52 protein-coding genes and 1 pseudogene (1 of these 53 only partly in view) are annotated in these 56,706 nt (G+C 73.7%); 34 read left to right on the forward strand and 19 right to left on the reverse strand.

The window, feature by feature from the left end:
* Positions 1-1,973: condensation domain-containing protein (locus ACIF6F_RS27510; RefSeq protein WP_399952119.1), on the reverse strand; the 1,973-nt coding region annotated here is incomplete at its 3' end.
* 181 nt (positions 1,974-2,154) lie between these two features.
* On the reverse strand, positions 2,155-3,711 hold the full coding sequence (locus tag ACIF6F_RS27515; RefSeq protein WP_399952123.1) for a helix-turn-helix domain-containing protein: 1,557 nt from the start codon (positions 3,709-3,711) through the stop codon (positions 2,155-2,157).
* 298 nt (positions 3,712-4,009) lie between these two features.
* Here ACIF6F_RS27515 and ACIF6F_RS27520 point away from each other — a divergent pair, with 298 nt between their 5' ends.
* Positions 4,010-4,189: a hypothetical protein gene (locus tag ACIF6F_RS27520; RefSeq protein ID WP_399952126.1), complete on the forward strand. Its 180-nt coding sequence runs from the start codon at positions 4,010-4,012 to the stop codon at positions 4,187-4,189.
* A gap of 109 nt (positions 4,190-4,298) precedes the next feature.
* Here ACIF6F_RS27520 and ACIF6F_RS27525 read toward each other — a convergent pair whose 3' ends face one another.
* The gene (locus tag ACIF6F_RS27525; protein WP_399952130.1) at positions 4,299-7,397 is read right to left on the reverse strand and encodes an AfsR/SARP family transcriptional regulator; all 3,099 of its coding nucleotides are present in this window, start codon (positions 7,395-7,397) and stop codon (positions 4,299-4,301) included.
* 177 nt (positions 7,398-7,574) lie between these two features.
* On the opposite strand from ACIF6F_RS27525, the gene ACIF6F_RS27530 reads away from it, so the two are divergent.
* The gene (locus tag ACIF6F_RS27530) at positions 7,575-7,949 is read left to right on the forward strand and encodes a nuclear transport factor 2 family protein (protein ID WP_399952133.1); all 375 of its coding nucleotides are present in this window, start codon (positions 7,575-7,577) and stop codon (positions 7,947-7,949) included.
* On the opposite strand, the gene ACIF6F_RS27535 is transcribed toward ACIF6F_RS27530, so the two are convergent.
* On the reverse strand, positions 7,925-9,163 hold the full coding sequence (locus ACIF6F_RS27535) for a YncE family protein (RefSeq protein ID WP_399952136.1): 1,239 nt from the start codon (positions 9,161-9,163) through the stop codon (positions 7,925-7,927). The genes ACIF6F_RS27530 and ACIF6F_RS27535 overlap by 25 nt on opposite strands.
* Positions 9,164-9,495: 332 nt before the next feature.
* Between ACIF6F_RS27535 and ACIF6F_RS27540 the strand changes: the two genes are divergently transcribed.
* The 5 genes from ACIF6F_RS27540 to ACIF6F_RS27560 all read left to right on the forward strand — a co-directional run bounded on the left by ACIF6F_RS27540 (position 9,496) and on the right by ACIF6F_RS27560 (position 12,913).
* Positions 9,496-9,879, forward strand: a complete 384-nt coding sequence (locus tag ACIF6F_RS27540; RefSeq protein WP_399952139.1) for a cell division protein SepF — start codon at positions 9,496-9,498, stop codon at positions 9,877-9,879.
* 55 nt (positions 9,880-9,934) lie between these two features.
* Positions 9,935-11,086, forward strand: a complete 1,152-nt coding sequence (locus ACIF6F_RS27545) for an AAA family ATPase (protein ID WP_399952142.1) — start codon at positions 9,935-9,937, stop codon at positions 11,084-11,086.
* A complete protein-coding gene (locus tag ACIF6F_RS27550; RefSeq protein WP_399952145.1) occupies positions 11,083-11,454 on the forward strand; it encodes a nucleotide pyrophosphohydrolase in 372 nt (123 codons plus the stop codon). The genes ACIF6F_RS27545 and ACIF6F_RS27550 overlap by 4 nt, the downstream gene beginning before the upstream one ends.
* A 163-nt stretch (positions 11,455-11,617) precedes the next feature.
* Positions 11,618-12,112, forward strand: coding sequence for a DUF6099 family protein (locus ACIF6F_RS27555; RefSeq protein ID WP_399952148.1), 495 nt, complete (start codon positions 11,618-11,620; stop codon positions 12,110-12,112).
* A gap of 156 nt (positions 12,113-12,268) precedes the next feature.
* Positions 12,269-12,913: a dihydrofolate reductase family protein gene (locus ACIF6F_RS27560; RefSeq protein ID WP_399952152.1), complete on the forward strand. Its 645-nt coding sequence runs from the start codon at positions 12,269-12,271 to the stop codon at positions 12,911-12,913.
* Positions 12,914-13,027: 114 nt separating this feature from the next.
* Here the strand turns inward: ACIF6F_RS27560 and ACIF6F_RS27565 are convergent, their stop codons facing one another.
* Positions 13,028-13,267 carry a hypothetical protein gene (locus ACIF6F_RS27565; RefSeq protein ID WP_399952155.1) on the reverse strand — a complete coding sequence of 80 codons (240 nt, stop codon included), beginning with the start codon at positions 13,265-13,267 and terminating at the stop codon, positions 13,028-13,030.
* 204 nt (positions 13,268-13,471) lie between these two features.
* On the opposite strand from ACIF6F_RS27565, the gene ACIF6F_RS27570 reads away from it, so the two are divergent.
* From ACIF6F_RS27570 to ACIF6F_RS27580, 3 genes are all read left to right on the forward strand, one after another.
* Positions 13,472-14,422, forward strand: coding sequence for an LLM class F420-dependent oxidoreductase (locus ACIF6F_RS27570; RefSeq protein WP_399952159.1), 951 nt, complete (start codon positions 13,472-13,474; stop codon positions 14,420-14,422).
* Positions 14,422-15,336: a homocysteine S-methyltransferase gene (gene mmuM, locus ACIF6F_RS27575; protein WP_399952164.1), complete on the forward strand. Its 915-nt coding sequence runs from the start codon at positions 14,422-14,424 to the stop codon at positions 15,334-15,336. Before ACIF6F_RS27570 ends, mmuM begins: the two co-directional genes overlap by 1 nt.
* Before the next feature lie 310 nt (positions 15,337-15,646).
* Positions 15,647-15,883 carry a helix-turn-helix transcriptional regulator gene (locus tag ACIF6F_RS27580; protein WP_399952168.1) on the forward strand — a complete coding sequence of 79 codons (237 nt, stop codon included), beginning with the start codon at positions 15,647-15,649 and terminating at the stop codon, positions 15,881-15,883.
* Positions 15,884-15,919: 36 nt separating this feature from the next.
* On the opposite strand, the gene ACIF6F_RS27585 is transcribed toward ACIF6F_RS27580, so the two are convergent.
* From ACIF6F_RS27585 to ACIF6F_RS27610, 6 genes are all read right to left on the reverse strand, one after another.
* Positions 15,920-16,150 carry a hypothetical protein gene (locus ACIF6F_RS27585; protein ID WP_399952171.1) on the reverse strand — a complete coding sequence of 77 codons (231 nt, stop codon included), beginning with the start codon at positions 16,148-16,150 and terminating at the stop codon, positions 15,920-15,922.
* A 25-nt stretch (positions 16,151-16,175) separates the two neighbouring features.
* Entirely contained in the window at positions 16,176-16,670 is a 495-nt protein-coding gene (locus ACIF6F_RS27590) for a glycine-rich domain-containing protein (RefSeq protein ID WP_399952180.1), read from the reverse strand.
* Positions 16,671-16,754: 84 nt separating this feature from the next.
* A complete protein-coding gene (locus tag ACIF6F_RS27595) occupies positions 16,755-16,913 on the reverse strand; it encodes a hypothetical protein (RefSeq protein ID WP_399952183.1) in 159 nt (52 codons plus the stop codon).
* Between the two features lie 4 nt (positions 16,914-16,917).
* Entirely contained in the window at positions 16,918-17,148 is a 231-nt protein-coding gene (locus ACIF6F_RS27600) for a hypothetical protein (RefSeq protein ID WP_399952187.1), read from the reverse strand.
* A 23-nt stretch (positions 17,149-17,171) separates the two neighbouring features.
* The gene (locus ACIF6F_RS27605) at positions 17,172-17,363 is read right to left on the reverse strand and encodes a hypothetical protein (protein ID WP_399952190.1); all 192 of its coding nucleotides are present in this window, start codon (positions 17,361-17,363) and stop codon (positions 17,172-17,174) included.
* Positions 17,364-17,460: 97 nt separating this feature from the next.
* Complete coding sequence (locus tag ACIF6F_RS27610) at positions 17,461-18,636, reverse strand: helix-turn-helix domain-containing protein (RefSeq protein ID WP_399952193.1); 1,176 nt, start codon at positions 18,634-18,636, stop codon at positions 17,461-17,463.
* 92 nt (positions 18,637-18,728) lie between these two features.
* Between ACIF6F_RS27610 and ACIF6F_RS27615 the strand changes: the two genes are divergently transcribed.
* Complete coding sequence (locus ACIF6F_RS27615) at positions 18,729-19,271, forward strand: flavoprotein (protein WP_399952198.1); 543 nt, start codon at positions 18,729-18,731, stop codon at positions 19,269-19,271.
* Positions 19,272-19,331: 60 nt separating this feature from the next.
* Here ACIF6F_RS27615 and ACIF6F_RS27620 read toward each other — a convergent pair whose 3' ends face one another.
* A complete protein-coding gene (locus ACIF6F_RS27620; RefSeq protein WP_399952201.1) occupies positions 19,332-19,646 on the reverse strand; it encodes a hypothetical protein in 315 nt (104 codons plus the stop codon).
* A 35-nt stretch (positions 19,647-19,681) separates the two neighbouring features.
* Between ACIF6F_RS27620 and ACIF6F_RS27625 the strand changes: the two are divergent.
* The 4 genes and pseudogenes from ACIF6F_RS27625 to argF all read left to right on the forward strand — a co-directional run.
* A pseudogene (locus ACIF6F_RS27625) lies at positions 19,682-21,607 on the forward strand (polynucleotide kinase-phosphatase); the annotation flags it as partial.
* A 138-nt stretch (positions 21,608-21,745) separates the two neighbouring features.
* Positions 21,746-22,252 carry a hypothetical protein gene (locus ACIF6F_RS27630; protein WP_399952204.1) on the forward strand — a complete coding sequence of 169 codons (507 nt, stop codon included), beginning with the start codon at positions 21,746-21,748 and terminating at the stop codon, positions 22,250-22,252.
* 40 nt (positions 22,253-22,292) lie between these two features.
* Complete coding sequence (locus tag ACIF6F_RS27635; RefSeq protein ID WP_399952207.1) at positions 22,293-23,522, forward strand: arginine deiminase; 1,230 nt, start codon at positions 22,293-22,295, stop codon at positions 23,520-23,522.
* A 176-nt stretch (positions 23,523-23,698) separates the two neighbouring features.
* On the forward strand, positions 23,699-24,709 hold the full coding sequence (argF, locus tag ACIF6F_RS27640; RefSeq protein WP_399952210.1) for an ornithine carbamoyltransferase: 1,011 nt from the start codon (positions 23,699-23,701) through the stop codon (positions 24,707-24,709).
* Here argF and ACIF6F_RS27645 read toward each other — a convergent pair whose 3' ends face one another.
* The gene (locus ACIF6F_RS27645) at positions 24,710-25,174 is read right to left on the reverse strand and encodes an ATP-binding protein (protein ID WP_399952213.1); all 465 of its coding nucleotides are present in this window, start codon (positions 25,172-25,174) and stop codon (positions 24,710-24,712) included.
* Positions 25,175-25,362: 188 nt separating this feature from the next.
* Between ACIF6F_RS27645 and ACIF6F_RS27650 the strand changes: the two genes are divergently transcribed.
* Positions 25,363-26,190 carry an enoyl-CoA hydratase family protein gene (locus ACIF6F_RS27650; RefSeq protein WP_399952216.1) on the forward strand — a complete coding sequence of 276 codons (828 nt, stop codon included), beginning with the start codon at positions 25,363-25,365 and terminating at the stop codon, positions 26,188-26,190.
* Between the two features lie 2 nt (positions 26,191-26,192).
* Positions 26,193-28,460, forward strand: a complete 2,268-nt coding sequence (locus tag ACIF6F_RS27655) for a bifunctional salicylyl-CoA 5-hydroxylase/oxidoreductase (protein WP_399952219.1) — start codon at positions 26,193-26,195, stop codon at positions 28,458-28,460.
* Positions 28,461-28,482: 22 nt separating this feature from the next.
* On the opposite strand, the gene ACIF6F_RS27660 is transcribed toward ACIF6F_RS27655, so the two are convergent.
* The 3 genes from ACIF6F_RS27660 to ACIF6F_RS27670 form a co-directional block, all read right to left on the reverse strand.
* Positions 28,483-29,322 carry a GNAT family N-acetyltransferase gene (locus tag ACIF6F_RS27660; protein ID WP_399952222.1) on the reverse strand — a complete coding sequence of 280 codons (840 nt, stop codon included), beginning with the start codon at positions 29,320-29,322 and terminating at the stop codon, positions 28,483-28,485.
* A gap of 96 nt (positions 29,323-29,418) precedes the next feature.
* Complete coding sequence (locus ACIF6F_RS27665) at positions 29,419-30,225, reverse strand: PaaX family transcriptional regulator C-terminal domain-containing protein (protein ID WP_399952225.1); 807 nt, start codon at positions 30,223-30,225, stop codon at positions 29,419-29,421.
* Between the two features lie 4 nt (positions 30,226-30,229).
* Positions 30,230-31,834, reverse strand: coding sequence for an AMP-binding protein (locus tag ACIF6F_RS27670; protein WP_399952228.1), 1,605 nt, complete (start codon positions 31,832-31,834; stop codon positions 30,230-30,232).
* A 121-nt stretch (positions 31,835-31,955) separates the two neighbouring features.
* Here ACIF6F_RS27670 and ACIF6F_RS27675 point away from each other — a divergent pair, with 121 nt between their 5' ends.
* Together ACIF6F_RS27675 and ACIF6F_RS27680 are read left to right on the forward strand one after the other, a co-directional pair.
* Positions 31,956-33,068 (forward strand): acyl-CoA dehydrogenase family protein, encoded by a 1,113-nt coding sequence (locus tag ACIF6F_RS27675; RefSeq protein ID WP_399952231.1) that lies wholly within the window; start codon positions 31,956-31,958, stop codon positions 33,066-33,068.
* A complete protein-coding gene (locus ACIF6F_RS27680; RefSeq protein WP_399952236.1) occupies positions 33,065-33,463 on the forward strand; it encodes a RidA family protein in 399 nt (132 codons plus the stop codon). The genes ACIF6F_RS27675 and ACIF6F_RS27680 overlap by 4 nt, the downstream gene beginning before the upstream one ends.
* Positions 33,464-33,559: 96 nt before the next feature.
* On the opposite strand, the gene ACIF6F_RS27685 is transcribed toward ACIF6F_RS27680, so the two are convergent.
* Positions 33,560-34,936 (reverse strand): aminopeptidase P family protein, encoded by a 1,377-nt coding sequence (locus ACIF6F_RS27685; RefSeq protein WP_399952240.1) that lies wholly within the window; start codon positions 34,934-34,936, stop codon positions 33,560-33,562.
* Positions 34,937-35,130: 194 nt separating this feature from the next.
* On the opposite strand from ACIF6F_RS27685, the gene ACIF6F_RS27690 reads away from it, so the two are divergent.
* The 14 genes from ACIF6F_RS27690 to ACIF6F_RS27755 all read left to right on the forward strand — a co-directional run bounded on the left by ACIF6F_RS27690 (position 35,131) and on the right by ACIF6F_RS27755 (position 51,323).
* Complete coding sequence (locus ACIF6F_RS27690; protein WP_399952243.1) at positions 35,131-37,512, forward strand: collagenase; 2,382 nt, start codon at positions 35,131-35,133, stop codon at positions 37,510-37,512.
* Positions 37,513-37,616: 104 nt separating this feature from the next.
* On the forward strand, positions 37,617-38,792 hold the full coding sequence (locus tag ACIF6F_RS27695) for an NAD(P)/FAD-dependent oxidoreductase (protein ID WP_399952246.1): 1,176 nt from the start codon (positions 37,617-37,619) through the stop codon (positions 38,790-38,792).
* The gene (locus tag ACIF6F_RS27700; protein ID WP_399952249.1) at positions 38,789-39,112 is read left to right on the forward strand and encodes a (2Fe-2S)-binding protein; all 324 of its coding nucleotides are present in this window, start codon (positions 38,789-38,791) and stop codon (positions 39,110-39,112) included. Before ACIF6F_RS27695 ends, ACIF6F_RS27700 begins: the two co-directional genes overlap by 4 nt.
* Complete coding sequence (locus tag ACIF6F_RS27705; protein ID WP_399952252.1) at positions 39,093-40,670, forward strand: NAD(P)/FAD-dependent oxidoreductase; 1,578 nt, start codon at positions 39,093-39,095, stop codon at positions 40,668-40,670. The genes ACIF6F_RS27700 and ACIF6F_RS27705 overlap by 20 nt, the downstream gene beginning before the upstream one ends.
* Positions 40,671-40,744: 74 nt before the next feature.
* A complete protein-coding gene (locus ACIF6F_RS27710) occupies positions 40,745-41,656 on the forward strand; it encodes a dihydrodipicolinate synthase family protein (protein WP_399952255.1) in 912 nt (303 codons plus the stop codon).
* Position 41,657: 1 nt separating this feature from the next.
* The gene (locus ACIF6F_RS27715) at positions 41,658-42,659 is read left to right on the forward strand and encodes a proline racemase family protein (protein ID WP_399952258.1); all 1,002 of its coding nucleotides are present in this window, start codon (positions 41,658-41,660) and stop codon (positions 42,657-42,659) included.
* Positions 42,647-43,702 carry a proline racemase family protein gene (locus ACIF6F_RS27720; protein WP_399952583.1) on the forward strand — a complete coding sequence of 352 codons (1,056 nt, stop codon included), beginning with the start codon at positions 42,647-42,649 and terminating at the stop codon, positions 43,700-43,702. The genes ACIF6F_RS27715 and ACIF6F_RS27720 overlap by 13 nt, the downstream gene beginning before the upstream one ends.
* The gene (locus ACIF6F_RS27725) at positions 43,699-44,643 is read left to right on the forward strand and encodes an ornithine cyclodeaminase family protein (RefSeq protein WP_399952261.1); all 945 of its coding nucleotides are present in this window, start codon (positions 43,699-43,701) and stop codon (positions 44,641-44,643) included. Before ACIF6F_RS27720 ends, ACIF6F_RS27725 begins: the two co-directional genes overlap by 4 nt.
* A 41-nt stretch (positions 44,644-44,684) precedes the next feature.
* Positions 44,685-45,404, forward strand: coding sequence for a GntR family transcriptional regulator (locus ACIF6F_RS27730; RefSeq protein ID WP_399952264.1), 720 nt, complete (start codon positions 44,685-44,687; stop codon positions 45,402-45,404).
* A 178-nt stretch (positions 45,405-45,582) separates the two neighbouring features.
* A complete protein-coding gene (locus ACIF6F_RS27735) occupies positions 45,583-47,328 on the forward strand; it encodes an ABC transporter substrate-binding protein (RefSeq protein ID WP_399952267.1) in 1,746 nt (581 codons plus the stop codon).
* Positions 47,329-47,357: 29 nt separating this feature from the next.
* Entirely contained in the window at positions 47,358-48,302 is a 945-nt protein-coding gene (locus ACIF6F_RS27740; protein WP_399952269.1) for an ABC transporter permease, read from the forward strand.
* Complete coding sequence (locus ACIF6F_RS27745) at positions 48,299-49,288, forward strand: ABC transporter permease (protein WP_399952272.1); 990 nt, start codon at positions 48,299-48,301, stop codon at positions 49,286-49,288. Before ACIF6F_RS27740 ends, ACIF6F_RS27745 begins: the two co-directional genes overlap by 4 nt.
* Complete coding sequence (locus ACIF6F_RS27750; RefSeq protein ID WP_399952275.1) at positions 49,285-50,295, forward strand: ABC transporter ATP-binding protein; 1,011 nt, start codon at positions 49,285-49,287, stop codon at positions 50,293-50,295. The genes ACIF6F_RS27745 and ACIF6F_RS27750 overlap by 4 nt, the downstream gene beginning before the upstream one ends.
* Positions 50,292-51,323 carry an ABC transporter ATP-binding protein gene (locus tag ACIF6F_RS27755; RefSeq protein WP_399952278.1) on the forward strand — a complete coding sequence of 344 codons (1,032 nt, stop codon included), beginning with the start codon at positions 50,292-50,294 and terminating at the stop codon, positions 51,321-51,323. The genes ACIF6F_RS27750 and ACIF6F_RS27755 overlap by 4 nt, the downstream gene beginning before the upstream one ends.
* Positions 51,324-51,462: 139 nt before the next feature.
* Here ACIF6F_RS27755 and ACIF6F_RS27760 read toward each other — a convergent pair whose 3' ends face one another.
* Positions 51,463-53,517 (reverse strand): prolyl oligopeptidase family serine peptidase, encoded by a 2,055-nt coding sequence (locus ACIF6F_RS27760; protein ID WP_399952283.1) that lies wholly within the window; start codon positions 53,515-53,517, stop codon positions 51,463-51,465.
* A gap of 123 nt (positions 53,518-53,640) precedes the next feature.
* Here ACIF6F_RS27760 and ACIF6F_RS27765 point away from each other — a divergent pair, with 123 nt between their 5' ends.
* A complete protein-coding gene (locus ACIF6F_RS27765; protein WP_399952287.1) occupies positions 53,641-55,167 on the forward strand; it encodes an MFS transporter in 1,527 nt (508 codons plus the stop codon).
* Positions 55,168-55,287: 120 nt separating this feature from the next.
* On the opposite strand, the gene ACIF6F_RS27770 is transcribed toward ACIF6F_RS27765, so the two are convergent.
* Positions 55,288-56,706: the 3' portion of a helix-turn-helix domain-containing protein gene (locus ACIF6F_RS27770; protein WP_399952290.1), read on the reverse strand. Its footprint extends 111 nt past the window's final position; only the last 1,419 of its 1,530 coding nucleotides appear in the window; its start codon lies off the right edge, out of view; the stop codon is at positions 55,288-55,290.

The following is a 56,706-nucleotide window of genomic DNA, read 5'->3' on the forward strand; positions in this document are numbered from 1 at the left end:
GCGTAGGTCTGGCCGGTGACGGTCGAGACGAGGTTGCGGTGGCTGGAGAGGATGCCCTTGGGCCGGCCCGTGGACCCCGACGTGAACATCACGCACGCCGTGTCGTCACCCGTCACCGCCACGCCCGGATCCGCCGCAGACCGGCCCGCCACCGCCTCGCGCTCCCGGTCGACGCACACCACGCCCCAGTCCCCGCGCACCCGGTCCTCGTGCCGCTCGTCCGTCACGAGCAGCGCGATCCGGGCGTCCCGGGCGGTTCCGGTGAGCCGGTCGTCGGGGAACTCGGGGTCGAGCAGCGCGTACCCGGCCCCCGCCTTGACCACCGCCAGGACGGCGACGGCGAACTCGATGCCGCGGTCCAGGAGTACGCCGGCCAGGTCGCCCCGCCCCAGGCCCTGGGCCCGCAGGTGGCGGGCCAGCCGGTTCGCGCGGGCGTCCAGCTCCCCGTACGGGACCACCTCGCCCTCGTACACCAGCGCCGCGGCCCCGGGACGGAGCCGGGCCTGCCGCTCGAACAGCCCGCCCAGCGTCCCGTCCCCGCCGGGCGCGTCCCCGCGGGCCGACCACCCGCTCCACTCCTCCAGAACCAGCCGCCGCTCGACCGCGTCGAGCAACTCCACGTCCTGGAGCGGCAGTTCCTCGGCACCCTCGGCCAGCACGGTGTCGACGAACCGCAGCAGCCGGTCCTGGTGGGCGGCGACCGCGTCCAGGTCGCACACGTCCGGGGCGGCGTCGAAGTCGATCCGCATGCCCGCCTCGGGCCCCAGGTCGTAGATGCCGACCGCCAGGTCCTCCACCGGGCCGTTGCTCAGGTTGCACTGCACCGTCGGGTGCCCGCCCAGGGTCATCCCCGGCGTGAACGCCATGATGTTGACCAGCGGGGTCGCCGTCCGCCGCCCCGCCCCGTCCGCCCCGAGCGCCGCGACGGTCTCCTCGTACCGGGTGCGCTGCCGCTTCAGCCCGCCGCGCACCTCGCCGACCACCGTGCCCAGCAGCCCGGCGAGGGTCTCCCCGGGCTGCACGGCCACCCGCAGCGGGATCACGTTCGAGCACATCCCCGGAGTGCGGCGGGCCAGTTCGGTGGTCCGGCCGGTCACCGGCAGGCCCAGCAGCAGCTCGCCGGCCCCGCTCACCCGGTGCAGGTACCCCGCGATCAGCGCGATCACCAGCATCGACCAGGGCGCCCGGCGGGCCCGGGCGGCCGCCCGCAGCCGGTCCGCCTCGGCCGCCGGGAGCGACACGCTCCGGCGCACGAACGGCAGCCCGGCCCGCGCAATGGACCCGGCCGCAGCCTGCACCCCGGCCCCGGCGGTCGTCCGGCCCTCCGCCAGTCGGGGGGTCTCCGGCGGGTCCGCGAGCCGCCCGGCCCAGTGGGCCAGGTCCTCGGCCGCCGCCTGCGACCCCCGGTACGCGGCGTCCTCCGCCAGCAGCTCCGCGAGGCTCCCGAACGGGCCGGGCCCCCACGGCTCGCGGGCCAGGGCGCCGTCGTACAGCTCCTGGAGGCGCGCGTCGAGCAGCGCCACTCCCATCCCGTCGATCACCAGGTGGTGGTAGCTCTTGTAGAAGACGAAACGGTCCTCCGCCACCTTGACCAGCGCGTGCCGGCACAGCGGCCCCCGCGCCAGGTCGAAGGGGGTGTTGACGGCCGCGACGCACCAGGCGTGGGCCGCCCCCGCCGGGTCCTCGGCGCCGGTCAGGTCCAGGAACTCCAGCTCCGAGCCGTTCGGTTCGCCGTCCACCAGCTGCCGGGGGCCGTCCTCGCCGGACTCCACGCCCCGGGTGCGCAGGGCGTCGGACTCGCGCACCAGCTGCTCCCAGCAGCGGGCGAACAGCGCGGTGTCCACCGGCCCGTGGATCTCCCGGTACTCGGCGATGTTGTAGCGGCAGCCGCTCGGGTCCAGCTCGTGGGCCATCCAGATGTCGCGCTGCGCGGCCGACAGGGGCAGCCGTGCGGCGGTCGGCTCAGACGCCATGGGGGCTCCTCGGTTCACGGTGGGTGGTCGGTGCGGTTGCCGCACGGCCGTCCGCCCGTCCCCGGGGCGGGGGACGTTCGGGCCGGGCGGAGCCATCTCACCCCGACGGCCCTCCTCCGAGCGGCAGTTGGGACGGCACTCCGCCAGCAGCTCGGCGGCGGAGGTGCCGGGTGGCCGCCGCTCAGGCGGGCACTCCGGCCGCCGCCGCGGGCAGGGCTCCGGGGGTGGCGTCCGGGTGGAAGGCACGGACCAGGTGCGGCACCCGGAACACGGAGCGGCCGGCCTCGTGGGTGGACCGCAGGGCCCCGCAGACCAGCAGGTCCCGCACCATCCGGCCGCAGTCCGCCAGGCCCGCCCCCGTCAGCCGGACGATGTCCGGCAGCCCGAAGTCCCCCTCGGGCACGGCACGCAGGGCCGCCAGCAGCGACCGGTGGCCGGCGGGCAGCCGCAGCAGCCGGCGGTGCAGGGCGTCCCGGAAGCGGCGGCCCCCGTCGCCGCCCGCCAGGTGGTCGAGGAACGGCGCGGGATCCCCCTCCAGGCAGTCCCGCAGCGTGCGCAGGTCGCAGACGGCGAGCCAGGAGGCCGCCGCCCCCAGCGCCATCGGGTGCCCGTCCAGCCGGCGGCACACCTCGGCGGCCAGCAGCAGGTCCTCGCCGCAGGCACTGAACTCGGGCCGCACGCGCCGCACATGACCCAGGAAGACCCGCACCGCGGCGGCCGCAGTGACCGCCTCCCCGGCAGCCTCCGGCGCCGGCACCTCCAGCGGTCCCAGGACGAAGGTCCGCTCGCCCGGCACCTCCCACGGCTGCTCCGCGGTCACCAGCAGCCGCAGCCCCGGGCACTCGCGCAGCAGCCGGGTCAGCCGGTCGAACCGGGGCCCGTGCTCCGGGGCGCCGTCGAGGACCAGCAGCGCCGGCCGGTCTCCGACGAGTTCTGCCAGGCCGCACACCCCGCCCGACCCGGACTCCGCATGCTCTGCGCCGTACGGGACCCCGGAGCCCGCACCGCCGCCCGTCCCCCCGTACGGGACCGCCCGCCCGGACCCGGACCCGGACCCGGACCCGGAGCCCGACCCGGATCCGGAGCCGGACCCGGAGCCCGTCCCGCCGCCCGCCCCGAACAGCGCCTCCGCGCAGTCGCCCAGCAGCGCCGCCAGCTCCGGCCCCGTCGGGTCGAGGTAGTCCCGTACCGCGCCGGGGAACGCGTACCAGAGCACCGGGACGCCCCCACCGTGCAGCCGCTCCGCGACCTCCAGCGCCAGCCGGGTCTTGCCCGCGCCGCTCAGCCCCACCAGGCTCACCAGCCGCTCGGCCGCCGACCCGAGCTCCCGGACCAGCACCTCGGTCTCCGCCTCCCGGCCCACCAGGGGGTGCAGGGCGGTCGGCGGCGCCGCCGGCTCCGCGTCGAACCCCGACTTCACCGCCCCCCAGCCGCCCCGGCCCTGCTGCGCCGCCCCCTCCAGCGCGGCCCGCGCCCGCGGGCCCAGCCGCAGCGCGTCGGCGATCAGCCGGACGGTGTCCGTTCTGGGCCTTCTCGCCTTGCCCTGCTCCAGGTCGCGGATGGCCCGCACGCTGATCGTGGACAGATCGGCCAGCTCCCGCTGGGTCAGCCCGATCCGCAGCCGGTGCCGGCGGATCAGCGCGCCCAGCTGCGAGGTCGCCTGCTGGTCGGACCCCTGCGGGGGAACCTCCTGGTGGGAGGCGTCCCGCTCCGGGGCGACAGGGCCGGTGATGGTCATCTCGTACTCCCCACGTCGTCGTGGGTTCCCATCGTCGGCAGCGCGCTATCCGCCAGGCATCACCGCGCCCACCACCCCGGCGCCGGCCCCTATCGCGGCCCCCCGGACCGCTATCACGAGCGGCCGGCCGCTATCACGCCCCGCCCCCCGCTATCACCGGCCGGGCCGGTGATAGCGCCGCGATAGGCGCGCGGACGGTGCGGGGATTCCGCCCCTTCCTAACGTGGTGCCCACAAGGAAGGAGGAGCCCGGAAGGGCCCCTCACCAGGGCGGACGCCCACGACGAAAGGAAGAGAAGATGAACCTCGCCAAGGCCCTCCGCGCCGCAGTCGTCACCGTCGTCATCGCCGGCGCCGCCGCGCTCGGCGCCCAGGCCGCACAGGCCGACGGCGCGGAGGCCGGCACCAACCCGGCCCCCGCCCAGACCCAGGTCCAGCCGACCCCCACCGCCACCAGCGACAACAACCCCTGGGACTGAATCTTTCGGGGCTCCCTCACCTCCGGGCGCTTCAACGCCGGCGCTGCCGCCCCACCGCGCTCCGGCCCGATCGCCCGAAGCGCCGACGGGCCGGCATAGAGGCCGGACGTCAGCCCGCCGCCTCCAGCAGCAGCTCCGCCTCGCGCAGTTCACGTGCCATGCTCCGGTCCCGGAAGGCCTGCGCCGCGGACTCCAGCAGATCCCGCGACCGGGAACGTTCCCCGGTCCGCCCCAGCAGCCGGGCGAGGTCCAGCCGGACCAGCGCCGCGCCCGCATGGTCCATGATCTGCTCCCGCACCTCCAGGGACCGGTCGAGGAAATCCCGGGCCTGGCCGACCCGGCCCATCCCCGCGAGGGCCTGGCCGAGGTCCCGCAGCAGATGCCCCTCGCCGATCACGTCGCCGCTCTTCCGGCACAGCTCCAGCACCTCGGTGAGGGTGCGCACCGCCTGCTCGTGCTCCCCCTGGCTCAGCATCAGCTGGCCCACCCGCCGCAGCGTCCGGGCGAGGCCGCCCGTATAACCGACGGAACGGTAGATGGCCAGCGCCTCGTCCAGCTGGCCCTGCGCGGTCATCGTCCCGCCCCGCCGCATGAAGACGTGCGCGCTCTGGGTCAGCACGATCGCCCGCCCCACCACGTCGCCCGCCAGGTCGAAGTCCTTCAGCGCCCGGTCGTACAGCGTCAGCGCCCGCTCGTCGTTGCCGCGCATCCGCTCCAGCAGCGCGAGGTCCCGCCGGCACAGGCCCAGCCCGCCCGGCTCGTCGAGCTCCAGGAACAGGCCGAGCGCGGACTCCAGCGAGGTCCGCGACTCCTCGTACTGGCTGCGGCTGAGGTACAGCGAGCCCAGCGAGCTGAGCAGCGCAGCCGTCCCCCGCTTGTTCCCGGCCAGGCGTACGGCGTCCAGCGCCAGCCGGTGCGTGCGCTCCCAGTGGTCGTGGTAGCCGCGCACCTCGAAGAGCGTGACCAGCGTCGTGGCCAGGTCCCAGCACAGCTCGTCCATCCGCTCGGCCGCCGCGTGCTCCACGACCTGGCAGAGGTTGGCCTGCTCGCTGTCCAGCCACTCCAGCGGGTCGACCAGCAGCTCGTCCACGACCGGCTCCGGCGGCCGCCAGCGCGGCGCCCCGCCGTGCAGCACCGTGTAGTCCCCGCCGTAGATCCGCCGGTGCGCGGTCTCCGCCAGCGCCAGCCAGCCGCCGAACATCCGCTCCAGCGCCTGCCGTTGTACCGCCGGCTCGTCGTGGGCGGCCAACTGCTCGCGCGCGAACACCCGGATGATCTCGTGGAAGCGGTAGCGGAACCCGCCGGTGCTCTCCACCCCCACCACGTCCAGCATCTGTACGTCGACCAGGGGCTCCAGCAGGTCCGAGGGGAACGGCCGGCCGTCGTCCAGCAGCGCCCCCGCCAGCCAGCCCGGCAGCGTCGGCCCCTGCGCCAGGCTCAGCAGCCGCAGCAGCCTGCGGTCGGCCGGCCCGAGCCCGTCGTGCGTCAGGGACAGGCTGGCCCGCATCGTCATCTCGCCGTGCGTCAGCTCGTCCAGCCGGTGCCGCTCGTTGGCGAGCCGGTGCACCATCGACGCCAGGGACCAGTGCGGGCGCGCAGCCAGCCGCGCCGCCACGATGCGCAGCGCCAGCGGCAGCCCGCCGACCGTACGGATCAGCGCCTCGGCGGCGACCGCCTCGCGCTCCACCCGGTCCGCGCCGATCACCCGGACCAGCAGCTCCAGCGCCCGCCCGGTGTCCAGCACGTCCAGCTCGGCCCGGTACGCCCCGGGCAGCCCGGTGAGCCGCACCCGGCTGGTCACCAGCACCGCGCAGGAGCTGGTGCCGGGCAGCAGCGGCCGGACCTGGGACTCGGCGGCCGCGTCGTCGAGCACCACCAGCACCCGCCGGGAGGCGAGCAGCGTCCGGTACATCTCGCCCCGCTCGTCCAGCGTCTCCGGGATCACCGGGCCGGGGATGCCGAGGGCACGCAGGAAACGGCCCAGCACCTCGGACGGGGTGGCGTGGGTGCCCGTGCCGCGCAGGTCGCAGTACAGCTGTCCGTCCGGGAAGTGGGTGTCGCTCAGCCGGTGCGCGACGTGCGTGGCCAGCGTGGACTTGCCGGTGCCGGGCTTGCCGACGATGACGGCCACCCCGACCGCGCGCCGCGATCCGTCGCCCAGCAGCGCCTGCTCGATGGTGCGGATCTGCTCCTCGTCGCCGACGAAGTCGCCGGTGTCGGCCGGGAGCTGGCGCGGCACCTCGGCCGGCCGCTGGGCCGCCGCCACGGGCTCCGGCTCGCCACCGTCGGCCGCCGCGGCCGGACCACCCGGTCCGGTGGCGGCGGGTACGGGCGCCCCGGCCGCCGGCACCTCGGGCGCCGCGCCCCCGGTGCCGGGCGGGGGGGAGCCCGTACCGGCCTGGGCGGGCGGTCCGCCCCGGCGCAGCGCGGTGTCGCCGGACAGGATCGCCGACTCCAGGGCCCGCAGCTCTTCACCGGGCTCCAGCCCCAGCTCCTCCACCAGCAGTTCGCGGCCCACCCGGTAGGCCTCCAGGGCCTCGGCCTGCCGACCGGACCGGTAGAGGGCCAGCATCAGCTGGCCGCGCAGCCGCTCGCGCAGGGGGTGTTCGTGCACCAGCAGCCGGAGTTCGCCGACCAGTTCGTGGTGCCGGCCCAGGTCCAGTTCCAGCCGGATCCGGGCCTCCAGGGCGGTCAGCCGCTCCTCGTCGAGCTGGAGGGCCTTGCTGCGCAGGGTGTCGCTGGTGATGCCGCCCAGGCACGCGCCGAGCCACAACTCGCCCGCGGCACGCAGGCGTTCGGCGGCATGGGCGGCCCGCCCCTCCTTCTCCATGAGCCTGGCCTCGGTCACGGTGCGGGCGAACACTGCGGCGTCGACGCTGTCGTCGGCGGCGCGGAGCACGTAACCGGGCGGGCGCGTGGTGATGGCCGCGTCGATGCCGGCGCTTGTGAAGAGTTTGCGAAGCCGGGACACACAGATCTGGACCTGGGTGCGGGCGGTGTCCGGCGGGTCGTCGTCCCAGATGAGGTCGACCAGGTAGTCGGTGCTGACGACGCGGTTGGCCTCCAGCAGCAGCGCGGCGAGGATCGTCTCCTGCCGCCCGGGAGGGACGCGTACGGGCCCGGCCGAGGCGCTGACCTGTAACGGACCGAGGATCCGGAACACCGGGGGTTCCGGGACAGGGCGCACCCCGCCGGCAGGTTCGGTCATGCGTCTCCCAGCTCGGGGCACGGCGGAGTGGCGTTCGAGGACGGCTCGAAAGGAAGTCTTACGGAACAGGTGTGCGCTTGTCCATGGTGTGGATATTCCGTGGTGGTGATAGGGCGGAGATAGTCCGCGGTTGTGCCTCCGGCGCAGAGTGGCCAGGGCTGGAGGAGAGGACACGAGATGAACAGTCAGCAGGCCGGGGAGCGTTCGCCGAGCCGCATCGTCACCGCCGCGGGGGTCGACCACGTACGGCTTTCCTACCACTACCTGGACAGCGGGGACCTGGACGGTTACGGGTCGCTGCTGCACGAGCAGGTGGAGCTGGACCGTCCCGACGCGCCCTCCGGGCACGGGCGCGCCGAGGTGGTCCGGCTGCACCGCGACGGGCTCGTGCCGGCCGCGCGCCACCTCATCCACCGGATCGTCGCCGAGGGCGACCGTGTGGTGGTCATGGGGAGCACGGGCCGGTCCGAGTTCGTCGACGTCTTCACGCTGTCCGCGGAGGCCATGCTCCGCGGCTGTCGCCGCTACTACTTCGCGCCGCCCGCGGCCTGACCCGTCCAGCCGGCCGGGACGCGGCCGAGGCGGACGCGCTGCGGGTGGTCGCCCACCGGGACCGAGACGGTCTTCCGGCCGGTCGCGAAGTCGATGGCGGTGACCCGGTCGGCGCCGCTCTCGGAGATCACGCAGGCCTTGCCGTCGCCGCTCACGGTCGCCCAGTACGGCTTCGAGGCCGGCACCAGCGGGCCCTCCTGGAGGGTGGCCCGGTCGAGGACGGTGGCGTAGTCGTCCATCGTCCCGGCGACGCACAGCTTCTCGCCCGAGGGGTCCACGGACATCCCGTGGTGGCGGGAGTCGTTCACCCAGGTGGTGCGGTCCTCGCTGGTGGCGGGGTTCTTGGGCAGGGTCTTGGAGCGGGTGATCCGGTCGGCGGCCACGTCGTACTCCAGCAGGCCGTTGAAGAAGGACACCTGGAAGTACAGCTTCGAGCCGTCGGGGGTGAACGCCACCGGGCGGACCGCGTCGGACAGGTCGGAGCGGCCGAAGGCGTCCAGCCGGGACCGCATGTCGATCACCCTGACCGTGGCGAAGGTCCGGGCGTCCACCACGGTGATCTTCCGGTCGCCCTTCGTCCAGTCCAGCCAGGGCGCGTCGAGGGCGCTGGTGACGTCGCCGATGGACATGTTCCACAGGTACCGGCCGCCGTCGGTGAAGACGTTCTCGTGCGGCTTGTCGCCGGTGGCGAACGAGCCGACCTGGCGGCCGGTGGCGATGTCCAGCACGTGCACCGTGTTCGCCGTCGAGGCCGAGACCGCGACCCGGGTGCCGTCGGGCGACACCGCCATGTGGTCGGCCCGGTAACCGGACACGGCGAAGCGCCAGTTGACCCTGCCGGTGGCCAGGTCGAGGGACACCACGTCGGCGAAGCTGGGCCGGGACACCACGAGCGCGGTGCCGTCGGGAGTGGCGTACATGTCGTCCACGAACTGGTCGTGGCCCTCGCCGGCGGTGTTGCGGACGCCGAGGAAGAACGCGAGCTTCACCGGGTTGAGGTATATCTCCCGGAGCCGCTCCTCCTTGTCCGGCACGACGTTGATCCGGCCGATCCGCGCGAGGTCGCCGGAGGACGCCAGCACGTCGGCGGTGCCCTCCCAGTTGTTCCCGACGAACAGCACCTCGCGCAGGCCGGAGCCCGCTCCGTCCTGCGCCGCGTACGCGGGGGAGGGGGCGGCGAGGGTCAGCGCGGCCAGCAGGGCCGCGGCCGCCATCCCGGCTCGGCGGCGCGAACGGGCGTATGTAAAAAGGGAGTTGTGGTGCGTACCGGTGCTCACGGGCGACTCCTGACGCGGCGGGGGCTGATGACCTGGCGGTAAGGTACTGACCCGTCAGTAGTCTTGCCAGACACTTCACGCGATCCTTCCCGGGCCCGCTCCACCGGGTACGTTGACCGCGTCCCCCTCCGGCAGTGACCCCTCGCGGCCGCCCCGCGGGCGGGAACGTCCGGAACCCGGTGCACTCCGCCCGTGTCGGTGTTGGGCTGATCGGGTGAAACACGAGAGGATGGGCGGATGCACATGAATGGCGGGGCCGAGGTGGTCCGGTGAGCAGGTACGACGTCACCGACGAACAGTGGGAGGGGCTCGCCCAGGTCGTCCCCCTGCGCAGCCGCAACGAATGGCCGTCGCGGGTCGACCACCGCACCATCCCCGGCGACCACGCGGCACGGCAGCGGCGGTTCGTCGTCCTGCGCGTGCAGGTCTTCGCCGACGCCCGCGAGGTGGCCGAATACCTGATCGCGCAGATCCCCGTGCTCCTCGACCTCACGGGAGCCGACACCGAGGTCGCCAAGCGCATCCTCGACTTCAGCAGCGGCGTGGTCTTCGGCCTCGGCAGCGGCATGCACCGGGTCGACCGGAACGTCTTCCTCCTCGCCCCCGTGGGCACCGAGGTCGAGGGCATCGCCGCCGCCATCCCCCAATCGTAGGAAGGCCCCACGACGGAACGGTTCGCCCCGGGACGGGGTGCGTAGCGTCCGGCGCATGCACGCCACCCCCGCACACGCCACCCCCGCGCACTCCCGCCCCGCGGTCACCGAACTCCGCCTCTCCGCCTACCGCTCCCACCGCGGCGCGGCCTACCCCCTCGGCCCCGTCACCCTCTTCACCGGCCCCAGCGGCAGCGGCAAGTCCACCGCCCTGGAGGCCTACGCCTGCCTGGCACGCCTGGCCTCCGGCCGGCCCGTCGCCGAGGTCTTCCCCGACCCGGTCTCCTGCGTGCCCGAAGGCGCCGCCCCCGACGCCCAGGGCCGCCGCGGCTTCCGCATCGGCTGCACCGTCGACGGCCCCGCAGGACCCGCCCGCCTCGACCTCGCCGTCCAGGCGGAACCCGAACTCCGCATCGTCGGCGAACGCCTCACCGCCGACGGCCGGATCCTCCTCACCACCGCCTTACGCGACCCCGGCCGCCGCACCGTCCAGGCCGCCTGGCTCACCGGCGGCCCCGCCGGCGTCACCCGCGCACCCCTCCCCGACGACCGGCTCGGCACCGCCCTGCTGCCCCTGCGCGTGGCCGGCAGCACCGAAGGCCAGCGCCGCGTCCTCGCCGCCGCCGAACAGGTCGTCGTCGCCCTCCGCTCCGTCTTCTCGTGCGACCCCCGGCCCGACCGCATGCGCGCCCCCGTCACCGCCGCCGGCGGCCGCCTCCACGGCGACTGCGACAACCTCGCCGACGTCCTCCACCGCACCCGCGGCGAATGCGCCACCCGGCACGCCGCCCTCGTCCGGGCCGCCCGCAGCGGCTGCGCCGGCCCCGTCGCCGACCTCGCCGCCCGCGCCCTCTCCGACGGCCGCACCGTCGCCGAACTCCACCGCGGCCCCGGCGCAGCCACCCCCCTCGGCCGCCTCGGCCAGGGCGAACTCCGCTTCCTCGGCCTCGCGCTCGTCCTGCTCACCGGCCCCGGCGTGCTCGCCATGGACCCCGCCGCCGAACTCCTCCCCGCCCAACAGGCGCTCACCGTCCTCGCCGACGGCATGGACCGGTCCCTCGACACCCGCCAGACCGCCGAACTCCTCCGCCTGGCCCTCCTCTGCTGCGCCCGCGGCCACGTCCGGCTGACCGGCGCGGTGGGCGAGGCCGCGGCGGGGGCCGCCCGCGGGGTACCCGGTGTGTCGGTGGTAGACCTGACCCCGTGACAGACGCAGACGACCGGCCCGCCCCGCCGTCCCTCGACGTGCTGAGCCGCCGCCTCACGGAGTTCGCCGCGGCCCGCGGCTGGGAGCCGTACCACACGCCCAAGAACCTGGCCGTCGCGCTCAGCGTCGAGGCCTCGGAACTCGTCGAGATCTTCCAGTGGCTGACCCCCGAACAGTCCGCCCGCGTCATGGACGACCCGGACCGGGCCCACCGCGTGGCCGACGAGGTCGCCGACGTCCTCGCCTACCTCCTGCAGTTCTGCGCGGTGCTCGGCGTGGACCCGCTGGCCGCCCTCGACGCGAAGATCGACCGGAACGAGACCCGCTTCCCCGCAAAACCCGGGCAGAACCGCCCCGAGCACACCTGACACGCCCCCCTCGGCGCCCCGTCGTCACTCTTCGGAGTGATGGACTTGTCGGCAACCGCGAGAGTGTCCACAGATTTCCGAATACCCCTGGCTTTACGGGTCCATTGCCCTCACGCTGGGTAGTGGCTAGACAGCAAGATGTCGTACGGACGGGGGACGGCATATGGATGCGGTACGGCTCATCGCGGCCGGCCGTCACGCTCTGGCAAGGAGCCGGACGGCGGGGGAGACCATGGCGGAGGCACTGCAGGCGCAGGCACTCGCCCAGGAGATAGGAAGCTGGCTGGCGGTCACCGGACCGCCCGAACTCAGAACGGAGGCCCGGGGTCTCGGGGACGCGGGACGCAAGGGCTGCGCGACGATCGAACGCCGGGCCCCGGGACCGGAGCCCGGAACCGACGGCGGCCCGCTCCGGGCCGCCCAGCTCTCCGGCATGGAAGACCTCCGGCAGGTCTTCCTCGGACTCATAGCGCTGCTGGACGACACGGTCAGGGACCTGACCACGGTCGCCTGCGCACCGGAGAACGACCACCTGTACTGGCACATCGTCGAGACCATCGACACGCTCGACCACTCCTGCGACCGGGTCCGCGTGCTGCTGCGCCGCCACGCCGCCGGCCGGGGCAGCGCCTCGCCCACCGCGGGCCGGGGCCGCTGAGCGCGCGGACCCACCGGTCACGACCGGCCGGTGACGGGTACGGCCGGACGGGCGGTCTCCGCCCGGAAGTCCCGTCGCCGGACCGGCCGTCGCGCCGGCGATGAGTTTTCGTGGCCCGGGGAGTCCACCCCCTGTCACCGACACTCAGGAGGACCCGTGACCCAGCTGCTCCGCGTCCAGAACTTCAACGTCTCCAGCGACGGAATCGGCGCCGGCGAGGACCAGACCCTCGAAAGGCCCTTCGGCCACGTCGACCCCGGCGCCCTGTTCGCCTGGGCCGGGGCCACGGCGAGCTGGCCGATGCGCACCGACCCCGGCGGCAGCCGCGGCCTGGACGACTACTTCACCCGGGACTTCGGGCACAACATCGGCGCCGAGATCATGGGCCGGAACAAGTTCGGCCCGCAGCGCGGCCCCTGGCGCGACCACGACTGGCAGGGCTGGTGGGGGGACGAGCCGCCCTTCCACACCCCGGTGTTCGTCATGACCCACCACCCGCGGCCCTCGTTCACCCTCTCCGACACCACGTTCCACTTCGTCGACGCCGACCCGGCCACCGTCCTCGCGCAGGCACGGGAGGCCGCGCAGGGCAAGGACGTACGCCTCGGCGGCGGGGCCACCACCATCCGGGAGTTCCTCGACGCCGGCCTCGTCGACACCCTGCACGTGGCGGTCTCCCCGGTGAAGCTCGGGACCGGGGTCCGGCTCTGGGAGTCCCCCGAGGAGCTCCTGGACCGCTTCCACCTGGACGTCGTCCCCAGCCCGAGCGGTGTCACGCACCACCTGTTCTGGAGGAAGTGACCCGGGCCGGCCGGACCACGCCCGATGCCGGCCGGCAGCGGCGGTGGCCCCCGGTGGGGGCCGGCCGACCGGCTGCCCGGCCTTCCGGCCGACCGGCCTTCCCTCCGGCCGGCCTCAGAAGGGACGCGACGCAGGACGGTCGGCGTGCGGCGCGCGGTCCACCGGGACGGCGTCCGTCCGGGGACGCTCCGCGGAGGTCTGGAGGTCCGCGTCGAGCTGCGAGAGGTCGGCGTTCAGGGCGGCCATCAGCTCTTCCATCTGCTGGAGCAGGCCCTTCGGGGCCCCGCCCTGCGCCGGCACGGTCTGCTCCTGCCCGGCCTGTCCGGTGTGCTCGGGCACGTGATCCTGGGACATGGCGGCCTCCTCGGCCCGGGCCCCTCCCCGCGGGGAAGGGGACGGTGGACGCGCCGGGCGAACGCCCCGGCGCGCGGGCCGGGCGGTCCGGCTCCGACCCGGCCAACGATCTCCCCGACCCCCGGTCACTGGCGGGGACGGGCACGAATTCCCAGGTTGACGCAGATTCACCCGGCCGGGGTGACCGGGCGGCAGGATGAGGGCATGGATCTCCGCATCTTCACCGAGCCCCAGCAGGGCGCCGACTACGACACCCTCCTCCGCGTCGCCCGGGCCACCGAGGACCTGGGCTTCGGAGCCTTCTTCCGCTCCGACCACTACCTGCGGATGGGCCCAGAACTGCCCCTCGCCGAAGGCGACGAACCGCCCGGCATGCCCGGCCCCACCGACGCCTGGATCACCCTCGCCGGACTCGCCCGCGAGACCCGCCGCATCCGCCTCGGCACCCTGATGACCGCCGCCACCTTCCGCCTCCCCGGCGTCCTCGCCATCCAGGTCGCCCAGGTCGATCAGATGTCCGGCGGACGCGTCGAATTCGGTCTCGGCGCAGGCTGGTTCGCCCGCGAACACCAGGCGTACGGCATCCCCTTCCCCGAGGAGCGGTTCGCCCGCCTCGAAGAGCAGCTCGCCATCGTCACCGGCCTCTGGGAGACCAAGCCCGGTGACACCTTCACCTTCGAGGGCACCCACTACCGCCTCACCGACTCACCGGCCCTGCCCAAGCCCGCGCAGCGCAAGGTGCCCGTCCTCATCGGCGGCCACGGAGCCGCCCGCACCCCCCGCCTCGCCGCCCGCTACGCCGACGAGTTCAACATCCCCTTCGCCTCCCTCGCCGACACGGAGCGCCAGTTCGGCCGGGTCCGCGCCGCCGCCGAGGCCGCCGGCCGCGCCCCCGGCGACCTCGTGTACTCCAACGCCCTCGTCGTCTGCGTCGGCGCCGACGACGCCGAGGTCGCCCGGCGCGCCGCCGCCATCGGCCGCGACGTCGACGAACTCAAGGCCAACGGCCTGGCCGGCACCCCCGCCGAGGTGGTGGAGAAGATCGGCGCCTACCAGGCCGCCGGCTCCCAGCGGATCTACCTCCAGGTCCTCGACCTGCACGACCTGGACCACCTGGAGCTGGTCTCCGCCCGGGTCATGCCCCAGCTCGGCTGATGGCGCGCGCCACCACGCCCCTCGCCGCGGAACTGGCCCGCCGGCCGGTCCTCCTCGACGGGGGCCTCAGCAACCAGCTCGCCGACCAGGGCTGCGACCTCTCCGGCGAACTGTGGTCCGCCCGCGTCCTCGACGAGGCCCCCGACCAGATCGAGGCCGCCCACACCGCCTACGTCCGCGCCGGCGCGGAGGTCCTCATCACCGCCTCCTACCAGGTCTCCCACGAGGGGTTCGGCCGCCGCGGCCGCACCGCCGCCCAGGTCGACCGCCTGCTGCGGCGCAGCGTGGAGCTGGCCGACCGGGCCGCCCGCACCGCACCGCCCGGACACCCGGTGTGGGTGGCGGCCTCCGTCGGCCCGTACGGCGCCGTCCTCGCCGATGGCTCCGAGTACCGCGGCCGGTACGGGCTCACCGTGGCCGAACTGGCCGCCTTCCACCGCCCCCGCGTGACCGCCCTGCTGGCCGCCCGGCCGGACGTACTGGCGCTGGAGACGGTGCCGGACACGGACGAGGCCGAGGCCCTGCTCCGGGTGGTCGCCGACTCCGGCACGCCCGCCTGGCTCTCGTACACCGTCGAGGGGGACCGCACCCGGGCCGGCCAGCCCCTCGCCGAGGCCTTCGCCCTGGCCGCCCAGGCGCCCGAGGTCATCGCCGTGGGCGTGAACTGCTGCGACCCCCACGACGTGGAGGGCGCCGTACGGCTGGCCGCCGCCTGCGGGAAACCCGTCGTGGCCTACCCCAACGACGGCTCCGTCTGGGACGCCGCCACCGGCCTGTGGCACGCCCCCGCGGCACCGGAACCCTGGCCGGTCGCGACCTGGCACCGCGCCGGTGCCCGGCTCGTCGGCGGCTGCTGCCGGGTAGGCCCCGCCGCCGTCGCGGCCCTCGCGGGGGAGTTGCGGCCGGCACAGTGACGGCGGGGCGGTCGCCTCCCATCCGTCCCGGCTGCTGGCCGGGCGTCGTGCGGGGGCTGCTGCCGGCGCAGTGACGGCTGTGTGGTCGCCTCCCATCCGTCCCCGCTGCTGGCCAGGCCTCGCGGGGGGCCGGTGCCGCAGCGACGGCCGGGCCGTCGCCCCCAACCGTCCCGGCTGCCGGCCGCCTTGTCGGGATCTGGGGTCTGCGTGCGCCGGTGCTTCCGGGTGCGGGGTGTGCTGCCTCGGCAGCACTCGCTTTGGGGGTGGGTCGTGTGGTGTGTGGGGGAGAGGGGGGTGCGCGGGTCGACGGGTGCCGTCCGCCCCGTCCCCTGAGTGGTTCGTCACCCGCCGCCAGACCATCGGCGCACGTGTACGCGCAGCCCGGGAGGCCGCCGACCTCACGCAAGAGGAACTGGGCGAGCGCGTCGGCATCGACAACAAGACGGTCCACCGGATTGAGTACGCGATCACGGACCCGACCCTCACCATGCTGCTCCGCATCGCGCGGGCCGTCGGCGTGCCGCTCTCGCAGCTGGTCAGGGAGTAGCCCCGGCCGCCCTGAGGCGACCGAGGCGTTCGGGCGTCAGGCTGACGTGCCGGCCCGTTCCGTGGTGCCGTTGCCACGGCACGCGAGGCAGGGCTCGCTGTACACGACCCGCAGCTCACCGTCGACGAGGATGGTGCGCCGGAAGCCGCGGCAGTTCGCGCACCCTCTGCCCACGGACCGCGTCCCGGGCCGGCCCCAGCTGCGCCGGATCGCCTTGAGGTGCTTGAACAGATCGCCGTAGTTCTCGTTCTGCCACGAGGTGCTCACAGCCTGTCAGCCTAGCGATCCGCGGTCAGTTCGGGTGCGTCTCGGAGCAGTTCGCCTCGCAGTTCGAGTCACCGCAGCTGGTGTGCTCGCACCCCGCGGCCACCGGAACGGAGCCGTTGGACGGGCCGAGCCAAAGCGTGCGGTCGACCTCGTACCCGGCCGCGGTGATGCGGGCCTGCGTGGCCTCCAGGGCGCTCGGGTCGTGGCGGGTCGGGTCCGGCCGCTCCGGGATGTGGTGCACGAACCGGCCGACCCTGCGGCACAGCGCGGCGTACACGCGGGTGTGCAGGATGAGCGCGTGCCAGCCCTCGTCGACGGTCCTGGACGGGCGCATGCCCCCGCGGCCGCGCGCGGCCGTCGCCACGAACTTGATGGCCTCCTCGGTGATCCGCTCGGCGTCGGCCGGCGCCATGCCCTCGTTGTTGTCGAGGACGGTCGCGACGACGCCCTCGAACTCGGCGGGGCTGATCAGCCGGCGAGCGTCGAGGCTGGTGGTCGTCGCCGTGGTGGTGGTACTCATGCGGTGGTGCCTCCTTGTTGGGTTGGAGGTGCTTGACCCGTCCCGGTGGCGGTCCTGGCAGGGAATGAGCCGCCGGGGCGGGAGTCAGTGGGTGTCGGCCGGGTCCTGGTCGGTGATCGGTCGGCACTTCGGGTCGCCCTTGTGGTGGGCGTACACGTCTGGACGTGCGCCGGACGCGGAGTCAGGGGTGCGCTTCCGGGCCTCGCCGCGGATCGTGCGCTGGCAGTAGCAGCAGATGCGCACGGCTCTACCGGACCTGCTGCCAGCAGCGCACCGGATCGTGCCGGATCCCGAACCCGCCCTGACAGGGCGCGCAGTACACCATGTCGGAGCCGAGCCGGCGCTCAAGCCTGCCCGGCCGGCGGCAGAGCGGGCACGGCACCTTGGTGGCGCGGCAGACGCCCCCCGGGTGGGCCAGCGACGGGCAGACCTTCAGGCCGAGCCCGGTCACGTGAAGGTTCGCGGCCTCGGCCTGCATCTGGGCCAGGCTCCGCCACCCGCTCACTGCGCGGCCCGCACGGACTCGATCGGCGCGTCGAACTCGCGGCAGTCGTCGCCGCGGATGTACGCCACCCGCTTGCCGTCCTCGTCCAGGACGGCCGCGAGGACGCCCTCGCGGAGCGACCGGGTGTCGATCACGCGGGTGTTGAGGAGCGGGTGGTCAACGTGGTTGAAGGTCGCGTGGGCGTTCATGCCGGTGCTCCCTACTGTCGTCAGCGGGTGGTGGACACCAGCCTGACGCCCCAGGGAGGGCAGAACACTCACAGATTTGTGAGTGCTCTTCCGCCTGCTACATGCCGATCCAACGAGCCATCCCGCCGAGGCTGTCGGGCGCCCGACGAGACATGTGGACCAGGCCGCGGATCGTCGCCCGCGTACCCGGCAGGTGCCGGGTCTGCTCCGGCGCGACCTTCCGGGCGTCCGCCAGATATCGCAGCGACGTCTTCGGCGACCCGGCTTCCATCTCCACGTAGGCGCGGTCCACCAGGTAGCGGGCCCGCCGCGAGGTCAGCGTCGAGGGCGGGAGTTTCAGTGCGCGGGCCTGGCCGAGGGCGGTGTCGTAGTCGCCCATCGTGATCGACGTGCCGAGCTCGTGGAGGCGGACGTTCGTGCGGCCGAACGAGAGCCAGTGCACATCGCTGGCCTCCCCGCCGACTCGGTCCGCCAGTTCCCGCGCAGCGGCGAGGTGCGCCTCGACGCCGGCGCTGTCCCTCTGCTTGGCGGCCACCGTGGCCAGGCCGAGGTGCAGTTGGCCGGTCACGGCGAGGGCCTCGCGGCTGGTCTGGCCAGTCAGCAGCCCCTGCCCCGACTTGATGAGCTGGAGGCTTGTTGCGCCTCGCCACAGCGTGCCGCGCTTGTACCGTTGCACCGCCTCCATGCACGGATCTGAGGCCCGGCTGGCGGCCCACCCCATCCGGTCGAGTGCGACGCGCGCGAGGTCCGGATGGTCCAACTTGAGCGCCACGTCGTGCGCGGTCCGGTACGCCGAGGCGAGGGCCCGCCATGTGCCGGTCGACGGGGTGGTCCACACCACGTGGGTCAGCTCCACGACCAGCGAGGGCAGGGCCTTGGCTGCGGCGCGCAGGTGGGTGGCTCGAACCTGCTGGCACAGCGTCTCTGCTGCGGCCACCAGTTCCGGCACGGGCCGGACGGCGGTGACGTCGGGGTTCGGGCCGAGGTCGTACCGGTCGAGGGCCTCGCGAATTGGCGCGACCAGTGCGAGCAGGCGGTCGGGGGGCAGGGCTGTCACTGCAGGCGTTCCTGTCAGCTCGGACGAGTCCACGCGCAGAGCCTGCGCCACGGCCGCCACGAACCCGGGTGTGGCGGGCTTGGCCCCGCACTCGACTTGGCTCACGAGGCTGAGGCTGTATGGGATCCGGTCGGCCAACTCGCGCTGAGACAGCCGGGCGAGACGGCGTTGCTCGCGGATTCGGGAACCGGTGTGGTCATCGTCGGGTAGAGGCATACTGGTCTCCGTCCAAGACTCGTCATCTGGACGGTACCGCTGTCGCCCCCGAGTCCGCCTGGACCGGGGGCGATTGCATAGGGTCGGTGCCCATGACGACGCGCACCCTGTACCTGTTCGGCTCGGCCGCCCCGCCCGTCTTCGACGTCGCCCGCGTGATCGAGGACGCCCAGGCACGTGGCTGGGACGTCTGCCTCGGCCTCACCCCGGCCGCCGCCGGGTGGCTGGAAGACAGCCTCGACGGCCTCGCCGCGCTCACCGGCCACCCGGTCCGCAGCCAGTACAAGCGCCCCGGAGACGCGGACGTGTGGCCGAAGGCTGACGCGATCCTCGTGGCGCCGGCGACCTTCAACACGGTGAATGCGTGGGCGCTCGGGCTGACGGACCGGTTCGTCGTCGGCGTGGTGGCGGAGGGCATCGGCAAGGGCATCCCCATTGCGACGATGCCGTGCGTGAACGCCGCGTACGTCCGGCACCGGGCGTTCGAGCGGTCCGTGCAGGAGCTGCGGGAGATGGGCGTGAGCGTGCTGTACGGCGAGGGCGGGTTCGTGCCCAACCAGCCGGGCCACCGCGAGCCGTACCCGTGGGACCGGGCACTCGACGCGGTCGACGGGCTTGTCCCGGCCGCCCAGTAGCCGGACGCACGAAAGCGCCCCCTCCCGCGGCCCGCAGGCCGGAGAGGGGGCGATCGTCGTCTACACGATGCGGGTCAGCCGGACCCACGAGCCGGCTTTGATGATGGTCGGCGTCCCGGAGGACACCGTCTGAGCCCAGCGGAGCCGGAACGTGCCGCCCGTCCCAGCCACCCGCAGCACACCGGCCGGCCGCACCGCGGAGCCAGTGGCCACGATGCCCACACCGGACGACGTGGCCACGTCCAGCCTGGACTGCTTGATGGAGCCGATGTTGCCGGTGTTGCCCGCGGAGATGCCCGTCTCCGTCCACGACAGCGACGCACCAGCCGGCCCCGACCACGCCATCGTCAGGTCGGCCGCCGGGTCCGCCTCCACGTCGAGATACGCGTCCAGCGAATACGACGCCCCGGGACGGCGTCCACCCCGACGGCCGCACCGCCGTCTTCGTCGGCGACCTCGTCGACCGCGGCCCCGACAGCCCCGGCGTCCTGCGCCGCGTCATGAGCATGGTCAAGTCGGGCAACGCCCTGTGCGTGCCCGGCAACCACGAGAACAAGCTCGGCCGCCACCTCAAGGGCCGCACCGTCCAGCGCACCCACGGCCTCGCCGAGACCATCGAACAGCTGGAACGCGAGGACGAGTCGTTCGTCGCCGAGGTACGCGAGTTCATCGACGGGCTCGTCAGCCACTACGTCCTCGACGGCGGCCGCCTCGTGGTCTGCCACGCCGGCCTGCCCGAGAAGTACCACGGACGCACGTCCGGCCGCGTCCGCTCCCACGCCCTCTACGGCGACACCACCGGCGAGACCGACGAGTTCGGCCTCCCCGTGCGCTACCCGTGGGCCGAGGAGTACCGCGGCAAGGCCGCCGTCGTGTACGGACACACCCCGGTCCCGAACACCTCCTGGCTCAACAACACCATCTGCCTCGACACCGGCGCCGTCTTCGGCGGCCGGATGACCGCGCTGCGCTGGCCCGAGCGCGAACTGGTCGACGTCCCCGCCGAGAAGGTCTGGTACGAGCCGGCCAAGCCGCTGGCCACCGAGGCGCCCGGCGGCCGCGAGGGCCGCCCGCTGGACCTGGCCGACGTACACGGGCGACGCGTCGTCGAGACCCGCCACCTGGGCAACGTCACGGTGCGCGAGGAGAACGCGGCCGCCGCCCTGGAGGTGATGAGCCGCTTCGCCGTCGACCCCCGGCTGGTCCCGTACCTGCCGCCGACCATGGCGCCCACCGCCACCTCCCGCGGGGGAGCCCGCGGCGCAGCCGCCGATGCGGACTACCTGGAGCACCCGGCCGAGGCCTTCGCCCAGTACCGGGCCGACGGCGTCACCCGCGTGGTCTGCGAGGAGAAGCACATGGGCTCCCGCGCCGTGGCCCTGGTCTGCCGCGACGCGGACACCGCCCGCGAGCGCTTCGGCGTCACCGGCGTCACCGGCTCCCTGTACACCCGTACCGGACGGCCCTTCTTCGACGATCCGGAGGTCACCGAGACCGTCCTGGACCGGCTGCGCACCGCGGTCACCGGAGCCGGCCTCTGGGACGAACTCGACACCCCGTGGCTGCTGCTGGACGGCGAGCTGCTGCCCTGGTCGCTGAAGGCCACCGGCCTGCTGCGCGACCAGTACGCCGCCGTCGGCGCCGCCGCCGCGGCCGTCTTCCCGGACGCGCTCGCCGCCCTGGACGCCGCCGCCGCCCGCGGCGTGGACACCGGCGGCCTGCCGGCCAGGCAGCGGGAACGGGCCGCCGACGCGGCCGCGTTCACCGACGCCTACCGCCGCTACTGCTGGCCCACCGACGGCCTGGACGGGGTGCGCTTCGCGCCCTTCCAGCTGCTCGCGGCCGAGGGCCGGTCCCTCGCCGACGTGCCGCACGACCGCCAGCTCGCCTGGCTGGACCGGCTCGTGCAGCACGACGCCACCGGGCTGCTGCGCACCACCGGCCGGCTGGTCGTCGACACCGGCGACGAGGACTCCGTACGCGCGGGCACCGACTGGTGGCTGGAGCTGACCGCGGCAGGCGGCGAGGGCATGGTCGTGAAGCCGCTCGACGCGTGCGTCCGCGACGGCAGGGGCCGGCTGGTGCAGCCCGGCGTCAAGGTCCGCGGCCGCGAGTACCTGCGGATCATCTACGGCCCCGAGTACACCCGCCCGGACAACCTGGAGCGGCTGCGCGAGCGGTTCCTCGGCCACAAGCGGTCCCTCGCGCTGCGCGAGTACGCCCTCGGGCTTGAGGCGCTGGACCGGCTGGCCGGCGGCGAGCCGCTGTGGCGGGTCCACGAGGCCGTCTTCGCCGTGCTGGCACTGGAGTCGGAGCCCGTCGACCCCCGCCTGTGACGCACGGAACCCGCCCGCCGGCACCCTCGGGAAGCCTCCCGCCGTTACGGCAAACGGGGGAATTTCGCGGGGAATCGGCGGGCGGGCTCGTTCTTCCAGGGAAGCGGAGTGTCCGCGATCCCGGAAAGAACGGAACGCATGATGAACAAGACCGCGCGCGGAAGCCTTGCGGCGCTCATGACGTGTATGGCGACGGCGGCCGCGGTGTCCCCGGCGCTGGCGGCCGAGCACGTCCCGGTCGACGTGCCGCTGGAGGCGCTGGAGGTGCCGCTCGGCATGCAGACCCCGCACCTGGCGACCGGTCTGCCCGTGCCCGTCCCCGGCATCCCCGAGGGCCCGGTCCACCACACGGGCGAGATGCTGCCCAACCCGGTGCTCCCCGCGGTCCCGCTGACCGGCGAACTGGCCCCCACCCTCGCCTCCACCCCGGTCCCCGACCTGCTGGGCACCGGCAAGAACGGCGAGGCGAAGCTGGCCGCCCCGGCCTCCGACCTGGTCGCCAAGACGCCGGGCGCGGTCGTGGGCGCCCCCATGCTGCTGCCCGACGGCGACCACTTCGGCCTGCCGGCCCTGACCAAGCCGCAGCTGGGCATCCTCGCCCCGGTGCTCCAGGGCGACCCGGGCGCGCTGCTGGGCTTGAGCTGACACCCGCTCGAAAAGCCGCCCGGTCTGCGACCGTGTAGGCATGGGATTCCATGTCGACTCCGAGACCGGGCGGCTCCGCCGCGTCATCCTCCACCGGCCCGACCTGGAGCTGAAGCGGCTCACCCCGAGCAACAAGGACGCGCTCCTCTTCGACGACGTGCTGTGGGTGCGCCGGGCCCGCCAGGAGCACGACGGTTTCGCCGACGTGCTGCGCGACCGGGGCGTCGAGGTCCACCTCTTCGGCGACCTGCTGCGCGAGTCGCTGGAGATCCCCGAGGCGCGCCGGCTGGTGCTGGACCGGGTCTTCGACGAGAAGGAGTTCGGGCCGCTGGCCACCGGCCACCTCCGGGCCGCGTTCGACGAGCTGCCGGCGGCGGAGCTGGTCGAGGCGCTGGTCGGCGGGATGACGAAGCGCGAGTACCTGGAGCGGCACGGAGAGCCCACCTCGGTCCGCTTCCACGCGCTGGAGCTGGACGGCTTCCTCCTCCAGCCGCTGCCGAACCACCTCTTCACGCGCGACACCTCCGCCTGGATCTACGACGGGGTCTCCATCAACGCGATGCGCTGGCCCGCCCGGCAGCGCGAGACCGTCCACTTCGAGGCCATCTACCGCCACCACCCCCTCTTCACCGCCTCCGGGGCCTTCCACTACTGGTCGCAGGGCCAGTCCGACTACCCGTCCACCATCGAGGGCGGCGACGTGCTGGTCATCGGCAACGGCGCGGTGCTGATCGGGATGAGCGAGCGGACCACCCCGCAGGCCGTGGAGATGCTGGCGCGGGGCCTGTTCGCGGCCGGGTCCGCCCGTACGATCGTGGCCCTCGACATGCCGAAGCGGCGGGCGCTCATGCACCTGGACACGGTGATGACGATGGTCGACGGGGACACCTTCACGCAGTACGCGGGGCTGGGCATGCTCCGCTCGTACACGATCCGGCCGGGCGATGCCGAGAGCGAGCTGCGGGTCACCGACCACCCGCCGGAGCACATGCACCGGGCCATCGCGGAGGCGCTGGGGCTGGACGCGGTCCGGGTGCTGACCGCCACGCAGGACGTGCACTCGGCGGAGCGCGAGCAGTGGGACGACGGCTGCAACGTGCTGGCCGTGGAGCCGGGGGTGGTCGTCGCGTACGAGCGGAACGTCACCACCAACACCCATCTGCGCAAGCAGGGCATCGAGGTGATCGAGATCCCGGGCAGCGAGCTGGGCCGGGGCAGGGGCGGGCCCCGCTGCATGAGCTGCCCCGTGGAGCGGGACCCGGTGGAGTAGGGCGGGCCCGGCGGTGGTCCGCGGTCCGTTCCCCCCCCCGGCGGCGCCCGGCCCGCAGGCCCCGGCCCCGGCTGTGGCCCGCGTCACCGCAAACAGGCTGTATAGAGATACGGAGGCTCGTATAGACTTGCAATCCTTGCCGCCCCCGTCCCCGTGCGTGACCTAGGAGTACCCCCATGGCGACCGACCTCGTTGGCCGGAGCTTCCTCAAGGAGCTCGACTTCACCGCCGCCGAGTTCCGCGGCCTGGTCGCCCTGGCCGCCGAACTGAAGGCCGCCAAGCGCGCCGGCGCCGAGGTCCAGCACCTCCGGGGCCGCAACATCGCCCTGATCTTCGAGAAGACCTCCACCCGCACCCGCTGTGCCTTCGAGGTCGCCGCCGCCGACCAGGGCGCCCACACCACCTACCTCGACCCCTCCGCCTCCCAGATGGGCCACAAGGAGTCCGTCCGCGACACCGCCCGCGTCCTCGGCCGGATGTTCGACGCCATCCAGTACCGCGGCGACAGCCAGGACGCCGTCGAGGAACTCGCCGCCTTCGCCGGCGTACCCGTCTACAACGGCCTCACCGACGACTGGCACCCCACCCAGATGCTCGCCGACGTGCTCACCATGACCGAGCACTGCGCCAAGCCCCTGGAGTCCACGACCTTCGCCTACCTCGGCGACGCCCGCTTCAACATGGGCAACTCCTACCTCGTCACCGGCGCCCTGCTCGGCATGGACGTACGGATCGTCGCCCCGCGCGCCTACTGGCCGGCCGAGCAGGTCGTCGCCCGGGCCCGGGCCGCCGCCGGGACCAGCGGCGCCCGCATCACCCTCACCGAGGACGTCGCCGAGGGCGTCACCGGCGCCGACTTCGTCGCCACCGACGTCTGGGTCTCCATGGGCGAGCCCAAGGAGGTCTGGGACGAGCGCATCAAGGCACTGGCCCCGTACGCCGTCACGATGGACGTGCTGCGCGCCACCGGCAACCCGGACGTCAGGTTCCTGCACTGCCTGCCGGCCTTCCACGACCTGGGCACCAAGGTCGGCCGCGAGATCTACGAGCGGCACGGCCTGGAATCGCTGGAGGTCAGCGACGAGGTCTTCGAGTCGGCCCACTCCGTCGTCTTCGACGAGGCCGAGAACCGGCTCCACACCATCAAGGCGATCCTCGTCGCCACCCTCGCCGGCACCGACGCATAGTCATACGGCGGCCGAGCGGCCCAGGTCGCAGCCGCCGCGCCGCGGCCGGGGCTGCGCGGACAGGGTGAACCACACCGCCTTGCCGCGCGGCGTGGGCCGGTGCCCGCAGGACGCGCTCAGGGTGCGGAGCAGCAGCAGTCCCCGCCCGTGCTCCTGCAGCGGGTCCGGGTACTCGCCCGGCAGGGCCGGTGTCAGCGCACCCGGCGGACGCGGGTCGCCGTCGTGCACCTCGATCCGGCACCCCTCCGGCAGCAGCTCCACCACCAGCTCCACCGCGGCACCCGCCCCGGCGTGCTCCACCGCGTTCGCCACCAGCTCCGCGGTCAGCAGCTCCGCCGTGTCGGGGTCCGCCGGCGCACCGGGACCGGCCAGCGCCGAGCGGACCACGGCACGGGCGAGGGGGACGGCCGCCGCGGTGCGGGGGAGAGCGGTCCGCCGGACGGGGGGAGCGGTGGTCGCGGACACGGCAGGACGTCCTTTCGGGCAGCAGGGGAACGTGCCTTCCACGCTACGGAGCCGGGGCCCCGCCCCCCAGGGCACGCCGATCCGTGTGCGGAGGACGTGCGCCACGTCCGCCCCGGGACCTCCGTACCGGACCTTCGCCTGTCGCGTTCTCCTGACGACAGTCACAAGACGGTGATACCGTCGTGGACGTGAGCCCCTTCACCGGTTCCGCAGCCGCAACGGAGCGATGGCGCCACCTCCGGGTGACCCGGCAGGACGGCGTCGTCACCGTCACCCTCGACCGCCCCGAGAAGCTCAACGCGCTCACCTTCGGCGCCTACGCCGACCTGCGCGACCTGCTCTCGGAACTGTCCCGCGAACGCGCCTGCCGCGCCCTCGTCCTCGGCGGCGAGGGACGCGGCTTCTGCTCGGGCGGCGACGTCGACGAGATCATCGGCGCCACCCTCGCGATGGACACCGCCCAGCTCCTCGACTTCAACCGGATGACCGGACAGGTCGTCCGCGCCCTCCGCGAATGCCCCTTCCCGGTCATCGCCGCCCTCCACGGCGTCGCCGCCGGTGCCGGAGCCGTCCTCGCCCTCGCCGCCGACTTCCGCATCGCCGACCCCACCGCCCGCTTCGCCTTCCTCTTCACCCGCGTCGGCCTCTCCGGCGGCGACATGGGCGCCGCCTACCTGCTGCCCCGCGTCGTCGGCCTCGGCCACGCCACCCGCCTGCTGATGCTCGGCGAACCCGTACGCGCCGAGGAAGCCGAACGCATCGGCCTGCTCAGCGAACTCACCGACGAGGGCAAGGCCGGCATCCGCGCCGCCGAACTCGCCGCCCACCTCGCCGCCGGACCCGCCCTCGCCTACGCCCAGACCAAGGCCCTGCTCACCGCCGAACTCGACATGCCGCTCGCCGCCTCCGTCGAACTCGACGCCAACACCCAGGCCCTGCTGATGAACGGCCGGGACTACGCCGAGTTCCACGCCTCCTTCACCGGCAAACGGCCCCCTGCCTGGCAGGGGAGGTGACCGTGCGCATCGCGGTCATCGGCGGCGGCCCCGGCGGCCTCTACGCAGCCGCCCTCCTCAAACGCCTCGGCCCTGACCGCGAGATCACCGTGTGGGAGCGCAACGCCCCCCAGGACACCTTCGGCTTCGGCGTCGTCCTCTCCGACGAGACCCTCGGCGGCATCGAACACGCCGACCCCGAGGTGTACGCCGCCCTCCAGGCCGAATTCGTCCGCTGGGACGACATCGACGTCGTCCACCGCGGCCGCGTCCTCACCTCCGGCGGCCACGGCTTCGCCGCCCTCGGCCGCCGCCGCCTCCTGGAGATCCTCCACGCGCGCTGCGCCGCACTCGGCGTACACCTCCGCTCCCGCGAAGAGGCCCCACCCGCCGCCGAACTCGCCGCCGGCCACGACCTCGTCATCGCCGCCGACGGCGTCCACAGCGCCACCCGCACCGCCCACGCCGACGTCTTCCGCCCCACCCTCACCACCCACCGCTGCCGCTACATCTGGCTCGCCGCCGACTTCGCCTTCGACGCCTTCCGCTTCGAGACCGCCGAAACCGAACACGGCGTCATGCAGCTCCACGGCTACCCCTTCTCCGCCGACGCCTCCACCGTCATCGTCGAAATGCGCGAAGAAGTCTGGCGCGCCGCAGGCCTCGACCTCTGCGACGAGAACGAATCCGCCCAGCGCTGCGCCAAGATCTTCAGCGAGGCGCTCCGCGGCCGCCCCCTGCGCGGCAACAACTCCGCCTGGACCGCCTTCCGCACCGTCGTCAACGACCGCTGGTCACACGGCAACATCACCCTGCTCGGCGACGCCGCCCACACCGCGCACTTCTCCATCGGCTCCGGCACCAAACTCGCCGTCGAGGACGCCCTCGCCCTCGCCGCCTGCACCGAGGAACACGCCACCCTCCCCGCCGCCCTCGCCGCCTACGAAGCCGAACGCCGCCCCGTCGTCGAATCCACCCAGCGCGCCGCCCACGCCAGCCTCCGCTGGTTCGAGGACCTCGCCGTCTACCTCGACCAGCCGCCCCGCCAGTTCGCCTTCAACCTCCTCACCCGCAGCCGCCGCGTCACCCACGACAACCTGCGCCTGCGCGACCCGCGCTTCACCACCACCGTCGAACGCGACTTCGGCTGCCCCGACGCCACCCCGCCCATGTTCACCCCCCTCACCCTCCGCGGCCTCACCCTCCGCAACCGCGTCGTCGTCTCCCCGATGGACACCTACCGCGCCACCGACGGCCTCCCCGGCGACTTCCACCTCGTCCACCTCGGCTCCCGCGCACTCGGCGGCGCCGGACTCGTCATGACCGAAATGGTCTGCGTCAGCCCCGAAGGCCGCATCACCCCCGGCTGCGCCGGCCTCTACACCGACGAACAGGCCCGCGCCTGGACCCGCATCGTCGACTTCGCCCACACCCAGGCGCCCGGCGCCGCCCTCGGCATCCAGCTCGGCCACTCCGGCCGCAAGGGCTCCACCCGCCTCATGTGGGAAGGCATCGACCAGCCCCTCCCCACCGGCAACTGGCCCCTCGCCGCCGCCTCACCCCTGCCCTGGCAGCCCGGCACCAGCCAGACCCCGCACGCCCTCACCCCCGACGAACTGGACCGCGTACGCGACCAGTTCGTGCACGCCACCTGCCGCGCCGCCGACTGCGGATTCGACCTCCTCGAACTCCACTGCGCCCACGGCTACCTCCTCTCCGGCTTCCTCTCACCCCTCACCAACCAGCGCACCGACCAGTACGGCGGCACCCTCGCCAACCGGCTGCGCTACCCCCTCGAAGTCTTCGACGCCGTCCGCGCGGCCTGGCCCGCCGACCGGCCCATGACCGTCCGCATCTCCGCCACCGACTGGGCACCCGGCGGCACCACCACCGACGACGCCGTCGCCATCGCCCGCGCCTTCGCCGACCACGGCGCCGACGCCATCGACGTCTCCACCGGCCAGGTCGTCCCCGACGAGAAGCCCGAGTACGGCCGCTCCTACCAGACCCCCTACGCCGACCGCATCCGCAACGAACTCGGCGTCCCCGTCATCGCCGTCGGCGCCATCTCATCCTGGGACGACGTCAACTCCCTCCTCCTGGCCGGCCGCGCCGACCTGTGCGCCCTCGCCCGCCCCCACCTCTACGACCCCCACTGGACCCTGCACGCCGCCGCCGACCAGGGCTACACCGGCCCCGCCGCCCCCTGGCCCGACCCCTACCGCGCCGGCAGCCGCAAACCCCCCACCGGCCGCACCGACACCCCACGCCCCCGCCTCACCCTCCCCTGACCCGCACCGGCCCGCAGCCGGCTCAGCCGACGCGCACCCGTACGCGGTCCTCCACCGGCCGGTAGCCGATGCGCCGGTAGACGCCGTTGCTCGTCGGGTTCGCCAGGTCCGTGAACAGGAGGACCTCCGCCGCGCCCGCCGCGCCCGCGGTCCGGCTCACCTCCGCCGTCACCCCGGCCGCGTACCCGCGCCCCCGCCACTCCGGCGGCGTGTACACCGGCGCCACCCGCGCCGTCCCGCACACCACCTGCCCGCGCCCCGCCATCGACACCGGCCGGCCCCCGTCCTCCCACAGCGTGAACCCGCCGTACGCGAGCCGCTCCGCCACCAGCCCCGCACGCGCCCAGCCCGGCTCCGCCACCTCCTCGCCGAACGCGGCCAGCCACTCCAGCAGCAGCGGCGCGTCCCCCGGCCCCGCCGGACGGGCCCGGCCCGACGGCACCGGATCCGGCTCCACCAGCCCCGCCAGCCGGTACAGCCGCAGCTCCTCCACCACCTCCACCGGCCGCCCCCACGCCCCGGCCAGCGCCGCCGCGTCCCCGCGCGCCGCGCTGAACTCCGCCACCCCCGCCAGCAGCGGCTCCGACGCCAGCGCCGCGGCCAGCGGCCCCACCGCCTCCGCCGGCAGCCCCGCCACGTTCAACGGGTACGGCGGCGTCCACAGCACCGCCCCCGCCACCTCGCCGTCCGCCCCGGCCCACCACCCGAACACCGGCGCCCGCTCCCCGTACCGGTGCAGCCCGGACCGCCGCAGGGCGTCCCCGACGGTCAGGATCAGCGTGTTCTCCACGGGGCGTGCCGCGACGAACGCCCCCGCGGCCCTCAGCCAGGCCGTCAGATCATGCGTAAAGGTCCACGTCATGCCGCATCATGGCGCGCCCGGCCGGACCCGCGCACCGCGATATCCGCCGCCGGCCCACCCGGGGCCGCGCCCCGTGCCGTACGTCCTCCCGCGGTCTCACAGCCGTACGTACGCCGCTCCCGCGTCCCGCAGCCGGGCGTGCAGCTCCGCGAACACCGCCGCCGACCGGTCGCCCGGCCAGTCCGCCGGGAGCAGCGCCGACGGCAGGCCCGGATCCGCGTACGGCAGGCGCCGCCACGAGTCCAGGGCCAGCAGGTAGTCGCGGTACGCCTGCTGCGGCTCCGGCTCCGGGCCCGTCTGCCAGCCCCGCAGCACCGGCTCGTGCAGGTCCAGGAACTCCTCGTGCTGCTTGGCGATGGCCGTCAGGTCCCACCACCGGCCCACCGCCTCCACCGTCGGCGCGAAGCCCAGGTGCTCGCCCTGGAACAGCTCCACGTACGGCCGCAGCTGCAGCCGCTCCAGCATGTGCCGCGTCTCGTCGTACAACCGGGCCGGCGCGATCCACACCCCCGGCGCCGCCGTCCCGAAACCGAGCCGCGCCAGCCGCGACCGCAGCAGGTGCCGCTTGTGCCGCTCCTGCTCCGGCACCGAGAACACCGCCAGCACCCAGCCCGTGTCGCCGTCCGCCGGCCGGCTGCCGTAGATCCGCCGGTCACCGTCCTCCAGCAGCTCACGCGCCTCGTCGGACAGCAGGTACCCGGCCGAACCGTCGGGCGCGCGCCCCGGCAGCAGGAACCCGCGCCGCTTCAGCCGCGACACCGAAGAGCGGACGGACGGCGCGTCGACCCCGGCCGCGCCCAGCAGCCGGATCAGCGAGGACACGGGAACGGCACCCTCCGCCGTCCGCCCGTAGGCGCCGTAGAAGGTGACGATCAGGGATCGGGGGGTGTGCAGCTCGGCCACCAGATCACTCTAGATCGCGCAGCCGGAACCGCTGCAGTTTCCCGGTCGCCGTGCGCGGCAGCGCGGCCGCGAAGACGAACTCCCGCGGGCACTTGTGCGGGGCCAGCTCCGCCTTCATGAAGACCTTCAGCTCATCCTCGGTGACATGTGACCCGTCACGCAGCACCGTGTACGCCACCACGATCTGCCCCCGGCGCTCGTCCAGACGGCCCACCACCGCCGCCTCGATCACCTCCGGATGGCGCAGCAGCGCCTCCTCCACCTCAGGGCCCGCGATGTTGTACCCCGCCGAGATGATCATGTCGTCGGCGCGGGCCACATACCGGAAGTACCCGTCCGCCTCCCGCACGTACGTGTCACCCGTCACGTTCCAGCCGTCCCGCACGTACTCCCGCTGCCGCTCGTCCGCCAGATACCGGCAGCCCACCGGCCCACGCACCGCCAGCAGCCCCGGCTCGCCGTCCGCGACCGGCCGCCCCGCCGCGTCCACCACCCGCGCCTGCCAGCCCGGCACCGGCCGCCCCGTGGTCCCCGGCCGGATCTCCCCGTCCGCCGCGGAGATGAAGATGTGCAGCAGCTCCGTCGCACCGATCCCGTTGATGATCCGCAGCCCGGTGGCCGCGTGCCAGGCCTCCCACGTCGCCGCCGGCAGGTTCTCGCCCGCCGACACGCACCGCCGCAGCGCCCCCAGGTCGTACGCCCCCAGCTCCTCCAGCATCGCCCGGTACGCCGTCGGCGCCGTGAACAGCACCGACACCCGGTGCTCCGCCAGTGCCGGCAGCAGCTGCCGCGGACCCGCCTGCTCCAGCAGCAGCGCCGAAGCCCCCACCCGCAGCGGGAACACCACCAGCCCGCCGAGACCGAACGTGAACCCCAGCGGCGGACTCCCCGCGAACACGTCGTCCGGACCGGGCCGCAGCACCTCCCGCGAGAAGGTGTCCGCCACCGCCAGCACGTCCCGGTGGAAGTGCATGCACCCCTTCGGCCGCCCCGTCGTCCCCGAGGTGAACGCGATCAGCGCCACGTCGTCCGCCGCCGTGTCCACCGCCTCGAACCGGCCCGGCCGCCCCTCCGCCAGCCGCAGCAGATCGTCCGGGGCCTCCCCGCCGTACGCCGTGATCCGCAGCCCCGGCACCTCCGCCTTCGCCAGGTCGTCCAGCGCCCCCACGTGACACAGCGCATGCGTCACCCGTGCCATGTCACACACCGTGGCCAGCTCCTGGGCCCGCTGCTGCGCCAGCACCGTGACCGCAACCGCCCCCGCCTTCACCACCGCCAGCCAGCACGCCGCCAGCCAGGGCCCCGTCGGCCCCCGCAGCAGCACACGGTTCCCCGGCACCACCCCCAGGTCCGCCGTCAGCACGTGCGCGATCCGGTCCACCCGCTCCCGCAGCAGCCCGTACGACCACACGCCCCCGTCCGCCGTACGGAACGCCGGACGCTCCCCGCCCAGCCGCCCGGCCGTACCGTCCAGCAGCTCCGCCGCACAGTTCAACCGGGCCGGATACGCCAGCTCCGGCAGGTCGAACACCAGCTCGGGCCATTCGTCGGGAGGCGGCAGATGATCACGCGAGAACGTGTCGACATGACCGGACGGCGTGAATTCCAAGGCGGGTTCGCCCCCTTGCGACGGGCCGGAAAAGGGGTGGTGCCAGTGCCGTACGAACGCCCAACGAGCGTATCGTGACGGTGACGACAGTCAACTGGACGCGATAGAAATGAGGCGGCGCATGCCGAGTTTCACGCTCGATCCGGAACAACGAGCCTGGTGCGCACACCTGCGCGACCTCGCCGCCGCACACCTGCGCCCCCTCGCCGACAAGGGCGAACCGGGCCGCGTCAACCGCCCCCTCCTCGCCGCACTCGGCGAACACGGCCTCCTCGACCGCCTCTTCACCTCGACCGCCCTCGACCTCTGCCTGCTCCGCGAATCCCTCGCCTACGCCTGCACCGAAGCCGAAACAGCCCTCGCACTCCAGGGCCTCGGCACCCATCCCGTCCTGACCAGCGGCACACCCGCACAGCGTGACCGCTGGCTGCCCCCCGTCCGCGCGGGACGCGCCGTCGCCGCCTTCGCCCTCAGCGAGCCCGCCGCCGGCTCCGACGCCGCCGCCCTCACCCTCACCGCCACCCCCGACGGCCCAGGACACTGGCGCCTCACCGGCACCAAGACCTGGATCTCCAACGCCCCCGAAGCCGACTTCTACACCGTCTTCGCCCGCACGGGCGAAGCACCCGGAGCCCGCGGCGTCACCGCCTTCCTCGTCCCCGCCGACCGCCCCGGACTCACCGGCCACCCCCTCGACATGCTCTCCCCGCACCCCATCGGCACCCTCACCTTCGACGCCGTACCCGTCACCGCCGACGACCTCCTCGGGACCCCCGGCCAGGGCTTCCACGTCGCCATGGACACCCTCAACCTCTTCCGCCCCAGCGTCGGAGCCTTCGCCCTCGGCATGGCCCAGGCCGCACTCGACGCCACCCTCACCCACACCAGGGAACGCCCCGCCTTCGGCGGCGTCCTCGGCGACCTCCAGTCCGTCGCCCACCGCCTCGCCGACATGGCCACCCGCACCGAGGCCGCCCGCCTCCTCGTCTACGCCGCCGCCACCGCCCACGACACCGCCGCACCCGACGTACGCACCCGCGCCGCCATGGCCAAACTCCTCGCCACCGAGACCGCCCAGTACGTCGTCGACCACGCCGTCCAACTCCACGGCGCCCGCGCACTCCAGCGCGGCCACCTCCTCGAACACCTCTACCGGGAGGTCCGCGCGCCCCGCGTCTACGAAGGGGCCAGCGAGGTCCAGCGGACCATCATCGCCAAGGAGCTCTACCGATGAGCCTGGAGCGGATCAACCCCGCCGAACTCTCCCCACCCACCGGCTTCTCCCACGCCGTCGTCGCCACCGGCACCCGCCTGGTCCTCCTGGCCGGCCAGACGGCACTCGACCAGGACGGCAAGGTCGTGGGCGACACCCTGCCCGAACAGTTCGCCACCGCACTGGGCAACCTCCTCACCGCCCTGCGGGCGGCCGGCGGCACCCCGGCACAGCTGGCCCGGGTGACGGTGTACGCCACCGACGTGGCCGCATACCGCGAACACGCCCCCGAACTGGGCCGCATCTGGCGAGACCTGGCCGGCCGCGACTACCCGGCCATGGCGGTCATCGGCACGACACGCCTCTGGGACACGGCAGCCCAGGTGGAACTGGACGGCATCGCGGTCCTCGACTGACAACGGACGGCCCGTGAGTTCCGCTCAGCGGACCTGACGGCCCGGCAGGGCGCTGGCGGCGCCCTGCCGGGGCTTCGTGCGGTACGCGTGGGGTGGCTAGCGGGCGGTGTCCAGGAGGGTGCCCATCCATTCTTCGATGCCGGATACGGTGCGCGGGAGGGCGCCGGACATCAGGCGGGCGCCGTCCGACGTGATGACCAGGTCGTCCTCGATGCGTACGCCGATGCCGCGCAGTTCGGCGGGGAGCGTTTCGTCGTCGGGCTGGAGGTAGAGGCCCGGCTCGACCGTGAGGACCTGGCCCTCCTCCAGGACGCCGTCCAGGTACGTGTCGGCGCGGGCCTGCGCGCAGTCGTGGACGTCCAGGCCCAGCATGTGCCCGCTGCTGCAGAGGGTGTAGCGGCGGTGCAGGTCGCCCTCCGCGTCCTTCAGCACGCCCCACTCGGCCAGGCCCTCGGCGATGACCCGCATGCCGGCGCGGTGGAAGTCGCGGAAGCTCGCGCCGGGCCGGAGCGCGGCGATGCCGGCGTCCTGGGCGGCGAGCACCAGCTCGTACACCTGGCGCTGGAGCGGCGTGAACCGGCCGGAGAGGGGGAGGGTGCGGGTGATGTCGGCGGTGTAGAGGGTGTCCGTCTCCACGCCGGCGTCCAGGAGCAGGAGGTCGTCCGGGTTGAGGCGGCCGTCGTTGCGGATCCAGTGCAGGACGCAGGCGTGGGCGCCGGAGGCGGCGATGGTGTCGTAGCCGGTGCCGTTGCCCTCGGCGCGGGCGCGCAGGCCGAAGACGCCCTCGATCCAGCGTTCGCCGCGGGGGTGGGCGAGGGCCGTGGGGAGGGCGCGGACCACGTCCTCGAAGCCGGCGGCGGTGTGGTCGACGGCCAGCTGGAGCTGGGCCACCTCCCAGGTGTCCTTGACCAGGCGCAGTTCGGAGAGGACGCCGGCCAGTTCGGAGTCGGTGGCGGGGTTCCGGCCGGCGGGGGCGCCGAGGGTGTCGAGGTGGGCGCAGCGCAGGCCGGTGAGGCGCTCGGCCTCGGCGAGGTCGGGGCGGCGGCCCACCCAGAACTCGCCGTAGCGGCGGTCGCGGTAGAACTCCTCGTTGCCGCCGGCGCGCGGTGAGCGGGGGCGCAGGTAGAGGACGGCCTCGTGGCCGTGCGGGCCCGAGGGCTCCATCACCAGGACGTGGCCGACCTGGTCCTCGCCGGTGAGGCCGGTCAGCCAGGCGTACGCGCTGTGCGGGCGGAAGCGGTGGTCGCAGTCGTTGGAGCGGACCTTCAGCTCGCCGGCCGGGATGATCAGGCGCTCGCCCGGGAAGCGGGCCGAGAGCCGGGCGCGGCGGGCCGGGGTGACGGCGTGTGCGGGGACGCGGGCGTCGGCGGGCAGGGGAGAGGCGGCCCAGCCGCCGGCCATGAAACGGCTCAACTCGGGTGAAACGGGCAGGTCGTGGCTGCCGGTGTTGAGTCGGGAGGGGTGGTCGGTCACGGGGGCTCCCAAGGGTGACGGCGGGTCGGAATGTGTAGCTCCGGAAAACGGAAGATGCACACCTCTTGTCAGTGCAATTTCACATTACTATGTTACAGCTCACATGGCACTGACCCGATGGGCTCTCAACTGCCGTGTTTTTCAAGGCATTTCATGCACACCCCCCACCTTTTCCTCCCACCCAGGAGTCCTTGGTGTCCAAGCTGAGCACCGTGCGCAAGCCGTTCCTCGCCGCAGCCATCGCGGCCACCCTGCTCGCCTCCGCCGGGCAGACCGTGGTCCAGGCCGCCGAGACCGCCCCGGCGAACGCCGCCCCCGCCGCCCCCGCGGCCTTCACCGGGGTCCGCCCCGGCCCGGCCGCGGAGACGCGGAACCCCTTCGACGAGGTCCAGCACCTCGCCAAGGCCCCCACGCTCACCCGGTCCGCCGCCCCCGCGCCGGGCGGCCTCGCCAAGGGCCGCGTCGCCGGCCCGGTCAAGGCCCCCGCGAAGAAGCAGCAGGCCGCGGCCGCCGCCCGCACCGCCCAGGGCGCCGTCGCCGCCACGGCCGCCGGCGTCCCCTGCACCCTCGACGGCATCACCGGCCTCTCACCGGAGGGCTTCGCCGACTTCCTCGCCGACCCCGCCGTCACCATGGACTGCGTCAACAGCCTGTTCTGGACCTGGGACGCCCGGCTGACCCCCGTCATGTCCGACGCCCACGTCCAGGCCGTCTCCCGCCGCATATCCACCCTCGCCGCCGCCCACGACGGGAAGAACGGCAGCAACCTGGAGCAGCAGTTCACCTACCTCCACGCCGTCGCCTACCAGGACTACGGCCGCCCGGAGATCGACGTCACCGACGCCCCCACCGTCGACGCCATGCGCCGCGCGATAGCCGACTTCGGCAACGCCGCCCGCACCTTCGACGTCACGAAGTCCAACGCCAACACCCTCCGCGAGGCCCTCTACGCCGGCAGCGCCCCCGGCCTGCGCCACCACCAGCTCGGCCTCATCAAGAAGGTCCTGGCCACCATGGACCCGGCCCACCCGGCCACCCACCTGGACGCCGCCTGGGCCGGGGCCGCCCTCGCCGGGCTCTCCGTGAACTACCTCGGCGTCTACCCGGGCAACCAGGACGCCGCCTTCCACGCCGCGGCCGCCGCCGACCCCGCCTACCGCGCCCTCTTCAAGGCCTTCGCCGGCTACGCCCACCTCAAGGGCACCAACAACGCCTGGGTCGCCCGCGACGCCATCGGCGAGTTCGGCCGCTTCGGCCAGATCGACGCCGTCAAGGACTCCGTCGTCGCCGACCTCGGCCAGGTCCTCACCACCGCCAAGACCACCTTCGGCGCCGGCAGCGAGCAGTGGGCCAAGGCCGTCTCCTGGCTCAACTTCTACGGCGCCTGCAAGCCGTACGGCGTGTGCAAGGAGGACATCGAGGCCCAGCTCTTCCCGAACACCTACACCTACGACAACGGCGCCATCAAGGTCCGCACCGGCCTCGACCGCGCCACCGTCGACCAGCTCTACTACGCCAGCAAGCGCGTCAAGGCCCAGTTCCACCGCGTCATCGGCACCGACCAGCCCCTGGCCGGCGACCCCAACGCCACCCTCAACATCGTCCTGTACGCCTCACGCGCCGACTACGTGAACTACCACCCCATCCTCACCGGCATGGGCACCGAGAACGGCGGCATCTACATCGAGCGCGGCGCCACCTTCTACACCTACCAGCGCCGCGTCCCCCAGGACTCCACCCTCACCCTCGAAGAGCTCTTCCGCCACGAGTACGTCCACTACCTCAACGGCCGCTTCGCCGTCCCCGGCTTCTTCGGCGAGGGCGACTGGTACCAGGGCGACCGCACCACCGCCATGGACGAGGGAACCGCCGAGTTCTTCGACGGCGCCACCCGCGACGACGGCATCGCCGTCCGCAAGTCCCTGGTCCGCTCGATCATCAACGACACCGCCGGCGGCGGCCCCCGCATGACCGTCGAGCAGCTCCTCAACGCCACCTACGAGGGCGACGGCTTCCGCTTCTACAGCTACGCCGGCACCTTCTTCGAGTTCCTCTGGGCCGAGCGGCCCGCCCTGCTCCAGGAGATGTACCGCCACCTGCGCGCCAACGACCCGGCGGCCTTCGACGCCTGGCGCAACCGCCTCGGCGGCGACAGCTACCTCCAGCGCGACTACAACCGCTTCCTGGACGCCCAGATCGCGAAGGTCGACCAGCTGTTCGTCCCGAACACCACCTTCACCCCCAACGAGCAGCTGCGGGACGCCTCCCTGGCGGCCGTCCGCTCCTCCTTCTCCACCGCCACCTACAACAACCCCGACTGCGTCGAGAACGGCGACCCCGGCAAGCGCCGGTTCGTCTGTACCGGCCGCATCACGGCCAACCTCAAGAACTTCCGCAACCCCGACCAGGTCTTCAAGGACATGTCCGAGACGGTCGACTACTTCATCCTCGACCGCGCCGGCGCCGCCTCCAACAACCTCGCCGACATGAACTGCCACTTCGGCCCGGTGGAGATCTGGTCCAACAACGTGGCCGGCACCTCCAGTTACTCCTGCGACGGCCCGCTGCGCAGCTGACGCCGCAGGCGCGGTCCGGCCCCGATCCACGGGGGGCGGGGCCGGACCGCGCCGGACCCCGGCAGACCCTTGGCCCCTACTGAGTTATGTGACATATTACTGCCGTGCCCAACAGACACCCCCTGGACGTCGTCGTCATCGGTGCCGGCGTCGTCGGAGCAGCCTGCGCGTACTACGCCGCCCGCTCCGGCCTCTCCGTCGCCGTGGTCGACCGCGGCCCCGTCGCGGGAGGCACCACCGGCGCCGGGGAAGGAAACCTCCTCGTCTCCGACAAGGAGGCGGGACCCGAGCTCGACCTCGCGCTGCTGTCCACCCGACTCTGGCGCGAACTCACCGAGGTCCTCCCACCGGAGACCGAGTACGAGCCCAAGGGCGGCCTCGTCGTGGCGCCCGACGAGGCCACCCTCAAGGCCCTCCGCGTCTTCGCCGAAGGCCAGCGCGCCGTCGGCGTCGAAGCGCAGGAGATCGCCCCGGACCGCCTCCCCGACCTGGAACCCCACCTCGCCCCCGGCCTCGCCGGCGGCCTCCACTACCCCCAGGACGCCCAGGTCCAGCCCGCCCAGGCCGCCGCCCAGCTCCTGCGAGCGGCCCGCCGCCACGGCGCCCGCACGCACCTCGGCGCCGAGGTCACCGCACTCCTCACCGGCCCCGACGGCACCGTCCGCGGCGTCCGCACCGCCGACGGCGACCTCGCCGCCGGCCAGGTCGTGAACGCCGCCGGCACCTGGGGCGGCCGCATCGCCTCACTCGCCGGCGTCCACCTGCCCGTCCTGCCCCGCCGCGGCTTCGTCCTCGTCACCGAACCCCTGCCCCGCGTCGTCCGCCACAAGGTCTACGCCGCCGACTACATCGCCGACGTCGCCAGCGGCTCCGCCGCCCTCCAGTCCTCCGCCGTCGTCGAGGGCACCCCCGCCGGCCCCGTCCTCATCGGCGCCACCCGCGAACGCGTCGGCTTCGACCGCACCCTCTCCACCGAAGCCCTCCGCCGCCTCGCCTCCCAGGCCGCCGCCCTCTTCCCCGTCCTCGCCGACGTCCACGTCATGCGCACCTACCACGGCTTCCGCCCCTACCTCCCCGACCACCTCCCGGCCATCGGCCCCGACCCCCGCGCCCCCGGCCTCCTCCACGCCTGCGGCCACGAAGGCGCCGGCATCGGCCTCGCCCCCGCCACCGGCCTCCTCATCGCCGAGGCCCTCACCGGCACGGCACCCACGCTCGACCCGGCCCCGTTCCGCCCCGAACGCTTCGGCGACACCCCCGGACAAGGAGTCGGCCGATGACCCCCCGCCCCCGCACCCCCCGCGACCTCGTCGGCGGCACCCCCCGCTCCACGTACACGGTCGACTTCGACGGCAGCCCCCTGCCCGCCGAAGAGGGCCAGACCATCGCCGCCGCCCTCTGGGCCAACGGCATCCTCGCCTGGCGCACCACCCGCGACGGCGCGGCCCCCCGCGGCGCCTTCTGCGGCATCGGCGCCTGCCACGACTGCCTCGTCACCGTCAACGGCCGCCCCAACCAGCGCGCCTGCCTCGTCCCGGCCCGCCCCGGCGACGCCATCACCACCCAGGAAGGGACCGGCCATGCCGACCTCGGCGTCTGACACCGACCCCGCCGTCGACACCCGGCCCGCCGACCTCGCCGTCGTCGGCGCCGGCCCCGCCGGACTCGCCGCCGCCGTCACCGCCGCCGGCCTCGGCCTCCGCGTCACCCTCCTGGACGCCGCCGCCCGCCCCGGCGGACAGTTCTACCGCCACCCCGCACCCGGCCTCGGCGCCGCCCGCCCCGACGCCCTGCACCACGGCTGGCCCGCCTTCGCCGCCCGCGAGACCGCCCTGCGCGCCCACGAGAAGGCCGGCCGGATCACGTACCTGCCCGGCCACCACGTGTGGAGCGTCACCGGAGCGGCACCGCACTGGACCCTGCACGCGGTCGCCACCCCGTACGACACCACCCCGGCCGCGACCGGGGGAGCGGAGGACACCGAGCGCCCCGCCACCGTCCACGCCCGCGCCGTACTGCTCGCCACCGGCGCGTACGAACGCCAGCTCCCCTTCCCCGGCTGGACCCTGCCCGGCGTCGTCGGCGCCGGCGGCGCCCAGGCCATGCTCAAGGCCGGCCTCGTCCTGCCCGGCCGCCGCGTCGTCGTCGCCGGCAGCGGTCCCCTCCTCCTCGCCGTCGCCGGCTCCCTCGCCGCGGCCGGCGCCCGGGTCCCCGCCGTCGTCGAGGCCGCCGCCTACACCGGATACGCCGGCGAACTCCCCGCCCTGCTGCGCAACCCCGCCAAACTCGCCGAAGGCGCCCAGTACGGCGGCGCCCTGCTGCGCCACCACGTCCGGCTGCTCACCCGGCACGCCGTCACCGAGGCCCACGGCACCGACCGCGTCGAAGCCGTCACCGTGACCCGCCTGGACCGCGACTGGCGCCCCGTACCCGGCACCGGACGCCGCATCCCCTGCGACGCCCTCGCCGTCGGCCACGGCCTGGTCCCGCAGCTCGAACTCGCCACCGCCCTCGGCTGCGCCACCCGCCACACCGCCGACGGCACCCCCGCCCTCACCCTGGACGACCGGCAGCGCACCTCCGTGCCCGGCCTCTGGTCCGCGGGCGAGACCGGTGGCATCGGCGGCGCCGAACTCGCCCTCACCGAAGGCGAACTGGCCGCCCACGCCATCGCCCGCGAACTCCTCGGCCCCGCCGCCACAGCCACCGGCGGCACCGGCACCACAGCCACCGGCAGCGCCCCCGGCGCCCGCCCCGCCCCAGCCCCGGCGGCCCTGGTCCGCCGCCGCGCCCGGCTGCGCGCCTTCGCCGGCGCGATGGCCGCCGCCCACCGGCCCGGGACCGGCTGGACCGGCTGGCTCGACGACGACACGCACGTCTGCCGCTGCGAGGAGGTGCCGGCCGGCCGGATCCGGGAGGCCGTCGGCGAACTCGGCGCCCGGGACGCCCGTACCGTCAAACTCCTCACCCGTGCCGGCATGGGCTGGTGCCAGGGCCGCATGTGCGGCCCGGCCGTCGCCGCCCTCGCGGGCGAGGACCAGGCGCCCGACCGGCGGCCGCTGTCCTGCCCGGTCCCGCTGCGCCACCTCGCGGCCCTCCCGGCGGAAGACGCCGCGGACGCCGGGGCCGCCCCCGGCGCGCCCGCCGGATCCAACTGACCCACCCCCCGGGGCCCTTGTGGCCTCTCACGACCCACAGTAAAATGTCACACATCACACTAGGGAGTCCTGCCATGACCCACGCGTCCACCACCCCCCGCACCCGCCCCTGGCACGGAATCATGGTCGCCACCACCCTGCCCCTGCGCGACGACCTCTCCGTCGACTACGACGCCTACGCCGAGCACGTCGCCTGGCTCATCGCCAACGGCTGCGACGGCGTCGTCCCCAACGGCTCGCTCGGCGAGTACCAGACCCTCACCGACGACGAGCGCGCCCGCGTCGTCCGCACCGCCGTCGAAGCCGCGGGCGACGGCGACCGCGTCATGCCCGGCGTCGCCGCCTACGGCAGCGCAGAGGCCCGCCGCTGGACCGACCAGGCCGCCGAAGCCGGCGCCGGCTCCGTCCTGCTCCTCCCGCCCAACGCCTTCCGCGCCGACGAGCAGACCGTACGCGCCCACTACGCCGAGGTCGCCAAGGCCGGCCTCCCCGTCGTCGCCTACAACAACCCGTACGACACCAAGGTCGACCTCACCCCCCAGCTCCTCGCCCGCCTCCACACCGACGGCAGCATCGTCGCCGTCAAGGAGTTCAGCGGCGACGTCCGCCGCGCCTACGAGATCGCCGAGCTCGCGCCCGGCCTCGACCTCCTCATCGGCGCCGACGACGTCCTCCTCGAACTCGCCCTCGCCGGCGCCGTCGGCTGGATCGCCGGCTACCCCAACGCCCTCCCGCGCACCAGCGCCGACCTCTACCACGCCGCCGTCGCCGGCGACCTCGACACCGCCCTGCCCCTCTACAAGTCCCTCCACCCGCTGCTGCGCTGGGACTCCAAGACCGAGTTCGTCCAGGCCATCAAGCTGTCCATGGACATCGCCGGCCGGCCCGGCGGCCCCACCCGCCCGCCGCGCTTCCCGCTCACCGGCGACACCGAGGCCGCCGTCCGCGCCGCCACCGAGAAGGCCATCGCGGAGGGCCACCACTGACATGCGGACCACACACGTCTACCACGCGGTCGACAGCCACACCGAAGGCATGCCCACCCGCGTCATCACCGGCGGCTTCGGCATCATCCCCGGCACCACCATGGCCGAACGCCGCCTGCACTTCATCGAGCACCTCGACCACGTGCGCACGCTCCTCATGTACGAGCCCCGCGGCCACGCGGCCATGAGCGGCGCCATCCTCCAGCCGCCCACCCGACCCGACGCCGACTACGGCGTCCTCTACATCGAGGTCTCCGGCCTCCTCCCGATGTGCGGCCACGGCACCATCGGCGTCGCCACCGTCCTCGTCGAGACCGGCATGGTGCCCGTCACCGAACCCGTCACCACCGTCCGCCTCGACACCCCCGCCGGCCTCGTCTCCGTCGACGTCCAGGTCGAGGACGGCCGCGCCAAGGCCGTCACCCTCACCAACGTCGCCGCCTTCAGCGTCGGCCTCGACCGCAAGGTCGACGTCCCCGGCCACGGCACCGTCACCTATGACATCGCATACGGCGGCAACTTCTACGCCTTCGTCGAACTCGACAGCCTCGGCCTCCCCTTCGACCGGGCCCGCAAGGACGACCTGATCGCCGCCGGACTCGCCATCATGGACGCGATCAACGCCACCGACCGGCCCGTCCACCCCGAGAACCCCGAGATCAACGGCGTCAAGCACGTCTACCTCGCCGCCCCCGGCTCCGACGCCACCCGCTCCCGCCACGCCATGGCCATCCACCCCGGCTGGTTCGACCGCTCGCCCTGCGGCACCGGCACCTCCGCCCGCATGGCCCAGCTGCACGCCCGCGGACAGCTGCCCCTCGGCCGGGACTTCGTCAACGAGTCCTTCATCGGCACCGAGTTCACCGGCCGGCTCGTCGAGGAGACCACCGTCGGCGGCCTGCCCGCCGTGATCCCCACCGTCACCGGACGAGCCTGGATCACCGGCACCGCCCAGTACTTCCTCGACCCCACCGACCCCTTCCCCGCCGGATTCCTCCTGTGACCCGCCTCCACACCGTGCGCACCACGGACTACCACACCGCCGGTGAACCCTTCCGCATCGTCACCGACGGCCTCCCCCCGGTGCCCGGCGACACCGTCGCCGAGCGCTGCGCCACCGCCGTCGGCCCCGGCGGCTCCGGCACCGCACCCCGCCCCGGCCCGCTGGACGACGTACGCCGCCTCCTGGTCCAGGAACCCCGCGGCCACGCCGGCATGTACGGCGGGTTCGTCGTCCCGCCCGACGACGACGGCGCCCACCTCGGCGTCCTCTTCTGGCACAAGGACGGCTTCTCCACCGCCTGCGGCCACGGCACCATCGCCCTCGGCGCCTGGGCCGTCGACAGCGGCCGCGTCCCCGCCCCCGACGACGGCGACGCCCAGGTCCGCATCGACGTCCCCTCCGGCCGCGTCACCGCCACCGTGCACCGCAGCGGCGGCCGCACCACCGGCGTCACCTTCCGCAACGTGCCCGCCCGGGTCGCCGCCCGCAAGGTCCCCGTCGTCACCGCCCGCGGCCCCGTCGAGGTCGACATCGCCCACGCCGGCGCCTGCTACGCCGCACTGCCCGCCCGGCGCCTCGGCCTCGACGTCAGCACTGCGCACCTCGCCGAACTCGTCGCCGCCGGACGCGAGATCCGCGCCGCCCTCGCCACCCACCCCGCCACCTGGCACCCGGACAGCCCCCTGCTCTCCGGCGTCTACGGCGTGATCCTCTACGAGGAACTGCCCGACACCCCCTTCGGCCCGCACCAGCGCAACGTCACCGTCTTCGCCGACGGCCAGATCGACCGCTCGCCCTGCGGCTCCGGCACCAGCGCCCGGCTGGCCCTCCTCGCCGACGACGGCGCCCTCGCACCCGGCGAGGACCTCCTGCACGAATCCATCGCCGGCACCGTCTTCACCGGCCGCACCGTCGCCCCGCCCCCGGGCACCGCCCCGGACGCCGGCACCGTCACCGAGGTCACCGGCACCGCCTACCGCACCGGCGAGCACACCTTCGTCCTCGACCCGCACGACGGCCTCGACACCGGGTTCCAGCTGTGACCGCACCCGCGCTGATCACCGCGGCCGACACGGCCCGGCTGCTCGGCCCCGCAGGGGCGGCCGACGCCCTGGCGGGGGCGCTCCGCGACGGACTCGACCCCGAGACGGCCCCGCACCGCACCGCCCTCGCCGTCCCCGGCGGCGAACTGCTCCTGATGCCCGCCGCCACCCGCTCCTGGGCCGGCGTCAAGATCGCCGGAGTGGCGCCCGGCAACGCCGCCCGCGGCCTGCCCCGCATCACCGGCAGCTACCTGCTGCTCGACGGCGCCACCCTCACCCCCGTCGCCCTGCTCGACGGCGCCGCGCTCACCGCGCTGCGCACCCCCGCCGTCTCCGCCCTCGCGCTGCGCCGGCTGGCCCGGCCCGGACCGCTGCGGGCGGTGCTCTTCGGCACCGGACCGCAGGCGTACGGGCACCTCGACGCGGTGCTCGCCGAGCGCCCCCTCACCTCCCTGACGGTGGTGGGGCGCCGGCCGGGGGCGGCGGAGCAACTGGCCGCGTACGCACGGAAGCTGGGCGTGCCGGACGTGCGGGCGGGGGAGCCGGGCGCGGTGGCCGGGGCGGACCTGGTGGTCTGCTGCACCACGGCCAGGGAGCCGCTGTTCGACGGCCGGCTGGTCGGGCCCGGCGCCGCGGTCGTGGCGGTGGGCTCCCACGAGCCGGACGCCCGCGAACTGGACACCGCGCTGGTCAGCCGGTCCGCCGTGTACGTCGAGGCCCGGTCGGCCGCCCTGCGTGAGGCCGGGGACCTGCTGGTGCCGCTCGCCGAGGGCGCGATCGGCCCGGACCACGTCGCCGGCACCCTTGCGGAGCTGGTCAGCGGGGAGGCGGGCCGCCAGGAGGGTTGTCCACAGGTCTTCAAGAGTGTCGGCATGGCCTGGGAAGATCTCGCAGTGGCGGTGGCTCTGTACCTCGCCACCAGGGCGAACAGCGAAACGTGACATTGTACGCTGTTCCTCTGCGAATTCTCGGAGGAAAAGCGATGGGTGACCTGAAGCAGACCAGTCTCATCACAGCCCAGGAGAGGCTCCGCGACCAGGTCGCCCACGCCCTTCGTGCCGCCCTGATAGCGGGTGAACTCCGCCCCGGCCAGGTCTACTCGGCCCCCGGCCTCGCGGCGGAGTACGGGGTCTCGGCCACCCCGGTGCGCGAGGCGATGCTCGACCTGGCGCGCGAGGGCCTGGTGGAGCCCGTGCGCAACAAGGGCTTCCGGATCACCGAGGTCAGCGAGCGCGACCTCGACCAGTACACGGAACTGCGCGCGATGATCGAGGTGCCCACCATCGGCCGGGTCACCCAGATCGCGTCCAAGGAGGCCCTGGAGGCGCTGCGGCCGGTGGCGGAGGAGATCGTCGCCAGCGCGCGGAACCACGACCTCATCGGCTACCTGGAGGCGGACCGCCGCTTCCACCTCGGCCTGCTCGCCCTCGCGGGGAACGAGCGCCTGGTGGAGACCGTGGGCGACCTGCGCAAGCGCTCACGGCTGTACGGCCTGACCGGCCTGGACGAGGCCGGGCTGCTGGTGGCCTCCGCCGAGGAGCACCACGAGCTGCTCGACCTGATGCTGGCCGGGGACGCGCCGGCGGCGGAGGAGTGCATGCGCCGCCACCTGGGCCACGTCCGCTCGCTGTGGGCGCAGGGCCGGGACGAGCCGGTGGAGCCGCGCGCCAAGCGGAAGCTGGGCGGCAGCCGCACCGCGTAACCGCCGCACCCGCCACGCACCAGGGGCCCCGACCGTGCAGGTCGGGGCCCCAAGTGCGTGGTGGAGCCGGGGATTTGGACACGGCTGGATAACGGCGGCGCACACCCCTTGTCAGTGCAATTTCACATTACTATGTTACCGGTCACACCTTACAGCGCGGCCCTTCTCTGGAGTGACCATGACCAAGCGCACCCAACTCGCCCTCGCCACCGCCCTGGTGGCCGCACTCGCACTCGGCGCCTCGGGCTGCTCCGACACCAAGAAGGGCCAGGCCGGCAAGGGCGGCGCGAGCAACCCCGCCGCCGCCAACGACGGCAAGATCCTCGGCGGCACCCCGGTCAAGGGCGGCACCCTGACGATCCTGTCCAACCAGGACTTCTCCCACCTGGACCCGGCCCGCAACTGGGTGATGCCGGCGATGGACTTCGGCACCCGCCTGCTCTACCGCACCCTCGTCACCTTCAAGTCCGAGCCCGGCAAGGCCGGCAGCGAGCTGGTCCCCGACCTCGCCACCGACCTCGGCAAGCCCTCCAACGGCGGCCGCACCTGGACCTTCACCCTCAAGGACGGCCTCAAGTACGAGGACGGCACCCCGATCAAGGCCCAGGACATCAAGTACAACGTCGAGCGGTCCTTCTCCCCGGACCTCACCGGCGGCCCCGACTACGCCGCCCGCTACCTCGCCGGCACCAAGGGCTACACCGGCCCCCTCCAGGGCAAGCACCTCGACTCGGTGAAGACCCCCGACGACAAGACCATCGTCTTCGAACTCAACCGCCCCGTCGCCGAGTTCTCCGCCACCGCCACCCTGCCCACCTTCGCCCCGGTCCCGCAGGCCCAGGAGAAGGGCACCCAGTACGACTCCCGCCCCTTCTCCTCCGGCCCGTACAAGATCGAGAGCTACGACCGGGACAAGAAGCTCGTCCTCGTCCGCAACGAGCACTGGGACGCCGCGACCGACACCGTCCGCAAGGCCTACCCGGACAAGTTCGTCGTCGTCATGGGCCTCAAGGGCGGCCAGATCGACGACCGCATCATCGCCTCCGCCGGCGCCGACGCCTCCGCCGTCTCGTACTCCAACATGCGCCCCGAGAGCGCCCCCAAGGTGCTCCCCAAGCCCGAGGTGAAGGCCCGCCTCCTGGCCGAGTCCCAGGGCTGTACGACCATGCTCCAGCTCAACACCTCGCGCGCCCCCTTCGACGACGTCAAGGTCCGCCAGGCCTTCCAGTACGCCGTCGACAAGGAGTCCATGGTCACCGCGGGCGGCGGCCCCGCCTTCAACGAGATCGCCACCGCCTACCTGCCCTCGTCCCTCACCGGCGGCGCCCAGGCCGACACCCTCAAGATCGCCCCCGCCGGCGACCCGGCCAAGGCCAAGGAGCTCCTCAAGGCCGCCGGCAAGGAGAAGCTGAAGGTCTCCCTCGCGGTCTCCACCGGCGACAAGACCCGCGCCGAGGCCCTCCAGCAGGGCCTGTCCCGCGCCGGCATCGAGGTGGTCATCGACACCGTCGACCCGGGCGCCTTCTACGACGTCATCGGCGACACCACCACCGCCCCCGACATGACCCTCGCCGGCTGGTGCCCCGACTACCCCTCCGGCTCCACCTTCCTGCCCTTCGTCTTCGACGGCCGCACCATCAAGGTCAAGGGCAACAGCGGCAACTACTCGCAGTTCAAGGACGACGCGACCATCAAGCGCATCGACGAGATCAGCGCCTACGACGACGCCCAGCGCGCCCGCCAGGGCTGGATCGACCTCGACGCCGAGATCATGCAGAAGGCCCCGGCCGTCCCCGTCGTCCTGGAGCGCAAGCCCCTGCTGATCGGCACCAACATCGCCGGCGCCTTCGGCCACCCCGTCTGGAGCGGCGCGATCGACTACGCCACCATCGGCCTCAAGGACCCCGCCAAGGGCCAGGGCTGAGCACCCGCACCCGCGAGACACCTGTCGCCGTGACCACCACCGCAGCCGGTACCGCGCCGGCCGCGGCGGTCCCTCCGGGCAGCAGCCCCTGGCAGCTCGCCCGGAGGGAACTCCGCCGCCGCCCCGCCGTCCGCATCAGCCTCTCCGTCGTCGTCCTCTTCGTCCTCATGGCCCTCACCGCCCCCTGGCTGGGCGCCCTGGGCGGCTGGTCCCCCGAGGAGTTCGACAAGTCCGCCATCGACCCCTACCTCGGCGGCCTGCCGCTGGGCTCCTTCGGCGGGATCGGCCCCGAGCACTGGCTCGGCGTCGAACCCGTCACCGGACGCGACCTCTACGCCCGCGTCGTCCACGGCGCCCAGGTCTCCCTCCTCATCGCCTTCGCCGCCACCGCGATCGTCGTGCTCACGGGCACCGCGGCCGGCATCGCCGCCGGCTACTTCGGCGGACGCACGGACGCCGTGCTCTCCCGCCTCATGGACCTGACCATGTCCTTCCCCTCGCTGATCTTCATGATCGCGATGCTGTCGGTGGCGAAGGACGTCAACCGCATCGTCCTGATGACCGCCGTCATCGGCCTCTTCGGCTGGCCCGGCGTCGCCCGCGTGGTCCGCGGCCAGACCCTCTCCCTCAAGCACCGCGAGTACGTCGACGCGGCGAGGGTCGGCGGCTCCGGCCCCTGGCGCATCCTCACCCGCGACATCCTGCCCGGGGTCTCCGGGCCGGTCATCGCGTACACCACCCTGCTCATCCCCGGCATGATCAGCACCGAGGCCGCCCTCAGCTACCTCGGCGTCGGCGTCCGCCCGCCCACCCCCTCCTGGGGGCAGATGATCGCCGAGAGCGTCGCCTTCTACGAGACCGACCCCATGTACTTCGTCATCCCGAGCACCTTCCTCTTCCTGTCGGTGCTCGCCTTCACCCTGCTCGGCGACGCCCTGCGCGACATCCTCGACCCGAGGGGCGGCCGCACGTGATCCTCTACCTCGCGCGCCGGCTGCTCGCCCTGGCCGGCGTCCTGCTCGCCATCGCGGCCGTCACCTTCCTCATCTTCTACGTGCTGCCCTCCGACCCCGCCGCCGACGCCTGCGGCAAGACCTGCAGCCCCGAGCGGCTCGCCGTGGTCCGCGAGTACCTCGGCCTCGACAGGTCCCTGTGGGAGCAGTTCGGCACCTTCCTCACCGGCATCTTCACCGGCCGCACCCTCGGCACCGGGCAGTACGCCGTCGCCTGCGACTTCCCCTGCCTCGGCTACTCGTACGAGAACTCCCTGCCCGTCTGGGACCTCCTCATGGACCGGCTCCCGGTCTCCGCCTCCCTCGCCGTCGGCGCCGCCGCCCTCTGGCTGCTCCTCGGCCTCGGCGCCGGCGTCACCGCCGCCCTGCGCAAGGACACCGTCACCGACCGGGCCCTCATGGTCGGCGCCGTCGCCGCGGCCTCGCTGCCCGTCTACTTCACCTCCGTGATGCTCATCTACGGAGTGATCCGGATCGCCGGCCTGCTGCCCTACCCGAGCTACCAGTCCTTCACCGACAACCCCCTCGCCTGGGCCTCCAACCTGCTGCTCCCCTGGACCGCCCTGGCCCTGCTCTACGCGGCCATGTACGCCCGCCAGAGCCGCGGATCGATGATCGAGGCCATGGCCGAGCCGTACATCCGCACCGCCCGCGCCAAGGGCATGCCCGAACGCACCGTCGTCGTCAAACACGGACTGCGCTCCGGCATGACCCCCATCCTGACCATCTTCGGCATGGACCTCGGCGGCCTCCTCGCCGGAGCCGTCATCACCGAGTCCATCTTCGGACTCCCCGGCATCGGACGGCTCTTCTACGGCGCGCTGGTCAACTCCGACCAGCCCGTGGTCCTCGGCGTGACCCTGCTCGCCGCCTTCTTCATCGTCGTCGCCAACCTCGCCGTCGACCTCCTCTACGCCGTCGTCGACCCGAGGGTGAGGTACTCATGACCGCGCCGCCCCTGCTCGCCGTCCGCGACCTGAAGGTCGCCTTCACCACCCCGCGCGGCACCGTGCGCGCCGTGGACTCCCTCGGCTTCACCGTCGAGGCCGGCCGCACCCTCGGCATCGTCGGCGAATCCGGCTCCGGCAAGTCCGTCACCTCGCTCGCCGTCATGGGACTCCACCGCGGCGCCGAGGTCACCGGCTCCATCGCCCTGGAGGGGCGCGAGCTCCTCGGCATGCCGGAGAAGGAGCTGTCGAAGCTCCGCGGCCGCCGGATGGCGATGATCTTCCAGGACCCGCTGTCCAGCCTCCACCCCTACTACACCGTCGGCGAGCAGATCGCCGAGCACCACCGCGTGCACTTCCGCACCGGCCGGGCGGCCGCCCGCCGGCACGCCGTGGACATGCTCGGCGAGGTCGGCATTCCCGAACCCGCCCGCCGGGCGGGGGAGTACCCGCACCAGTTCTCCGGCGGCATGCGCCAGCGCGCCATGATCGCCATGGCCCTGGCCTGCGAACCCGACCTGCTCATCGCCGACGAGCCCACCACCGCCCTCGACGTCACCGTCCAGGCCCAGATCCTCGAACTGATCGCCCGCATCCAACAGGACCGCGGCCTCGGCGTCATCATGATCACCCACGACCTCGGGGTGGTCGCGCGCGTCGCCCACGAGGTCCTCGTCATGTACGGCGGACGGGCCGCCGAACAGGCCCAGGTCGACGAGCTGTTCGCCGGCCCCGCCCACCCCTACACCCGCGGCCTGCTCGACTCGCTGCCGCGGCTCGACGACACCGACGACGAGCCGCTGAGGGCCATCCCCGGCTCCCCGCCCTCCCTCCTGGCACCCGCCCCCGGCTGCGCCTTCGCCCCGCGCTGCGCCCGGGCGGCCGCCGGCACCGAGGAGGAACGGGAGCGCTGCCGCACCGAGCGGCCCCCGTTCGCACCGTACGGTGCCACCGCACGCATGACGGCCTGCCACTTCGCCGGCGCCGTCCAGGAGGCAGCCCGATGACCACGGCACCCGCCGACATCCCCGAGGCCCGCACGGGCGGGGAACCCGGCACGTCCCCGCTGCTCGCCGTCAGCGACCTGACCATGGCCTTCCCCGGCCGCCGCTCCGCCACCGGCCGCCGCGGCGCGCCCATCAAGGCCGTGGACGGGGTCTCCTTCGCCCTCCGGTCCGGGGAGACCCTCGGCCTCGTCGGCGAGTCCGGCTGTGGCAAGTCCACCACCGGCCGCATGCTCGTACGCCTCCTGGAACCCACCTCCGGCAGCATCCGCTTCGAGGGCCAGGAGATCTCCCGGCTCTCCCAGGGGGCCATGCGCCCCCACCGCCGGCACCTCCAGATGGTCTTCCAGGACCCGCACTCGTCCCTCAACCCCCGCCAGACCGTCGCCCGGATCATCTCCGACCCGCTGCTGGTCCAGGGCTGGAGCGCTGCGGACGCCCGGGTCCGCGCCGCCGAGCTGATGGAGCTCACCGGCCTCATCCCCGAGCACATCGACCGCTACCCGCACGAGTTCTCCGGCGGCCAGGCCCAGCGCATCGGCATCGCCCGCTCCCTGGCCACCAGCCCCCGGCTGATCGTCGCCGACGAACCCGTCTCCGCGCTCGACGTCTCGGTCCAGGCCCAGATCGTCAACCTGATGGAACGGCTGCGGGACGAACTCGGCCTCTCGTACGTCTTCATCGCCCACGACCTGTCCGTGGTCAAGCGCGTGAGCGACCGGGTCGCCGTGATGTACCTCGGCCGGATCGTCGAGATCGGCGACAAGCACGCCCTGTACGACTCCCCCCAGCACCCCTACACCCGGGCGCTGCTGTCCGCCGTACCGCTGCCCGACCCGGCGGCCGAGCGGCGGCGCGAGCGGATCACCCTGCTCGGGGACCCGCCGAGCCCGGCCTCACCGCCCCCGGGCTGCTCCTTCCACCCGCGCTGCGCCAAGGCCCAGGAGGTCTGCCGCACCGAACGCCCGCTGCTGCGCATCGCCGTACCCGGCGAGGCACGCGAGGTGGCCTGCCACTTCCCCGGGGACTGACCCCCCGCCGGCAGGCGGCACACGGGAGGGGGCCCGGGCGCGACGCGCGCCCGGGCCCCCTCCTGCCGTCCGCGGACTCGGCGTTGGCGGACTCGGCGTCCTCGGACCTGCCGTCAGCGGACCTGCCGTCCTCGGACGGTCAGACGGACAGTTCGCGGAGCAGGAAGTCCCGCTCCAGGGCGACCAGCTTCTCGTTGACCCCGTCCGGGGTCATGTGGGTGACGCCCGGCAGCGCCAGCAGCCGGTGCGGCCGGCCCGCCCCGGTCAGCGCCTCGGAGAGCCGCAGCGTGTGCGAGGGGTGCACGTTGTCGTCCGCGAGCCCCGTCACCAGCAGCAGCGGACGCGACAGCCCCGCGGCGTCCCCGAGCAGGCAGTCCCGCTCGTACACCTCCGGGTGCTCGTCCGGCAGGCCGAGGTACCGCTCGGTGTACGCGGTGTCGTAGTACCGGAAGTCCGTGGGCGCGGCCCCGGCGACCGCCGCGTGGAACACGTCCGGCCGGCGCAGCACCGCCATGGCGGCCAGGTAGCCGCCGTACGACCAGCCGCGCACGCCGACCCGGTCCAGGTCCAGGTCGGGGTCCCGGTCGCCGAGCGCGCGCAGGGCCGCCACCTGGTCCTCCAGGGTCACCTCGGAGAAGCCGCGGTACATCGCGTGGGTGAAGGCGGGGGAGACGAAGGGGGTGCCCCGGTTGTCGGTGGTGACCACGGCGAAGCCCTGGTCGGCCCACCACTGGCGCAGCTGCCAGCGGCGCGGCTCGGCGCTCACGGCCTGGTAGCCGGGGCCGCCGTACACGTCGAGCAGTACGGGCAGACGCTCACCGGTGACATGGCCCCGCGGGTAGACCACGGCCGTCGGCAGGCCGTGCTCGGTCACCCGGGCCAGCCGTGGCACCACCCGGTACGGCAGCGGCTCGGACAGGTCGCGCGGGGAGAACTCCCGCCCGTCGGCGGTCCGTACGGTCCTGGTGACCCCGTCGGGGCCGGCCGAGGTCAGCAGCAGCGCGCCGCCGTCGACGAGTACGGAGTGCACGCCGGGCCCGTCGGCCAGGGCCCGTACCTCGCCGGCGCCGGGGCCGAGGAGCAGCACCTGCTGCTCGGCGGGGTCCCGGGTGCCGGCCTCCACGGCGAGGGCACCCGCGTACTCGCCGGCCACGCGTCGCACCTGGATGCCGTCTCCGGTGAGGGGTACGCCGTCCAGGGCGAGGCCGCGGGCGGTGCCGCCCGGGGTGTCGGCGGCGGTGAGGAGCCGTCCGTCGGCCAGCCGGGCCGGGGTGCCGGGCAGGGCGTCGACCCACTGGGGGTGGGTGGTGCGGGACAGCTCGCGGGTGCGGCCGGTGGCGGGGTCGGCGGTGAGGAGCAGGACGTTCTGCTGGAGGCGGTCCTGGACGGTCAGCAGGATCTCGTCGGAGGAGGCCCAGGAGGCGTCGGAGAGGTAGGGGAAGGCGGTGGCGTCCCAGGCGAGGCGGACGCGGCGGCCGTCGGGGCCGAAGACCCAGAGGGCGACGTCGGCGTTGGGTCCGCCGGCCACCGGGTAGGCGAAGGACTCCGGTGCCTTCTCGGGGTGGGCCGGGTCGGTGAAGTACCGGCGTTCCAGGGCGCCTTCGGCGACCCGGGCGGCGAGCAGGGTGACGCCGTCGGGGGACCACCAGTGGCCGCGGGCGCGGCCCAGTTCCTCGGCGGCGGCGAACTCGGCGAGGCCCCAGCGGGCGCCGTCGGCGGGGGAGACCCGGTCGCCGGGGGTGGTGTGCAGGGCGTCGCCGGTGACGTAGGCGACGCGGGAGCCGTCGTGGTTGGGGCGGGGGTCGAAGGCCGGGCCTGCGGTGGGCAGCTCCTTGGGGGCGGCGCCGTCGGCGAAGGCCTGGAAGACCCGGCCGGAGAGGGCGAAGACCGCGCTGAGACCGTCGGCGGCGAGGGCGTACGAGCCGATGCCGGGGGCCCAGAGCCGGACCCGCTCGCGCAGCCGGCGCTCGGCCTCCGGGAGTTCCACGGGGCCGGGGGCCAGCTGGGCGGGGTCGGCGACGAGCCGCTCGGTGCCGTCGGAGGTGTCGAGCACCCAGAGGGAGTCGACCGGGTCGGCGGGACCGGCGGAGCGCAGGAACCAGAGCAGGCGGCCGGAGTCGCCGACGGCGGCGGCGCGGGGGGCGCCGTAGGTGAAGCGGCCGGTGCGGGCGGAGAGGTCGAGGTAGGGGTCCATGACACAGCAGTGTGACATGTGAAATTGCACCCTTGCCAGCCCCCCGCACCGCGGGCGGGCAGTATGCCCGAGTGGTGACCCCCTGGCACGGGGCATACCGTCGAAAGGGTGGAACCGAGTGCCATGCCGACCACCGGGACCAATGGCAAGGTCCAAGGAAGCGGGAGCGGGATCGCCCTGCTCGTCATCGCCTCCTGCCAGTTGATGATCGTCCTCGACATCACCATCGTGAACATCGCGCTGCCGCACATCCAGACGGCGCTGGGGTTCTCCACGACCACGCTCTCCTGGGTGGTCAACGCGTACACGCTGACCTTCGGCGGACTCCTCCTCCTCGGCGGCCGCGCCGGCGACATCCTCGGCCGCCGCCGCGTGTTCATCTTCGGTGTGCTCCTGTTCGGCCTCGCCTCGCTGCTCGGCGGGTTCGCCCAGAACTCAGGACAACTGCTCGCCGCACGCGCCCTCCAAGGCGTCGGCGGCGCCATCGCCTCCCCGACCTCCCTCGCGCTGATCACCACCACGTTCACCGAAGGCCCCGCCCGCAACCGGGCGTTCGGCGTGTTCGCCGGCGTCTCCGCCGCCGGCGGCGCCATCGGCCTGCTGCTCGGCGGCATCCTCGTCGAATGGCTCGACTGGCGCTGGATCTTCTTCGTGAACGCGCCCATCGCGCTGCTCATCGCGTTCGCCGCACCCCGGGTCCTCAGGGAGTCCGCACGCCACCCCGGCCACTTCGACTTCACCGGCGCCGTGACCGCCACCCTCGGCATGGTCGCCCTGGTCTACGGCTTCATCCGCGCCGCCCAGGAAGGCTGGCGGGACCCGCTCACCCTGGGCTCCTTCGTCGCCGCCATCGTCCTGCTGACCGTCTACATCCTCGTCGAGCGCCGCTCCGAACAGCCGATCACCCCGCTGCACATGTTCGCCGACCGCAACCGCGCCGGCACCTACGGCATCATGCTGATGCTCGCCTGCGCGATCTTCGGCATGTTCTTCTTCCTCACCCTCTTCGTGCAGAACGTGCTCGGCTTCAGCCCCCTCGAAGCCGGCCTGGCCTTCCTGCCGGTCAGCGCCGTCATCGCGGTCGGCGCGGGCATCACCTCCCAGCTGCTGCCGAAGTACGGCCCCAAGCCCTTCATGGTGATCGGCGCGCTGCTGTCGGCCGCCGGCCTGGCCTGGCTGACCCAGACCGACATCGACTCCACGTACCTGGGCAGCATCCTCGGACCGATGCTGATCTTCAGCCTCGGCATGGGCCTCCAGTTCGTCTCCCTCACCCTGATGGCCCTCTCCGGAGTCCCCGACCACGAGTCGGGCGCCGCGTCCGGCCTCCTCAACACCACCCAGCAGGTCGGCGGTTCGCTCGGCCTGTCCATCCTGGTCACCGTCTTCGGCACGGCCAGCCGCAACGAGGCCAAGGAGATCGTCCCGACCTTCCTCGCCCAGGCCACCCCCGCAGAACGCATCGCCTTCCAGCGCACCGGCCAGCTCCCCGACCCCTGGGGCGACCAGGTCCTCACCTACGGCGTCACCCGCTCCTTCGTGGCGGCCGCCGTCTTCGCCGCAGTCGGCGCCCTGATAGCCCTCTTCGTCATCCAGGTCCGCCCGGACGACATCGAACGCCTCAAGGGCAATCACACCCCCATGGCCTGACGCCGCTTCCGGGAGTTCCGCTCACCCGCGGTGACCTCGGCACGGCCCGGGCAGCGCCGGGGCCCCGCAGCTCTTCGTGGAGAGCTGCGGGGCCCCGTACCGCGGAATGCCCGGGATATTCTAGATGTCCCGGAAGATTTCGATCTGGGCGCCCACCGAGTTGAGGCGTTCGGCGAGTTCCTCGTATCCGCGGTTGATGACGTAGACGTTGCGGAGGACCGAGGTGCCTTCGGCGGCCATCATCGCCAGGAGGACGACCACCGCCGGGCGGAGGGCCGGCGGGCACATCATCTCCGCCGCGCGCCAGCGGGTCGGGCCCTCCACCAGGACCCGGTGCGGGTCGAGGAGCTGGAGGCGGCCGCCGAGGCGGTTGAGGTCCGTGAGGTAGATCGCCCGGTTGTCGTACACCCAGTCGTGGATCAGGGTCTGGCCCTGGGCCACCGCCGCGATCGCCGCGAAGAACGGGACGTTGTCGATGTTCAGGCCGGGGAACGGCATCGGGTGGATCTTGTCGATGGGGGCCTCCAGCTTCGACGGGCGGACCGTGAGGTCCACCAGCCGGGTGCGGCCGTTGTCCGCCACGTACTCCGACGAGCGGTCGTGGTCCAGGCCCATCTCCTCCAGGACCGCCAGCTCGATCTCCATGAACTCGATCGGGACCCGCCGGATGGTCAGTTCGGATTCCGTGACCACCGCGGCGGCCAGCAGGCTCATCGCCTCGACCGGGTCCTCGGAGGGGGAGTAGTCGACGTCGACGTCGATGTTCGGCACGCCGTGCACGGTCAGCGTGGTGGTGCCGATGCCCTCGACCCGGACGCCCAGGGCCTCCAGGAAGAAGCACAGGTCCTGGACCATGTAGTTGGAGGAGGCGTTGCGGATGACGGTCACGCCGTCGTGGCGGGCCGCGGCCAGCAGCGCGTTCTCGGTGACGGTGTCCCCGCGCTCGGTCAGCACGATGGGCCGTTCGGGGGAGACCCCGGCCTCGACCTCGGCGTGGTAGATGCCCTCGGTGGCGGTGATGTCCAGACCGAACCGGCGGAGCGCGATCATGTGCGGCTCGATGGTCCGCGTGCCGAGGTCGCAGCCGCCGGCGTAGGGCAGCCGGAAGCGGTCCATGCGGTGGAGCAGCGGGCCCAGGAACATGATGATGCTGCGGGTTCGGACGGCCGCCTCGGCGTCGATGGCGTCCATGTCGAGCTCGGCCGGCGGTACGAGTTCCAGGTCCACGCCGTCGTTGATCCAGCGGGACCGTACGCCGATGGAGTTGAGCACCTCCAGGAGGCGGTAGACCTCCTCGATGCGGGCGACCCGGCGGAGCACCGTGCGGCCCTTGTTGAGGAGGGAGGCGCACAGCAGCGCGACGCAGGCGTTCTTGCTGGTCTTGACGTCGATGGCGCCGGACAGGCGGCGGCGGCCGACCACGCGCAGGTGCATCGGGCCGGCGTAGCCCAGGGAGACGATCTCGCTGTCGAGTGCTTCACCGATTCGGGCGATCATCTCAAGGCTGATGTTCTGGTTGCCGCGTTCGATGCGGTTCAC

Source organism: Streptomyces sp. NPDC086023 (assembly GCF_044540325.1).
Lineage (GTDB): Bacteria > Actinomycetota > Actinomycetes > Streptomycetales > Streptomycetaceae > Streptomyces.

Excerpts from the sequence above, each read along its gene's own strand:
- ACIF6F_RS27535 (WP_399952136.1), bottom strand. The coding sequence starts at position 9,163 with ATGGCGGCCGCGGCCCTGCTGGCCGCGCTGACCCTCGCCGCCCCCTCC.
- argF (WP_399952210.1), top strand. The coding sequence starts at position 23,699 with ATGGCGACCGACCTCGTTGGCCGGAGCTTCCTCAAGGAGCTCGACTTC.
- ACIF6F_RS27570 (WP_399952159.1), top strand. The coding sequence starts at position 13,472 with ATGGATCTCCGCATCTTCACCGAGCCCCAGCAGGGCGCCGACTACGAC.
- ACIF6F_RS27615 (WP_399952198.1), top strand. The coding sequence starts at position 18,729 with ATGACGACGCGCACCCTGTACCTGTTCGGCTCGGCCGCCCCGCCCGTC.
- ACIF6F_RS27520 (WP_399952126.1), top strand. The coding sequence starts at position 4,010 with ATGAACCTCGCCAAGGCCCTCCGCGCCGCAGTCGTCACCGTCGTCATC.
- ACIF6F_RS27545 (WP_399952142.1), top strand. The coding sequence starts at position 9,935 with ATGCACGCCACCCCCGCACACGCCACCCCCGCGCACTCCCGCCCCGCG.
- ACIF6F_RS27565 (WP_399952155.1), bottom strand. The coding sequence starts at position 13,267 with ATGTCCCAGGATCACGTGCCCGAGCACACCGGACAGGCCGGGCAGGAG.
- ACIF6F_RS27605 (WP_399952190.1), bottom strand. The coding sequence starts at position 17,363 with ATGAACGCCCACGCGACCTTCAACCACGTTGACCACCCGCTCCTCAAC.
- ACIF6F_RS27755 (WP_399952278.1), top strand. The coding sequence starts at position 50,292 with ATGACCACGGCACCCGCCGACATCCCCGAGGCCCGCACGGGCGGGGAA.
- ACIF6F_RS27555 (WP_399952148.1), top strand. The coding sequence starts at position 11,618 with ATGGATGCGGTACGGCTCATCGCGGCCGGCCGTCACGCTCTGGCAAGG.
- ACIF6F_RS27675 (WP_399952231.1), top strand. The coding sequence starts at position 31,956 with ATGCCGAGTTTCACGCTCGATCCGGAACAACGAGCCTGGTGCGCACAC.
- ACIF6F_RS27715 (WP_399952258.1), top strand. The coding sequence starts at position 41,658 with ATGCGGACCACACACGTCTACCACGCGGTCGACAGCCACACCGAAGGC.
- ACIF6F_RS27660 (WP_399952222.1), bottom strand. The coding sequence starts at position 29,322 with ATGACGTGGACCTTTACGCATGATCTGACGGCCTGGCTGAGGGCCGCG.
- ACIF6F_RS27705 (WP_399952252.1), top strand. The coding sequence starts at position 39,093 with ATGCCGACCTCGGCGTCTGACACCGACCCCGCCGTCGACACCCGGCCC.
- ACIF6F_RS27735 (WP_399952267.1), top strand. The coding sequence starts at position 45,583 with ATGACCAAGCGCACCCAACTCGCCCTCGCCACCGCCCTGGTGGCCGCA.
- ACIF6F_RS27600 (WP_399952187.1), bottom strand. The coding sequence starts at position 17,148 with ATGCAGGCCGAGGCCGCGAACCTTCACGTGACCGGGCTCGGCCTGAAG.
- ACIF6F_RS27590 (WP_399952180.1), bottom strand. The coding sequence starts at position 16,670 with ATGAGTACCACCACCACGGCGACGACCACCAGCCTCGACGCTCGCCGG.
- ACIF6F_RS27530 (WP_399952133.1), top strand. The coding sequence starts at position 7,575 with ATGAACAGTCAGCAGGCCGGGGAGCGTTCGCCGAGCCGCATCGTCACC.
- ACIF6F_RS27700 (WP_399952249.1), top strand. The coding sequence starts at position 38,789 with ATGACCCCCCGCCCCCGCACCCCCCGCGACCTCGTCGGCGGCACCCCC.
- ACIF6F_RS27710 (WP_399952255.1), top strand. The coding sequence starts at position 40,745 with ATGACCCACGCGTCCACCACCCCCCGCACCCGCCCCTGGCACGGAATC.
- ACIF6F_RS27635 (WP_399952207.1), top strand. The coding sequence starts at position 22,293 with ATGGGATTCCATGTCGACTCCGAGACCGGGCGGCTCCGCCGCGTCATC.
- ACIF6F_RS27765 (WP_399952287.1), top strand. The coding sequence starts at position 53,641 with ATGCCGACCACCGGGACCAATGGCAAGGTCCAAGGAAGCGGGAGCGGG.
- ACIF6F_RS27680 (WP_399952236.1), top strand. The coding sequence starts at position 33,065 with ATGAGCCTGGAGCGGATCAACCCCGCCGAACTCTCCCCACCCACCGGC.
- ACIF6F_RS27525 (WP_399952130.1), bottom strand. The coding sequence starts at position 7,397 with ATGACCGAACCTGCCGGCGGGGTGCGCCCTGTCCCGGAACCCCCGGTG.
- ACIF6F_RS27610 (WP_399952193.1), bottom strand. The coding sequence starts at position 18,636 with ATGCCTCTACCCGACGATGACCACACCGGTTCCCGAATCCGCGAGCAA.
- ACIF6F_RS27760 (WP_399952283.1), bottom strand. The coding sequence starts at position 53,517 with ATGGACCCCTACCTCGACCTCTCCGCCCGCACCGGCCGCTTCACCTAC.
- ACIF6F_RS27515 (WP_399952123.1), bottom strand. The coding sequence starts at position 3,711 with ATGACCATCACCGGCCCTGTCGCCCCGGAGCGGGACGCCTCCCACCAG.
- ACIF6F_RS27630 (WP_399952204.1), top strand. The coding sequence starts at position 21,746 with ATGATGAACAAGACCGCGCGCGGAAGCCTTGCGGCGCTCATGACGTGT.
- ACIF6F_RS27750 (WP_399952275.1), top strand. The coding sequence starts at position 49,285 with ATGACCGCGCCGCCCCTGCTCGCCGTCCGCGACCTGAAGGTCGCCTTC.
- mmuM (WP_399952164.1), top strand. The coding sequence starts at position 14,422 with ATGGCGCGCGCCACCACGCCCCTCGCCGCGGAACTGGCCCGCCGGCCG.
- ACIF6F_RS27730 (WP_399952264.1), top strand. The coding sequence starts at position 44,685 with ATGGGTGACCTGAAGCAGACCAGTCTCATCACAGCCCAGGAGAGGCTC.